Annotated in this window: 30 protein-coding genes (1 of these 30 cut by a window edge); 21 read left to right on the forward strand and 9 right to left on the reverse strand. The window is 67.7% G+C overall.

Annotated elements, in window-relative coordinates:
• The 4 genes from ACZ5ZX_RS27845 to ACZ5ZX_RS27860 form a co-directional block, all read left to right on the forward strand.
• Nucleotides 1–583, forward strand: partial view of an ABC transporter ATP-binding protein gene (locus ACZ5ZX_RS27845; protein WP_465504948.1) — the 3' portion only. 512 nt of this gene lie to the left of the window's left edge; the window shows 583 of its 1,095 coding nt (coding positions 513–1,095); its start codon lies off the left edge, out of view; its stop codon occupies nt 581–583.
• A 29-nt stretch (nt 584–612) separates the two neighbouring features.
• On the forward strand, nt 613–1,818 hold the full coding sequence (locus ACZ5ZX_RS27850) for an ABC transporter substrate-binding protein (RefSeq protein ID WP_465504912.1): 1,206 nt from the start codon (nt 613–615) through the stop codon (nt 1,816–1,818).
• 78 nt (nt 1,819–1,896) lie between these two features.
• Nucleotides 1,897–2,781, forward strand: a complete 885-nt coding sequence (locus ACZ5ZX_RS27855) for an ABC transporter permease (RefSeq protein WP_465504949.1) — start codon at nt 1,897–1,899, stop codon at nt 2,779–2,781.
• Between the two features lie 9 nt (nt 2,782–2,790).
• Entirely contained in the window at nt 2,791–3,597 is an 807-nt protein-coding gene (locus ACZ5ZX_RS27860; protein ID WP_465504913.1) for an ABC transporter permease, read from the forward strand.
• A gap of 42 nt (nt 3,598–3,639) precedes the next feature.
• Here ACZ5ZX_RS27860 and ACZ5ZX_RS27865 read toward each other — a convergent pair whose 3' ends face one another.
• Nucleotides 3,640–4,134 carry an LGFP repeat-containing protein gene (locus ACZ5ZX_RS27865; RefSeq protein WP_465504914.1) on the reverse strand — a complete coding sequence of 165 codons (495 nt, stop codon included), beginning with the start codon at nt 4,132–4,134 and terminating at the stop codon, nt 3,640–3,642.
• A 9-nt stretch (nt 4,135–4,143) separates the two neighbouring features.
• Here ACZ5ZX_RS27865 and ACZ5ZX_RS27870 point away from each other — a divergent pair, with 9 nt between their 5' ends.
• Together ACZ5ZX_RS27870 and ACZ5ZX_RS27875 are read left to right on the forward strand one after the other, a co-directional pair.
• Nucleotides 4,144–4,479, forward strand: coding sequence for a hypothetical protein (locus tag ACZ5ZX_RS27870; protein WP_465504915.1), 336 nt, complete (start codon nt 4,144–4,146; stop codon nt 4,477–4,479).
• 10 nt (nt 4,480–4,489) lie between these two features.
• The gene (locus ACZ5ZX_RS27875; protein WP_465504916.1) at nt 4,490–4,948 is read left to right on the forward strand and encodes a hypothetical protein; all 459 of its coding nucleotides are present in this window, start codon (nt 4,490–4,492) and stop codon (nt 4,946–4,948) included.
• Nucleotides 4,949–4,973: 25 nt separating this feature from the next.
• On the opposite strand, the gene pip is transcribed toward ACZ5ZX_RS27875, so the two are convergent.
• The 3 genes from pip to panB all read right to left on the reverse strand — a co-directional run bounded on the left by pip (nt 4,974) and on the right by panB (nt 8,112).
• Nucleotides 4,974–5,936 (reverse strand): prolyl aminopeptidase, encoded by a 963-nt coding sequence (pip, locus tag ACZ5ZX_RS27880; protein ID WP_465504917.1) that lies wholly within the window; start codon nt 5,934–5,936, stop codon nt 4,974–4,976.
• 89 nt (nt 5,937–6,025) lie between these two features.
• Nucleotides 6,026–7,000, reverse strand: coding sequence for a right-handed parallel beta-helix repeat-containing protein (locus tag ACZ5ZX_RS27885; RefSeq protein ID WP_465504918.1), 975 nt, complete (start codon nt 6,998–7,000; stop codon nt 6,026–6,028).
• Nucleotides 7,001–7,236: 236 nt separating this feature from the next.
• Nucleotides 7,237–8,112, reverse strand: a complete 876-nt coding sequence (panB, locus tag ACZ5ZX_RS27890) for a 3-methyl-2-oxobutanoate hydroxymethyltransferase (RefSeq protein WP_465504919.1) — start codon at nt 8,110–8,112, stop codon at nt 7,237–7,239.
• A gap of 236 nt (nt 8,113–8,348) precedes the next feature.
• Between panB and lysX the strand changes: the two genes are divergently transcribed.
• Nucleotides 8,349–11,666: a bifunctional lysylphosphatidylglycerol synthetase/lysine--tRNA ligase LysX gene (gene lysX / locus ACZ5ZX_RS27895; RefSeq protein ID WP_465504920.1), complete on the forward strand. Its 3,318-nt coding sequence runs from the start codon at nt 8,349–8,351 to the stop codon at nt 11,664–11,666.
• Nucleotides 11,667–11,707: 41 nt separating this feature from the next.
• Here the strand turns inward: lysX and ACZ5ZX_RS27900 are convergent, their stop codons facing one another.
• Nucleotides 11,708–12,943: a cytochrome P450 gene (locus tag ACZ5ZX_RS27900; RefSeq protein WP_465504921.1), complete on the reverse strand. Its 1,236-nt coding sequence runs from the start codon at nt 12,941–12,943 to the stop codon at nt 11,708–11,710.
• A 454-nt stretch (nt 12,944–13,397) separates the two neighbouring features.
• Between ACZ5ZX_RS27900 and ACZ5ZX_RS27905 the strand changes: the two genes are divergently transcribed.
• From ACZ5ZX_RS27905 to ACZ5ZX_RS27940, 8 genes are all read left to right on the forward strand, one after another.
• On the forward strand, nt 13,398–15,044 hold the full coding sequence (locus tag ACZ5ZX_RS27905; protein ID WP_465504922.1) for a condensation domain-containing protein: 1,647 nt from the start codon (nt 13,398–13,400) through the stop codon (nt 15,042–15,044).
• 40 nt (nt 15,045–15,084) lie between these two features.
• Entirely contained in the window at nt 15,085–18,435 is a 3,351-nt protein-coding gene (locus ACZ5ZX_RS27910) for a non-ribosomal peptide synthetase (protein ID WP_465504923.1), read from the forward strand.
• The gene (locus ACZ5ZX_RS27915; RefSeq protein WP_465504924.1) at nt 18,432–22,028 is read left to right on the forward strand and encodes a type I polyketide synthase; all 3,597 of its coding nucleotides are present in this window, start codon (nt 18,432–18,434) and stop codon (nt 22,026–22,028) included. Before ACZ5ZX_RS27910 ends, ACZ5ZX_RS27915 begins: the two co-directional genes overlap by 4 nt.
• Nucleotides 22,029–22,062: 34 nt before the next feature.
• Nucleotides 22,063–23,328, forward strand: coding sequence for an MFS transporter (locus tag ACZ5ZX_RS27920; RefSeq protein ID WP_465504925.1), 1,266 nt, complete (start codon nt 22,063–22,065; stop codon nt 23,326–23,328).
• The gene (locus tag ACZ5ZX_RS27925) at nt 23,325–24,581 is read left to right on the forward strand and encodes a cytochrome P450 family protein (protein ID WP_465504926.1); all 1,257 of its coding nucleotides are present in this window, start codon (nt 23,325–23,327) and stop codon (nt 24,579–24,581) included. The genes ACZ5ZX_RS27920 and ACZ5ZX_RS27925 overlap by 4 nt, the downstream gene beginning before the upstream one ends.
• On the forward strand, nt 24,578–25,276 hold the full coding sequence (locus tag ACZ5ZX_RS27930) for a thioesterase II family protein (protein WP_465504927.1): 699 nt from the start codon (nt 24,578–24,580) through the stop codon (nt 25,274–25,276). The genes ACZ5ZX_RS27925 and ACZ5ZX_RS27930 overlap by 4 nt, the downstream gene beginning before the upstream one ends.
• A gap of 46 nt (nt 25,277–25,322) precedes the next feature.
• Nucleotides 25,323–26,324 (forward strand): aldo/keto reductase, encoded by a 1,002-nt coding sequence (locus tag ACZ5ZX_RS27935; RefSeq protein ID WP_465504928.1) that lies wholly within the window; start codon nt 25,323–25,325, stop codon nt 26,322–26,324.
• Between the two features lie 859 nt (nt 26,325–27,183).
• Nucleotides 27,184–27,780, forward strand: coding sequence for a DinB family protein (locus ACZ5ZX_RS27940; protein ID WP_465504929.1), 597 nt, complete (start codon nt 27,184–27,186; stop codon nt 27,778–27,780).
• Here ACZ5ZX_RS27940 and ACZ5ZX_RS27945 read toward each other — a convergent pair.
• Complete coding sequence (locus ACZ5ZX_RS27945; protein ID WP_465463157.1) at nt 27,777–28,313, reverse strand: methylated-DNA--[protein]-cysteine S-methyltransferase; 537 nt, start codon at nt 28,311–28,313, stop codon at nt 27,777–27,779. The two genes, ACZ5ZX_RS27940 and ACZ5ZX_RS27945, sit on opposite strands and share 4 nt — an antisense overlap.
• Nucleotides 28,314–28,420: 107 nt before the next feature.
• Between ACZ5ZX_RS27945 and ACZ5ZX_RS27950 the strand changes: the two genes are divergently transcribed.
• Nucleotides 28,421–29,047, forward strand: a complete 627-nt coding sequence (locus tag ACZ5ZX_RS27950) for a VOC family protein (protein WP_465504930.1) — start codon at nt 28,421–28,423, stop codon at nt 29,045–29,047.
• Here ACZ5ZX_RS27950 and ACZ5ZX_RS27955 read toward each other — a convergent pair.
• The gene (locus ACZ5ZX_RS27955) at nt 29,018–30,775 is read right to left on the reverse strand and encodes an NAD+ synthase (protein ID WP_465504931.1); all 1,758 of its coding nucleotides are present in this window, start codon (nt 30,773–30,775) and stop codon (nt 29,018–29,020) included. The genes ACZ5ZX_RS27950 and ACZ5ZX_RS27955 overlap by 30 nt on opposite strands.
• Nucleotides 30,776–30,998: 223 nt before the next feature.
• Nucleotides 30,999–33,326 carry an accessory Sec system translocase SecA2 gene (gene secA2 / locus ACZ5ZX_RS27960; RefSeq protein WP_465504932.1) on the reverse strand — a complete coding sequence of 776 codons (2,328 nt, stop codon included), beginning with the start codon at nt 33,324–33,326 and terminating at the stop codon, nt 30,999–31,001.
• Between the two features lie 150 nt (nt 33,327–33,476).
• Between secA2 and ACZ5ZX_RS27965 the strand changes: the two genes are divergently transcribed.
• Nucleotides 33,477–35,048: an alpha/beta hydrolase gene (locus tag ACZ5ZX_RS27965; RefSeq protein WP_465504950.1), complete on the forward strand. Its 1,572-nt coding sequence runs from the start codon at nt 33,477–33,479 to the stop codon at nt 35,046–35,048.
• Nucleotides 35,049–35,100: 52 nt separating this feature from the next.
• Nucleotides 35,101–36,657: an alpha/beta hydrolase gene (locus ACZ5ZX_RS27970; RefSeq protein ID WP_465504933.1), complete on the forward strand. Its 1,557-nt coding sequence runs from the start codon at nt 35,101–35,103 to the stop codon at nt 36,655–36,657.
• A gap of 77 nt (nt 36,658–36,734) precedes the next feature.
• Here the strand turns inward: ACZ5ZX_RS27970 and ACZ5ZX_RS27975 are convergent, their stop codons facing one another.
• On the reverse strand, nt 36,735–37,415 hold the full coding sequence (locus tag ACZ5ZX_RS27975; RefSeq protein ID WP_465504934.1) for an LppX_LprAFG lipoprotein: 681 nt from the start codon (nt 37,413–37,415) through the stop codon (nt 36,735–36,737).
• Nucleotides 37,416–37,504: 89 nt separating this feature from the next.
• Between ACZ5ZX_RS27975 and ACZ5ZX_RS27980 the strand changes: the two genes are divergently transcribed.
• The 3 genes from ACZ5ZX_RS27980 (at nt 37,505) to ACZ5ZX_RS27990 (ending at nt 41,759) form a co-directional block, all read left to right on the forward strand.
• The gene (locus tag ACZ5ZX_RS27980; protein WP_465504935.1) at nt 37,505–38,770 is read left to right on the forward strand and encodes an MFS transporter; all 1,266 of its coding nucleotides are present in this window, start codon (nt 37,505–37,507) and stop codon (nt 38,768–38,770) included.
• 68 nt (nt 38,771–38,838) lie between these two features.
• On the forward strand, nt 38,839–40,182 hold the full coding sequence (glnA, locus tag ACZ5ZX_RS27985) for a type I glutamate--ammonia ligase (protein WP_005168007.1): 1,344 nt from the start codon (nt 38,839–38,841) through the stop codon (nt 40,180–40,182).
• Between the two features lie 14 nt (nt 40,183–40,196).
• Nucleotides 40,197–41,759, forward strand: coding sequence for an amidase (locus ACZ5ZX_RS27990; RefSeq protein WP_465504936.1), 1,563 nt, complete (start codon nt 40,197–40,199; stop codon nt 41,757–41,759).
• Nucleotides 41,760–42,202 lie beyond the last annotated feature (443 nt).

A 42,202-nucleotide genomic window follows, 5' to 3' on the forward strand; every position in this document is an offset into this window, starting at 1 on the left:
GGCACTGGTCAACCGGCCGAAGGTGCTCCTGCTCGACGAACCACTCGGCGCGCTCGACCTGAAACTGCGCCACACCATGCAGACCGAGCTCAAGCAGATCCAGCGTGAAGTCGGCATCACCTTCATCTTCGTCACCCACGACCAGGACGAGGCGCTGACGATGAGTGACCGCATCGCGGTGTTCAACGCCGGCCGCATCGAACAGGTCGGCTCGCCGGTCGAGGTGTACGAGCGGCCCGCGTCGGCGTTCGTCGCCGGGTTCGTCGGCACCTCGAACCTGCTCAGCGGGGGCGGCGCGGAGAACATCATCGGCAAACCCGGCGTCTTCAGCATCCGCCCCGAAAAGATCCGCGTCGACGCCGATCTCTCGAAATCGGCGGAGGTCGGCGAGACCAGCGCCACCGGCACCGTCACCAACACCGTCTACGCGGGCGCGACCGTGCGCTACGAGGTCACGCTCGACGCCGGCGGCCAGCTCTCCGTGGTCCGGCAGAACACCGCCGAGCCCACGGATTTCGAAGGTGGCCGCGTCCGCCTGAGCTGGCGGCACGAACACAGCTTCCGCGTCCCCGAAGCCGGCTAGCCCCTCCCCAGCACCGAAAGGTTCGTTCAATGAAGAACAGGAAACTCGCGCTCGCCGGGCTGCTCGGCGCCGGGCTGCTCGTGGCCGCCTGTGGCACCTCCGGATCCAGTTCGACCGCCGCCGCTCCCGGTGGGCAGGGCTTCACCCCGCCGAAACTGGACGCGCTCGCGCAACTCGGCCAGCCGGAAGGGCAGGTCAACGTGCTGGCCTGGCCCGGCTACGCGGAGAACGGCTCGAACGATCCGGCCGTCGACTGGGTGACCGGCTTCGAAAAGGAGACCGGCTGCAAGGTCAACGTCAAGGCGTTCGGCACCTCCGACGAGGCCGTCAGCTTGATGAAGACCGGACAGTACGACGTCATCTCCGCCTCCGGTGACGCTTCGTTGCGGCTCATCGCTTCCGGAGACGTCGAACCGGTGAACACCGCGCTCGTGCCGAACTACGCCGACGTCTTCGATTTCTTGAAGAACCGCCCGTGGAACAGCGTGAACAACGTTTCCTACGGTGTGCCGCACGGCTGGGGCGCGAACCTGCTCACCTGGCGGACCGACAAGGTGACCCCGGCGCCGACGTCCTGGTCGGTGATGTTCGACGCGAACAGCCCGTACAAGGGCAAGATCTCCGCCTACGACTCACCGATCTACATCGCCGACGCCGCGCTGTACCTGCAGGCGCACAAACCCGAACTCGGCATCAAAAACCCGTACGCCTTGGACGACAAGCAGTTCCAGGCCGCGGTCGACCTGCTCAAGCAGCAGCGGCCGATGGTGGGGGAGTACTGGTCGGACTATCTGAAGGAGAGCCAGGCCCTAAAGAGCGGTGACGCCGTCGTCGGTACCGCCTGGCAGGTGACGGTGAACCTGACCAAGAGCGAGGGCGCGCCGGTCGAGTCCGTGCTGCCGTCCGAGGGTGCGACGGGCTGGTCGGACACCTGGATGGTGTCGGCGAAGTCGCCGCACAAGACGTGCTCCTACAAGTGGCTGAACCACATCGTCAGCCCGAAGGCGAACGCCCAGGTCGCCGAGTACTTCGGTGAGTCACCCGCGAACCCCAAGGCCTGCACCGAAACCAAGGACAAGGCGCACTGCGAAACCTTCCACGCCGGTGACGCCGCCTATGCCGCCAAGATCGCCTACTGGACAACGCCGATCGCGCAGTGCCTGGACGGCCGCACCGACGTCAAATGCAAGGACTACGGCGAGTGGACCCGCGCCTGGACCGAGATCAAGGGCTGACCCTCCCGAACTCCGGGAGCGGCCGGTGGTGCCCCCCAACTCCGGCCGCTCCCGGTCCCATCCCCTTGGTGGAAGATGATGACGACCACACTCGATTCGCCGAGGCGGAAAGCGTCCGCCTTCCTGTACCGCAAACCCAGGCTGCGACTGGGAATCCTGCTCTCCGCGCCGGCGCTGTGGCTCGGCCTCGCCTACCTCGGCGCGCTTGCCGCGCTGTTCGTGACCGCGTTCTGGCACACCGACGTCTTCACCGGCCAGGTCGTCACCGAATGGTCGCTGGACAACTTCACCACACTGTTCAGTGACGCGGTGTACCGCACGATCACCCTCCGGACGGTCGGGATCGCGGCGCTGGTCACGGTGATCACCGCGATCATCGCCTTCCCGATGGCGTTTTACATGGCCAAATTCGCGTCACCGCGAGCGCGACGTCTTCTGGTGATCGCCGTGATGACCCCGCTGTGGGCGAGCTACCTGGTGAAGGCGTACGCGTGGCGGACCATGTTGTCCGGCAACGGAGTCCTGCACTGGCTGCTCGACCCGTTCGGCCTCGACACTCCCGGCTACGGCGTCCTCGCGACCGTGATCACGCTGTCGTATCTGTGGCTGCCGTACATGATCCTGCCGATCTACGCGGGGCTGGAACGGCTGCCCGATTCCCTTGTGGACGCTTCCGGCGACCTCGGCGCGCGGCCGTTCAGGACGCTCCGGTCGGTGGTGCTGCCGGTGACCTTCCCGGCCGTCGTCGCCGGATCGATCTTCACGTTCTCGTTGTCGCTGGGCGACTACATCGCGGTGAAGATCGTCGGCGGTACGTCGCAGATGCTCGGCAACGTCGTCTACGACAACATCGGCGCGGCCAACAACCTGCCGTTCGCGGCCACCGTCGCGACCGTGCCCGTGGTGATCATGCTCGCCTACCTCGCCGCCGTGCGCCGCACGGGCGCGCTGGACAACCTGTAGGAGCGCGCGATGCGGCTTTCCCGGACGACCAAATACCTGCTGCTGGCGGCGCTCGTGCTCGGGCTCGCGGTGATCTACTTCCCGCTGCTGGTGGTCCTGCTCAACTCCTTCAACGCGGACACCACCTTCGGCTGGCCGCCGTCGAGCTTCACGCTTGAATGGTGGGGCCGGGCCGCGGAGAACCAGGGCGCGCTGAACGCGCTGTGGACGAGTGTCCAAGCAGGACTCGCGGCCACCGCGATCGCGCTTGTACTCGGCACGATGGCGGCGTTCGCGCTGCAGCGATACCGGTTCTTCGGCCGTAACCAGGTGTCCCTGCTGATCATCCTGCCGATCGCACTGCCCGGCATCGTCACCGGTATCGCGCTGAACAACGCCTTCCGCACGATCCTCGGCATCGACCTCGGCCTCTTCACCGCGATCGTCGCGCACGCGACCTTCTGCATCGTGGTGGTGTTCAACAACGTCGTCGCGCGCCTGCGGCGCATGGGCGGCAACCTCGAAGAAGCGTCGATGGACCTCGGCGCCGACGGCCTCACGACGTTCCGCCTGGTGACCTTCCCGATGCTGCGGTCGGCCCTGCTCGCCGGTGGTCTGCTGGCGTTCGCGCTGTCGTTCGACGAAATCATCGTCACGACGTTCACCCTCGGCACCGGGCTGGAGACGCTGCCGATCTGGATCCTGAACAATCTCTTCCGGCCGAACCAGGCGCCGATCGTCAACGTCGTCGCCGCGGTGCTGATCCTGGCCTCGACGGTGCCGGTCTATCTGGCGCAACGTCTTTCCGGTGATACGACCTCGGGCGGTCGGCTGTAAGGCAACGCCGGTGCGACCGTTTGGCCGCACCGGCGTTTTCACTCAGTATCGACGGTCTTCGATCGCTCCAGTCGAACCGTTGTAGGTGATGTAGCCGTACTGGAAGTCACTGCGCTTGCCGGTCGGGATGTTGTACTCACCGCTGGTGGGGAAGCCGAGATACGACGTTTCCCAGCCGAGATCCCGCCAGCGCAGCCGGATCATCCCCTTGACCTCCCAAGCTTCGTTGGTTCCCCAACGCCAGTAGATCGAGTGCTCGAACCCGCCTTGGCGGAAGTGGTTGTACTTCCCGGCGTTACCCGGCGTCCAGGTCTCATCGGTGGTCGGATAACCCATGCCGATCTCCCAGCCGAGTGCCTTGTAGCGGTCACGGATCGACCCGTGAAGTTCGAAGGCGTCCGTCGACGGAGACCAGTAGATGGAACCATTGCCACTGAAGTGGTTGAACCGGCCCGCGCCGTCCGCCGTGGTCCTTTCATCGGTTGTCGGGTAACCGAAGAATTTCTCCCAGCCCAGCGACCGCGGCGAAGTGGGCACGCAAGGCCGGTGACTTCATCGGAGGTGGTCGTCGGGTCGGTCGTTACGCCGATGACGCTATCGACCTCGGTCCTCACCCACAACTGCGGTGAGGAGGCTCCCAAGAGCTTCTCCAACCTGTTCCCTGAAGACAAACCTGGCTGGGCGAAGACCTGGTCACCAGAAGCGTTGCAAGCGCGATCGGGGAACTTTGCCTACGTTGTGAAATCAGACGGCTCACTTATCCTCGAAAAACAGACTGATGGCCACGTCAGCTTGGCCCAGGGTGAAGATGTGCTTGCTGCCGGCGTCGCCAAACTCAGGACCGGTAGGATCAAGGAGATCAATAACGCGTCTGGCCACTAAAAGCCCTACGGTGAGCACGCTCAAGGCGCGGCGGAAACAGCTTTCAGCAATGCAGGATGGGATGACGTGGCAGGCAGGTATGTCGAACGCTTCTGAGGGCCGCCGTGCACCCTGTGCGCTGGCGTTAGACAAGGTTGACTTCATTGTCCGTGTGGAACCGCATGCGGCTGGCGTCGATCAGATCGAGCCGCTGCTGGAAGACCTGCTCGAGTACATCCTTCGACACGAAGAATGTCGCGACGAGCTGGAATCTCGTTTGAAAGACCTCCTGGATGAACTTCCTGGTGGGGCGGTCGAGATCATTCAATTCACTATGCATGAACTGCGCTGGAATTCAGTGCTGCATTTCGCCAAGGCGCGACTTGCGACGGAATCGAATATAACGAAGCAAGTGCTTCTGAGAAATGTCATCGATGCATTCGGTGACGATTGGGAAGATCGTGACCTTTTCGAGCGTTACCAGGGATGAAGGGTCGGAATGTGCTATTGCTCCCCTAGTGAGTGCGCCGAAAGAGATCCGTCGCGGCCCGGAGCGCCGCCAGCATCCCCGGATCCGTCACCGCGTGCCCGGCGGCCTCCACCAGTTCCAGCTTCGAGTCCGGCCAAGCCCGGTGCAGCTCGTACGCCGTCACCGGCGGACACACCGCGTCGTACCGCCCCTGCACGATCACGCCGGGAATCCCGGCGAGCTTCCCGGCCTCCCGGATCAGCTGTCCTTCTTCAAGCCAGGCCCCATGACAGAAGTAGTGCAGCGCGAGCCGGGCGAAGGTGACCGCGAACTCCGGTGACGCGTACTGGTTGTGAAAAGCCGGATCCGGGCGCAGGCAGACGATCGCGCCTTCCCAGATGCTCCAGGCGATGGCGGCACGCTCTCGAATCACCTGATCGGGGTGATAGACGAGTTCGCGGTAGGCCGTCAGCGGGTCGTCGCGGCGGTCTTCGGGGATCGGCGCGAGGAAGGCCTCCCACTCGCGCGGGAAAAGGTTCGCGGCGCCGCCGTTGTAGATCCAGTCGAGTTCGCTCCGCCGGACGGTGAAGACTCCGCGCAGGATGATCTCGCTGACGCGGCTCGGATGGGTTTCGGCATAGGCGAGGGCGAGAGTCGCGCCCCACGAGCCGCCGAAGAGCTGCCACTGCTCCAGATTCAGCCGTTCGCGCAGCTTTTCCATGTCCGAGACGAGGTGCCAGAGGGTGTTGACCGACAGATCGACATCCGGCGCGCTGATATGCGGAGTGCTGCGGCCGGTGCCGCGCTGGTCGAACAGGATGATCCGGTAGGCCTCGGGATCGAAATGCCGTCTGGTCATCGGAGAGATGCCGCTACCAGGGCCTCCGTGCAGGACGACGACCGGTTTTCCGTCCGGGTTCCCCGCCTCCTGGCAGTAGATCCGGTGCCCGTCGCCGACGTCGAGCATGCCCTCGGCGCGCACGTGGATCGGCGGGTACAGATCGTCCATACGGACACTCTGCCCGAATCGGCGAGTGTCCGAAGGGTGGGGGCCCGCCCCCGCCGCCGGGCTGAGCGGGCCCCCGGTCTTCGGTCGCGTCAGCAGCCCGCCGTGGCGGCCACGTTCGCGAATCCCTTCCCGGCACCGGTCACCTTGTTGCTCGCGCAGACCTTGTTCCCCGTAGCGGCTTTCACGAGATAGAAGCCGTACGCGTAGCTGGACTGCACGTCCGCGGTGTTGCCGGAGAAGGTGTTGCCGCGGCCCCAGCCGTCGAGCTGGACATGGACTTCGAAGGCGCCGTAGGTCGCGTCGTGCACGAAGACCTTGCTGCCCCGGTTGTCCGCGACCACGTAGTTGTTGCCCTTCAGGTCCACCCAGCTGTCGGCGAAGTGCTCGCCGCTCTGCCCGGTCCCGTCGAAGACGTTGCCGCGCAGTTCGCCGCCGGTGGTGCCTTCCTTGATGTCGATCGACTCCGCGCGCACGTTCGGGCCGATCTTGTTGTTCAGCGCCTTGTTGCGGTCGCTGCGGTCAGGGGTGCCGCCGGGCCAGTTGCCGTTCGCGGAACCGAAGTAGATGCCTTCGCCGTAGCCCGCGTACTCGCGGCCGGTGTCGGTCACCTCGGAGTTCTTCACGACGTTGTCTGTGCTCGTGTACTGGAAGTGGATGCCCTCGTGGCCGACGCCGGTGACCTTGACGCCGTCGACGACGGTGTTCTTGACGCCCGTCGCCATCAGGCCCTTCTGGCCGCCGGTGATGGTGAAGCCGGTCAGGTTCCAGTAGCTCCCGGTCAGTTCGAGGGTGCGGCCGGCGGAGGCCTTGATGACCGCGCTTCGCGGCCCCTTTAGCGTGATGCGGCTGCTGGAGGTGCCGCTCTTCGCCGCCTTGAAGTTGCCGGTGAAGGTGGTGTCGGCCGCGAGTTCGATGACCGTGCCGGGAGTGACCGAAGCGAGCGCCGCCGACAGCTGCTCCGAAGTCCCTACGCGGACCGTCGCGGCCTGTGCCGGGTACACCGCCAGGGTCGACAGCAGGGCAGCGCCGGTCGCGATGGCCAGCACCCGCTCACGAACACGCATCCGTGGTCCTCCTCGTCGAGGGATCGAAGCTTGGTCGTGGCGGCGACGGGCTAGACGTTAAGCCTCCTTACGAATGCTAGTCAAGGACATGATTGAAGTTCATATACGTGAACAACTAAAGGAGGGAGGCCGTGCGGGGACCAGTCGAAAAGAGAGCAAGGGACCTTTGCTATCGCCCTCCTCCGCGGGAGCGATAGCAAAGGTCCCTTGCTCTCTTTGTGCAGGTCAGAGGCGGGTCAGTCGTGGAATGAGTGCTCCGGAGCCGGGAACTCGCCCCGTCGGACGTCCTCCGCGAACGCCGACGCGGCCCCGGCCAGCACGCCCGCCAGATCGGCGTACTTCTTCACGAACCGAGGCGTCTTGCCGCGCCGAAGCCCGGCCATGTCCTGCCAGACGAGCACCTGCGCGTCGCAATCCGGCCCGGCGCCGATGCCGACGGTCGGGATCTTCAGCTCGTGCGTGATCCGCTTCGCCGCCTCAGCGGGCACCATCTCCATGACGACCGCGAAGGCGCCGGCTTCCTCCAGGGCGAGCGCGTCGGCGAGCAGCGCGTCGGCCGCTTCGCCGCGTCCCTGGACTCGGTAGCCGCCCAGATTGTGTTCACTCTGGGGGGTGAATCCGATATGTCCCATCACGGGGACCCCGGCCGACGTCAGTGCCTCGACGTGGGGCGCGAACTTTCGCCCGCCTTCGAGTTTCACCGCGTGCGCGCGGCCTTCCTTCATGAACCGTACCGACGTCTCCAGCGCCTGCTGCGGCGAAAGCTGGTACGAGCCGAACGGCAGATCGGCCACGACCAGCGCCCGCTTCACCGAGCGGGTCACCGCCCGGACCAGGGGGAGCAGCTCGTCCACGGTCACCGGGAGTGACGTGTCATACCCGAAGACGTTGTTCGCCGCGGAATCCCCGACGAGCAGCACGGGAATGCCCACCTCGTCGAACAGTGCGGCGGTGTACATGTCGTAGGCGGTGAGCATCGGCCAGGTTTCGCCGCGCTCCTTCATGTCGCGAAGGTGATGTACGCGGACCTTTTTCCCGGGCGCGGCCTGAGGCGTCGCGCCGGTCCCGTACGGTGCGGCGAGTTCGCCGGAATCCTTCTCGGTGGCAGACATCTTTGTCGACCGTCCTTCCCTCGAGGCCTCGCGGAGGTCCCCGGGTCGTGGAGCTGAACAGTCCAAAGCGTGACACGCGGAGATGGGGCCCCCAAGGCCCTGCGACCAGCTTCACACCGCAGGGTCACGCCTGCGGGCGACAAGATTCACGACCAGAGGATGATGATCGTTGACAACCACACGGGGTTGTGTGACGTCAAGTAAGGCAGCACCTGTGAGTACCGCGAAAGGCCAGTATGGGAAACCCAGCGAGCCGTGTCTCGCCGTGGAAGGCGAGGGCGGGCGGCATCATCGCCACCCTCGTGCAGCTCGCGGCCGTGTTCTCGGTGATCCTCCTCCTCGCCGGCGGTGTGAAGGGCCGGGTACTCAAGACCGGTGACGTCGCGTTCTCCGCGCTGAGCATCCCGACGAACGCGAGCCTCGTGATCGTCCTGCTGCTCGTGGTCCTCGGCGCCGCGCTCCGCCGTCGCAAACGCGCCGCCCTCTACACGCTGCTGTTGTTCCAGGTCGGCGGCCTCGCGATCACGCTGGCGTGGCAGGCCGCGCTGCTGTGGTGGCCAGGGCTGCTGGAGCTGGGCCCGCGCCAGGTCCGGCACATCCCGCACCAGGTGTGGGCGCTGACCATCGCCGACCTGATCTCGATCGGGATGATCGCGTTCCTGTGGAGCCTGCGCCCCGCGTTCCCGGCGAGGCTCGCGCCGGGCGCCTGGCGCGACGGCCTCACCGTGCTGTTCGGTGGGCTGGCCGCGGTCATCCTCGTCGGCTGGGGCCTGAGCGAGGCCTTCCCCGGCCGTCTCGCCGACACCTGGGAGCGGTTCGCCTGGGTCGTCAACCACACCACCGGCGAGAACATCCAGCTACGCCGGGTCGGCATCGGCGAAGGGCCCGCGTGGCTCGATCTGCTGCTCGACCTCAGCGCGACCGCGGTCGCGACAGCCGCGCTGTACACACTTTTCCGCGGCGTCCGCAGCCGGCGGTTGAGGACAGACGAAGAAGAACTACGCGTACGCCGCCTTCTCGCCGAACACGGCGAAGACGACTCTTTGGGCTATTTCGCCACCCGCCGCGAGAAGAGCGTCGTCTTCTCGCCGAACGGCCGCGCCGCCGTGGCTTACCGTGTGCTCGCGGGTACCAGCGTCGCGAGCGCCGACCCCATCGGTGATCCCGACGCCTGGCCGGACGCGGTCCGCGCGTGGCTCAACGAAGCCCGCACCTACGGCTGGACTCCCGGAGTGCTCGGAGCGAGCGAACGCGGGGCGAAGGTGTACGCCGACGCGGGCCTGCGCGCGCTGGAGATCGGGGACGAAGCGGTACTCGACGTCCGCGACTTCAGCCTCGCCGGGCCCGAACGCCGATCGGTCCGCCAGGCGGTCAAGCGGATCGAACGGGCCGGGTACACCACGAAAGTCCGGCGCCACAGTGAGATCCCGGCCGACGAAATGGCGCGATTGCTGCTGCAGGCGCAGCAGTGGCGTGGCGCGGAGACCGAGCGTGGATTCTCGATGGCGCTCGGCAGGCTCGGTGATCCGAGCGACGGCCGCAGCGTGATGGTGGAGGCGTACGACGCTCAAGGCGATCTGCGCGGCATGCTGTCGTTCGTCCCGTGGGGCCGCCGAGGGTTGTCGCTGGACCTGATGCGGCGCGACCGCGACGCCGAAAACGGCCTCAACGAGTACATGATCGCCGAGGTCGTCGCGGCGAGCTCACACCTTGGCGCACAACGGATTTCGCTGAACTTCGCGATGTTCCGCGCGGTCTTCTCCGAAGGTGAGCGGATCGGTGCGGGCCCGGTGCTGCGCGCATGGCGCGGCGTCCTCAGCGTGGCGTCGCGGTTCTTCCAGCTGGAATCGCTCTACCGGTCCAACGCCAAGTACGGACCCGACTGGGAACCGCGTTTCCTGTGCTATTCCTCGGCTCGACGGCTTCCGAGGGTCGGTATCGTCGCCGGCGCGCTCGAAGGATTCGTCCCGACCGGCCGGTCGGGACGGGCACTGAAACTGGAGACCGTCACCGACGAATTCGTCGCCGAGGTCCACCGGATCGACGCGAACGCGGCCACCCCCGCCCCGAAACAGGTGCGGCGCCCCGAACAGGTCCGGGTCCGGATGGCGAAGCTGGATCGCTTGCGTGAAGCGGGAATCGACCCCTATCCGGTCGGTTTCGCCCGGGAGGACCTGCTCGGAGACGTGGTCGCCAAGTTCGGCGACCTGAACCCCGACACCCACACCGGCCACCGGGTCCGTGTCGCGGGCCGGGTGCTCGCGATGCGCGACCTCGGCGGGCTCTGTTTCGCGCGGGTCAAGGACTTCAGCGGCGAGATCCAGTTGATGCTCGACGCCTCCGTGCTCGACGTCGGCGGCTGGCTGCGGGGCGTCGACCTCGGCGACCATGTCGGCGTGAGCGGGCAGGTCGTGACGTCGCGGCGCGGTGAGCTTTCCGTGCTCGTCGACGAATGGACGGTGACCGCGAAGAGTCTGCATCCGTTGCCGGACAAGCGAAAGGGCCTCACCGACCCCGAGACGCGGGTGCGGCAGCGCTACCTCGACCTCGCGGTCAACCCGGATTCGACGGCGATGCTGCGGATGAGGTCGGCCGTGGTGCGCGCGGTGCGGGAACGGCTGCACCAGGGCGACTACCTCGAAGTCGAGACCCCGATGCTGCAGACCGTGCACGGCGGCGCCAACGCCCGCCCGTTCATCACCCATATCAACGCCTACGACATGCGGATGTACCTGCGGATCGCGCCGGAGCTCTACCTGAAACGGCTGTGCGTGGCCGGGGTCGAGCGGGTTTTCGAGCTGAACCGGAACTTCCGCAACGAAGGCGTCGACGCGACGCACAACCCCGAATTCACCATGCTCGAGGCGTACCAGGCGTATGCCGACTACAACACGATGCGGACGTTGACCCGGGAACTCGTCCAACACGCCGCGGAGGTCGCGTACGGCGCGCAGGTGGTCCGCCGTCCGGGCCCGGACGGGAAAATCGTCGAGTACGACATTTCCGGCGACTGGCCGGTGATCCCGGTCCACGAAGCCGTTTCGGCGGCGCTCGGGGAGAAAATCGACGCGGGCACCCCGGTGGCCGAACTCCAGCGGTTGTGCCGGGCCGCGGGGGTGCCGGTGAACGAGGAGGCCGGGCACGGCGACCTCGTCCTGAAGGCGCATGAGCACCTCGTCGAGGGCGCGACCGTGCTGCCGACGTTCTACACCGACTACCCGACCGACGTTTCGCCGCTCACCAGGGAGCACCGCGTGGATCCGCGGCTGGCCGAGCGCTGGGACCTGATCGCGTTCGGCTCCGAAGTCGGTACGGCCTACACCGAGCTGACCGACCCGCTCGAACAGCGGCGCCGGTTGGAGGCCCAGTCGCTGCGCGCGGCGAGCGGGGACGTCGAGGCGATGGAACTGGACGAGGACTTCCTGCTCGCGCTCGAACACGGTATGCCGCCGACCGGTGGGCTCGGCATCGGCATCGACCGGCTGCTGATGATGCTGACCGGGGCGTCGATCCGGCAGACCGTGCTGTTCCCGTTCGTCCGGCCGCAGGGGTAGCAAGGGACCTTTGCTACCGCCGGGGTAGCGGGGGACCTTTGCTACCGCCGCGAGGCGGTGATCGGCACCCGCTTGTACCCGGACACGAAGTTCGACGTGATCCGCTCCGGCTTGCCCGCCGGGGCGAAATCGTGGAACCGGCTCAGCAGTTCCTCGAACAGGATCCGGATGCTCATCCGCGCCACGCTGTGCCCGACGCAGTAGTGCGGCCCGATGCCGAACGCGAGGTGCTTGTTCGGCTTGCGCCGGATGTCGAAGGTGTCCGCGTTCGGGAACTGCTCCTCGTCGCGGTTGGCCGAACCGAGCCAGACCACCACCGGGTCGCCGGCGGCGATCTTCGTGTCGCGCAGGACGACGTCCTGGGTGGCGTATCGCAGCATGTGGTTGACCGGCGAAGACCAGCGCAAGGCCTCTTCGACGGCGGTCTGCCCGGTCTCGGGGTGCCGCGTCCAGTCCTCGAGCACGCCGGTCTCGATGAATTCCGCGAACACGAAGTTCGGCGCGTGCGGCGTGGTGACGTTCGCGCCGAGCAGGAGGCTGTAGCAGTTGGCCACGATCTCACTGGGTGACATGTGCCTGCCCTCGAACTCGGTCGAGATCAGCACGCTGAGCAGGTCGTCGCTGAGGTGGTCGCGCCGGTACGAGACCAGATCCTGGAAGTAGACGAACAGTTCCCGGTGCGCGCTGGCCAGCGTCGCGTCCTTGCCGTCCGCTATCTGGAACTCCGGATCGTCGGCGGCGACACAGGCGCTGGTGAGCTTCGTCAGCCACGGCCAGTCCTCTTCGGGCAGGCCGATCATCCGCCCGGTGACCGCCATCGGCATGGTCATCATGGCTTCCGCGAAATCGAAGACACCGCCGTCACCCAGCGGGGCGATGAGACCCAGTACCAGTTCCCGGACCATGTCGCGCTGCTTGTCCACCGCGCGGACCGCGAGCGCCTTCTTCAGCCGCGCCTGCATGATCGTATGCCGTGGCGGATCGGTGACCACGAGCTGTTTGCCGCCCGCCGGATCGTCCATGCCCAGCAGTTCGAGCATGGTGCCGCGTTCGGAGGTGAAGAGTTCCGTGGTGCGCATGACGAAGTCGGTGTCGGCGAACTTCACCACCGACCAGAAGCCGCGTTCGGCGTCCACCTGGTGCCAGGTCAGCCCGTCCTGTTCACGGAGTTCACGCCAGATGGAATGCGCGTCACCGTCGGCGTACAGGAAAGGGTCGACCAGGTCGGCGCCGGTGAAATGCACCGGACAACCCCTGGTGGTGTCCTCGACCGTCATGCGCGTTCCCTTCATTTCGCGGCGGACCGCCATGATTTATTGCACCCGAATGGCATAGTGGCCCGATACGCCGAACACCCCAGTCGCCACTGCGCCCAATGGACCAACGAATACGGGAGCGGTGGCCTTGTCGTCTCCGCTTTCGTTGCGGCACAACGAATCCAGGCCCATTCGGGCAGGCATCGTTGCTTCTTCCCCAGATGTCGGCCGAGTCAAGCACGCGTGTTCGAGCAGTGTCAAGGGTGTCCGATTCACTGCTTTAGTAGTTCAGCTGTGAGATGTCCACGAATGGACGAGTTGACAGTCGCGGCGGTGCCCTCGTAGCGTCGTGATGGCAAATGGGGGTTCGATTTCTGGGGGGAATTCAGCCACCGCGTTAATTCGATTACGTATTTTCGCTGTGCATTTATTCTTTCGTTAACGCTGTTCACCGACCGGGGGAAGCGGCAGAGGTATGCCATCAGAATCGGCCAGTGTCTGGCATGTCGCCACGCCCACTCAGCAGGGCATTTGGATCGTCGACCGGATCGATCGGCTGCGTCCGACGTACCTGATCCCGTCGGTCATCGAGTTCACCGGGCCGATCGACCACGTCGCGCTGGCGGACGCCGTCAGCCGGGCAATGGCTCGGCATCCCGCGCTGCGATCGCGATTCCGGCTCGAGACCACGCACCGCCGCGTCGAGTACCGGACCGACGCCGAACCGGCGGAGGCCGGCTTCCTCGACGCCGTCGAAGAGGACTGGACCACTGACGAGCTGAAGCGGCTCGTCGAGGTGCTCTGCTACACACCCTTCGACCTCGGCGACGAACCACCGGCGCGAGCGGAGATCATCCGTGTCGGCCCGGACACCACGTTGTTCGTCCTGACCGTGCACCACATCGTCTTCGACGCCACGTCACGGAAACTGCTGCTCGACGAGATCGGCCTGCGCTACCGCGGTGCGCTGAACGGCGAAGAAGTCGTGCTGCCGGAACCGATCCATCCCGCACAGGTCCAGGTGCCGGTCCCGGAGGACGAACTGGCGCCCCGGATCGCGGACGCCGTCGAACGCCTGCGGGGCGCGCCGACCACGGTCGACCTGCCCTACGACCGGCGTCCGGACGCCGACCTCTCCATGATCGGCGCCGACGCCCGTACCGCCTTCGACGAGCAGGTCACCGCGCGGGTGCTGGCGGCATCGGCCGAAGCGGGCTGCACCGCGTTCATGACCGGCGTCGCGATCCTCGCCGCGACACTCGCCCGCCGCGGCGGGCAACGCGACTTCCTGTTCTCGGTGGTCTGGCCAGGGCGCGACGATCCCGTCTCCGCCGGTGTCGTCGGGATGTTCATGTCCACCCTCGTGCTGCGGATCCGCCTCGACGAGACGACGACGTGGCGTGAACTCCTGCGCGAAGCGAGGAATGCCGGCATGGAGACGTTCATCGACGCCGATGTCCCGCTCGACGCGCTCGCCGCCGAACTGGACGACGAACGCGACGTCGGCAGGCTGCCGTTGACCCCGGTGCTGGTGAACCTCGCCGAAGTACCCGCCCCGTTCGACCTCGCGCCCGGCGTCGTCGGCCGGTTCCGGCCGCTGGAACCCCAGTACAGCAAGTGGGATCTCGCGCTTTTCGTGCATGTCGCGGACGGAACCCGCTTGGAGCTCACCCTCGACTACCCCGCCGATCTTTTCACCGACGAAACGATCGACGGCCTGCTTTCCGATCTGCGACGCGGTGTCGCGGATCTCGCCCGATCCCCGGAGGAAGCCGTGCTCAAGCCCGCCACCGAAACCCTCGACCTCGACGACCCGGCCGTGCGCCTGGACCTCGTGCGCGGCGTCTGGAGCGAGGTGCTCGACAACAAGGAGTTCGGCGACGACATCAGCTTCTTCGACGCCGGAGGCGACTCGCTGCGCCTCGTGGTGCTGGTGGAGAAGCTGCGCGAGGTGTCCGGCCGGATGGTGAAGACGGTCGACCTGTTCCGCGCCGGCACCGTCCGCGGTCACGCCGATCTGCTGGTCAACGCGGAGAAGAAGCAGGCAGGGGGAGCGCGCGGGAGCCGTGAGCGGCTGCTCGGAGCCGTCCGCGAACGGCGCGCGGTCGAACCCCAGGCCTGACCCTCCGTACGCCAGCCCCTCGTCCCGACCGGAGAAAGCCATGTCGTTCAACGAGTACGCCCGTGCCGTCCTCGGCCAGGACATCGAGGCCGACGCGTTCGCCACCACCAGTTTCGTCGGCCTCGGCGGGGATTCGCTGCGCGCACTGCGGCTCGTCGCGATCGCGCAGGAAAAGCTCGGCCTGCGGATCCCGGTGGCCGCGTTGCTGAGCGACGCTCCGGTCGCCGATGTCTTCGACGGTGCCGTCCCGGTCGGGAAGCCGGTCACCGGGGCTGAACCGCCTGCCGAATCGGTTTCCCGTGCCCAGCGCGGGATGTGGCTGATCGAGCGGGTCACCGGCGGGTCTCCGTACAACCTGGTCTTCACCTGTTTCGTGGAGACCGGGACGCTGGTACCGGAAGTGTTCGAGCGCGCGGTCGCGCAGACCGTGGCGAGACATCCCGGGCTCCGCACGGTCTACCGCGGTGACACCGGCGATGTCGTGCCCGAGGTGCTCGAGTCGTATGTCCCGGCCGTCGAGGTGCACACCTGGGAAGGCGAAGCGGGCGAGTTCGACGAGCGTGTCCGATCCCTCGCGGCCCGGCACGGACGGCGCCCGTTCGACCTCGCGAAAACCCCGGCGTACCGGTTCCTCCGGGTCCAAGGCGCGACCGGCGGCCAGGCCGTCGTGCTGGTGGCACACCACATGGTGCTCGACGGCTGGTCGGTCGGCCTGCTGCTGAACGAAGTGTTCGCCCGCTACGCGACACTGGCCGACGGCGGGCCCGAGACCGTGGGGGAACCCGGTGTCTCTCCCCGGGTTCTCCTGCGCCATCAAGAGGAAGCACGCGCCACCGGGGAATGGGACCGGCAGGCCGAGTTCTGGACGAAGCACCTCGACGGCGTGCCGTCGGTACTGGAACTCCCGTCCGACCGGCAGCGTCCCCAGATCCAGGACGCCGCGGGCGCACGGGCGCCGATCGACTTCGGCGTGCCTGCCAGCGCGGCGGTCGTCGAACGCGCCAAGGCGCTGGGCATCACGCCGTTCGCCTTCCTGCTCGGGGCCTTCGGCCTGACGTTGAGCCGCTGGACCGGCACGCGAAACCTGCTGGTCGGGGTGCCGCTCACCGGCAGGGGGAGTTCCGAACTCGAAGAACTCGTCGCCGTCGCCGGGAATCTGGTCCCGGTCCGGATCGACATCGCCGAGGACGCCGCCGTGGCGACGTACCTGCGCTCGGTGCACCAGTCACTGGGGCAGAGCATCGACGCGGGTGACCTGCCGTTCGAGGAACTGGTGACCCGGCTCGGGATCGAACGCACGCTGGGCTGCCACCCCTTGGTCCAGGTTTCGTTCGGGATGCACGATCAGCTTATCCCGCAACAGATCGAGACCTCGTCCGCGCGGCTGCGGATCGAAGAGGGCCACGGTGGTGGCGCGCAGTTCGACCTCTCCCTGCTGCTCGGCAGGGCCGAGCCGTCACTCGGCGGCCACCTGGAATACGCGTCCGCGGTCTTCGGCGCGGCCGAAGCCGAAGGGTTCATCGCGGACTTCCTCGCCGCCGCGGACCAGCTGGCGGCGGCCGGTGACGTCGCGGTCGAGGAGATCCGTTGCCTGTCAACGGAACGGCGGGCCCTGCTCGACGGGATCAACCGGACCAGGGAGGATTTCCCGGCCACGTCGATCGACGCGCTCTTCCGCGAGGCGGTCCTCCGGAACCCGGACGCGATCGCCGTCCGCGAAAACGAAGTCCAGCTGAGCTACCGAGAACTCGCCGCCGCGGCCTCCCAGCAGGCGCGGCTGCTGCGCGAAGCCGGTGTCCGGCCCGGTGACCGCGTGATCGTCGGACTGGACCGGTCGGTCGCGGAAGCCGTCGCGGTGCTCGGCATCGTCTGGGCGGGTGCCGCGTACGTCGGCGTCGATCTCACCGTCCCCGCCGGACATTCCGAGAAGATCGTGCGGTCCGCCGCCCCGGTCGCCGCGCTCGTGCCCGCGTCCTCGGCGGAGCGCTTCCGCGAACTCGGGATTTCCGTGGTGGCGGCGTGGGATCGGTCCTGGGACGTGCGAGAGGTCGTCGAACCGCCGGTGGATCCGGACACGAGGCGTCTCGCCTATGTCGCCTTCACCTCCGGCTCGACCGGTGAGCCGAAGGGTGTCTGCGTTCCGCACCGCGCCATCGTCCGGCTGGTGCACGAGGCGGACTACGTGCACCTCGGCCCGGAGGAGAGGGTGCTGCGGTTGTCCCCGCTCGCCTTCGACGCGTCCACTTTGGAGCTTTGGGGCGCGTTCCTGACCGGTGCCACACTCGAGGTGTACCCGGCGGGCCTGCCGACCCCCACCGAACTCGGTGAATTCCTGCTGGACAACGAAGTCACCGTCGCCTGGCTCACCGCCGGCCTGTTCCGGCTGGTCGAGGAGTTCGCGGGTGACGCGTTCGCCGGACTGCGGCAACTGCTCACCGGCGGCGACGTCGTCCCGCACGAGCACGTCGCCAGGGTGCTGCGGCGGCATCCCGGCCTGGTCATCACCAACGGCTACGGGCCGACCGAGAACACCACGTTCACCACCACGTATTCGGTGACCGACCCCGGCGACGTCGACGGTCCGCTGCCGATCGGCACCCCGCTGCCCGGAACCAGGGTGTACGTGCTGGACTCCCGGCACCGGCTCGTACCGCCGGGCGCGGTCGGCGAGCTGTACACCGGCGGTCTCGGCCTCGCCGACGGCTATCTCGGCGACGAGGCGGAGACGGCCCGCGTGTTCGGCGAGTTCTCCCCGGACGTCCCGGAACGCCTGTACCGCACCGGGGATCTGGTGCGCATCGACACGCAGGGCCGGGTCCGCTACCTCGGCAGACGCGACGATCAGGTCAAACTGCGCGGCTACCGCGTCGAACTGTCGGCGATCAGCGACGCCCTCACGGCGGACCCGCGGGTGCAGGACGCCGTCGTCGCGGTCACCGACGGCGACAGCGCGGAGAAGCGGTTGATGGCCGCCGTCGTCCCGGCGCCCGGCGCCGCCTTCGGGACCGCGGACCTGCGCGACGCCCTTTCCGGGCGGTTGCCGACGTACATGGTCCCGACGCTGTGGGCGCTGGTCGAGCGGATCCCGGTGACCGGCAACGGAAAGGTCGATCGCCGCGCGCTGGCCGCGGTGGCCGCCCCGGCGACCGCCGCCCCGAAACCGCAGGACGACCTCGGCCCGGCGCTCGCGATGTTCACCGAGGCGATCGGCGAACCGGCGGTGGAGATCACCGCGCAGACGGACTTCTTCACCGTCGGCGGGAATTCGATGGCGGCCATCCGGCTGGTGACGCTGGCCAAGGAGCGCACCGGGGCGATCCTCAAAGTACGTGACTTCCTGCGTGAACCGACGCCGGAAGGCCTGGGCAAACTGCTCGCGAGCGCGCCATGACCGCGGCGAAACAGGAGCCGATCGCCGTCATCGGGATGGCGTGCCGGTACCCGGGCGCGCCGGACCTCGGCCGGTTCTGGTCGTTGCTGCGCGGGGGAGCCGAAGGCATCAGCAGGCTGGGCGCCGAGGAGATCCTCGCGGCCGGTGGCGACCCCGAGCTGACGCGACGTCCCGAATTCGTCCCGGCGATGGGGTTGCTGACCGGCGCTCGCGGCTTCGACTGGACCTACTTCGGGTACAGCCGCGCCGAGGCGGCGAGCATCGATCCGCAACAGCGGGTGTTCCTGGAATGCGTGGTGGCCGCCCTCGACGACGCCGCCATCGATCCGACCCGCTTCCCCGGCTGGATCGGCGTGTACGGCGGGGCCGACCAGGTGACCGCGGAGCCGGACGGCGAACTCGGCGAACTGGCCCGCTACATCGGGCTCGGCCCCGACTTCCTGGCGACGCGGGTGGCCTACAAACTCGGCCTCCGCGGTCCGGCGGTCACCGTGCAGACGGCGTGTTCGACGTCGCTGACGGCGGTGCACATGGCGGCGGCGAGCCTGCGCGGCGACGAATGCGACGTCGCGCTGGCGGGCGGGGTCGCGGTCATCGCCAACGGCGAACGCGGCTATCTCCACGAACCCGGGGGAATCCTGTCCCCGGACGGCCATTGCCGCACCTTCGACGAACAGGCGGGCGGCACCGTGCCCAGCGAGGGCGTCGGTGTGGTGGTGCTCAAGCGACTGGCCGACGCGCGGCGTGACGGCGACCGCGTCCTCGCGGTGATCCGCGGCTCGGCGATCAACAACGACGGCGCGGAGAAGATGGGCTACACCGCTCCGTCGGTCGAGGGGCAGAGCGAACTCATCGCCTACGCGCAGCGGATGGCCGGGGTCGACCCGCGCGACATCGGCTACGTGGAAGCGCACGGCACCGGCACGCGGATCGGCGATCCGATCGAGGTACAGGCACTCACCGACGTCTTCCAGGCGGACACCGACGCCACCGGCTGGTGCCGTCTCGGCGCGGTCAAGAGCAATATCGGGCACACCGGTTCGGCGGCGGGGGTGGCGGGTCTGATCAAGGCCGTGCTGATGCTGCGGCACCGGGAACTGGTGCCGTCGGTGCACTTCACCCGGCCGAACCCGTTGCTGGAACTGGGTTCCACGCCGTTCGTGGTGAGCACCCGCACCGAACCCTGGACCGGCCGGGACGGCAGGCTCGCCGGTGTCAGTTCGTTCGGTGTCGGCGGCACCAACGCGCACGTCATCCTCGAAGAGGCACCCACCAGGACAACGCCGCCCGCGCGTGGCGGACGGCGCGTGCTCACGCTGTCCGCGGCCGCGCCGGAAGCCCTCGGCAGGCTGCGCGCGAACCTGGCCGAGCATCTGCGCACGGCACCGGATCTGCACCTGTCCGAAGTCACCGCGACCCTCGCGTCCCGCCGGGTCTACCGGCATCGGCAGACCGTCGTCGCCGAGGACACCGCCGAGGCCGCGAACCTGCTCGCGGCGCCGGGGGCGTCCGTACCGGGCACTCTCGACAAGGTCGCGTTCGTCTTCCCGGGGCACGGCCTGCTGACCCACCCCGCGGGGGCGGCCGCGCACCGGTTGCTGCCCGGATTCCGGGACGCCTTCGACGAAGTCCGGGACCTCGTCCGCGAGCGGCACGGACTCGACCTCTCACCGATCGTCTCCGAGGACGCCGAACCGGCGTGGTTCTCGCGGCTCGTACCCCACCAGGTCGGGCTGTTCGCGCTCGGTTACGCGCTGGGCAGGCAATTATTTGAGCTCGGGATCCGGCCGGTCGCGATGCTCGGCAACAGCATCGGCGAATACGCGCCCGCCGTGCTCGCCGGGGTCTGGACCCTGCCGGACGCGGTGGATCTGGTCCACCTGCGGGCTTCGGCCATGCTGGCCACCAGGCCCGGCCGGATGGCGGCCGTCGGTGGCGGCGCGGCCGAACTCGCGAACCGCTTGGCGGGCAAGGGTTTCGACGAACTCTCGCTGGCCGTGCGCGGGCCGGGCCGGGTCGTCCTCTCGGGTCCGGAAGCGGTGATGACCCGGCTGCTGGACGGAGACCTCCTGGCCGGTCTCGACGTCCGGGTGCTCGACATCCCCCGCGCCTTCCACAGCACGCTGATGGATCCCGCCGCCGAGGAACTCGCCGCGGCGGTGGCCGCCACGCCGAACTCGGCACCGCGAATCCGGCTGGTGTCCAACACTTCCGGCGAGTGGGCGGAGCCGGAAGCGGTGCGTGGCCCCGATTACTGGGCAGGGCAGCTCCGCAGCCCAGTGCTGCTGGAGGACTGCGCGGGCACCCTCCTGGAATCCGACTGCGACACCTTCCTCGAACTGGGTCCCGGCACGTCCATGCTCGCCACGCTCCGTCGTCACCGAGGATGGAAGGGCGGGCACGCGACCGTGCCGCTGCTGGGCCGGGCCGAGGACGGCGATCGCGGTGTCCTCCGTGCGCTCGGTTCGCTCTGGGACCGCGGCGCGGACTCCGTCGCCGGTTTGCTCGCGGAGCCCGGCGAACAGCCGGCCATCTGCTCGCTGCCGACCTACCCGTTCAGCGACGAGGAGCCGGAATTCACCGTCGCGCGCCGAGCGCCCGCCCTGGTTAAGTCCACAGTGGATGGTCCCGTCGAGTCCACAGTGGAGCAACTGTGGTGCGCGGCGCTCGGTGTCCCGTCGGTGGACGCCGCAGACGATTTCTACGCCTTCGGCGGCGAGTCGCTGATGGCGGTGAACCTGATGTCGAAGATCCGCGAGCGGACCGGCGCTTCCGTGCCGGTGGCGGAATTCGACCAGGAGGCCACCTTCGGCCGGTTGTCGCGCCTGGTCGCGGAACGGGCCGCCGAGCCAGGGCCGCGGCACGCGGTCGATGTCGTGACCTTCCACGAAGACGGCCCCGGCAGGCCCTTGCTGCTCATCGCGGATTCCGCGGGCAGCGCCCTCACTTACCGAGCGCTCGCCGCGGAACTGACGGGATCGCGACCGGTCTACGGGCTCGAAATCGTTTCTCCCCAAGAAAAAAGCATCGACACGATCGCCGCCCACTACGTCGACGCCGTGCTGCGGACACGACCGGCCGGGCCGTACCTCCTTGGCGGCTGGTCGTTCGGGGCCGTGCTGGCACACGAGGTCGCTCGGCAGCTGACCCGGCGCGGCGCGGTCGTGGACACGGTGGTGGGCTTCGACGGATTCGTGCAGGGGCGTCGCGACCTGCCCATGGCCGTCGACCCCGGCTTCCTGGTGAGCCACGGCCGGACCCTCGTCGACGCGGCACTCGGGTTCGGCGCGATCGGCCGCGAGGTGCGGCGCAATCCGGCGCTGCGCACGCAATTGCTGGGCAAGGCACGCGCGCTGGTGCCGTACCGGCCTCCCTTCGTTCCCGCCAGGGCCTTGGTGTTCCGGGCGGGTTCGGACCGGCGAGGAGCCGCCCGGCTCCGCGCCCGTCTCGCCCCGCTGTACGGCGGCGGTGTCCAGGTGTTCACCACTCCCGGCGATCACTGGTCACTGCTCACGCAACCCCATGTGGGCGCACTCGCCCGCGAATTGAACGGTGCTCTCGCGGGCGCCGAGAGGATGGATCATGTCGGCTGAGTCCACAGCGACGAGTCAACCCACCGTCACGGCGGTGCCGGAACCCCCGGTCCAGGAGAAGCCGCTCTTCCGCAACCGTGATTTCCAGGCCATGTGGATCAGCCAGTTCTTCGCCGCCTTCGGCAAGGAAGCGGCGGAGATCGCGTACCCGCTGCTGATCCTCGCGACCACCGGATCGGCGACCTACGCCGGTGCGGTCGGCGCGGTGCAGCTGGTGGTGGCCGGGGTGATGTCGCTGCCCGGCGGCAGCCTGACCGACCGCTTCAACCGCAAGCTGATCATGATCTTCTGCGATCTGGCGCGGCTGGTGCTGCTGGCGTTGTTCGCGGTGCTGGTGATGAGTGACGGCGTCAACGTCTGGTTCACCTTCGCCATCGTGATCCTGTCCGCGACCTGCCTCGGCGTGTCCAACCCGGCCGGGATGGCGGCGATCAAACAGCTCGTGCCCGCCTCGCAGCTGACCCAGGCGACCGCGCAGAACCAGATCCGCTTCTTCGGCGCCACCGTCGCCGGCCCGCCCGCCGGTGGTGCGCTGTTCGCCCTCGCGAGGGCGCTGCCGTTCTTCGCCGCCGCGCTCTCGTTCCTGGCGTCCGCGGTCATCCTGCTGCTGGTCAAGAAACCGACCCAGGCACCGAGGACCGTCGAAACCAAGGCCGCGCCCAAGGGCAAAATGCTCGACGGCTTCAAGTTCATCGTGAAGCAGCCGATCATCCTGACCCTGGTGCTGTGGGCGATGGGCTCGAACATGGCCTTCAACCATTCCGGGATGTTCCTCGCGCTGATCGCCACCGCGCAGGACCGGGGCGCGTCGGAAGCCTTGATCGGCACGACGCTCGCCATCGCGGGCGGTGGCGGCCTGACCGGCGCGCTGCTCGCGGGCATCGTGCTGAAGTACGTGCGACCGCCGGTGATCATGGCCTACGCCATCTGGATCGGCCCGGTCGCGGCGGTCCTGCTGACCTTCATGCCCGGCACGCTGCCGCTCGGCGTCATCGTCGCCTGCATCTTCCTGCGCGCCGGTGTGGTCGGTGCGCTGATCTACGGCTACATCGCCGCGCTGGTGCCGGACAACCTGCAGGGCCGGGTCATCGGCGCGGTGATGTTCGTCGGCATGATCGCCCAGCCGATCGGCATCTTCGCCGTCGGCGCGATCTTCGACCTCGCCGGCCCGACGTGGGTCTTCGTCTTCATGGCCGTCGCCGGGACGCTGTTCGCGCTGCCGACCCTCAGCAAGCGCATCCGCACGCTGCCCGCCCCTGAAGAGCTCGCCAAGCAAACGACTTCGGAGGATGGAAAATGAGCCTGGAAACCCCTGAGCAGACCTCTGTCTCCCCGGAGCCGCTTCCCGCCGAGTTCTGCACCCATCCCGGCTCGGATCCGTACGCGGCCTACGCCGAAGTGCGGTCCGGCTGCCCGGTGCGGTCGATCGAGTACCCGCCGAACTCCGAGGCCTACGTCGTCGCCGACTACGAAACGGTGAGCAAGGGCTTCGCCGACCGAAGGCTGTCGAAGAGCGTCGACCACGCGCCCGGCTGGTTCCGCGAGGCGCTCGAACAGAGCAGCCCCATCCTGATCAAGAACATGCTCACCGCGGACCCGCCGAAGCACACGCGCCTGCGCAAGCTGGTCGGAAACGCCTTCGTCCCGCGCCGGATGAACGAACTGCGGCCGCGGATCCAGGAGATCACCGACGACCTGATCGACGCGCTGCCCGACGAAGGCGTCGCCGATCTTTACAACGACTTCGCGTTGCAGCTGCCGATGCGGGTGATCTGCGAGTTCCTCGGTGTCCGGATCGAGGACTGGCCGCTGCTGCACGACTGGGGCATGGTGCTCAGCAACGCGCCGTACCTGGACGAAGAAGGCAACCGGCGGCTCAAGCAGGTCAGCGACGACGTCGAAAAGTACCTGCTGGACCTGATGGCCGAGCGCCGCGCGGATCTGCGCGAGGACCTGGTCAGCGTCATCCTCAAGACGGCCGACGCCGACGAGGCCTACAGCGACGAGGAGATCGTCTCCACGTTGATCCTGCTGATCATCGCGGGCCACAAGACGACCGCGAACCTCGTCGGGAACGGCATGCAGGCGTTGCTCCGGCATCCGGACCAGTTCGAGCTGCTCAAGAACGAACCGGACCTCGTGGCGACGGCGATCGAGGAGTTCCTGCGGTTCGAGGGCCCGGTTTACCGTGCGCCGCAACGGTTCGCGGCCGAGGACCTGGAACTGTGCGGGCAGCGGATCGGCAAGGAGAGCGTCGTCCACCTGCTGATCAACTCGGCCAACCACGACCCCGAAGTGTTCGAGGACCCGGAAAAACTGGACATCACCCGCAAACCGAACCGGCACCTTTCGTTCGGGGTCAACGTGCACTTCTGCCCCGGTGCGCCGCTTTCCCGGGTCGAAGGGGCCGTCGCGTTCACCACGCTGCTGCGGCGGCTGCCCGGACTGAGCCTGGCCGTGGCGCCGGAGGACCTGCCGTGGCGCTTCGACAACTCGGCCAGCCGCGGCCTCGAACGGCTGCCGATCCGATACGACCGGAAGCTTCCGCGATGACTTCGCTGGTGTGCCTGCCCTTCGGCGGGAGTGGCGCCGCCTTCTTCCACCCGTGGTCGGCCTTCGCCGCCGACGGTCTCGAAGTCGTGCCGATGCGGTTGCCCGGCAGGGAACGGCTGATCGACGTCGAGCCGTATCGCTCGGTGCACGAAGCCGTCGACGCTTTCCTCGGTGACCTGGCCGACCTGGGTGACCCGGCGGACGTGGTGCTGTTCGGGCACAGCGTCGGCGCCGTGCTGGCCTACGAACTCGCGCACCGGCTGCCGTCCGTGCGCCACGTGTTCGTCAGCGGTTCTCCCGGACCCGCCACGGAACGGCCGCACGAGATCCGCGCGTCCGTCCGCGAGGACGACGACGCTTTCCTCGCGCAGGTGCAGGTTCTTTCCGGGCATGTCGATCAGGCGCTGTATCACCCGGATCTGCGGGAACTGCTCCTTCCGGCGTTGCGCGCGGACGTGACGATGCACGAGAACTACGTCCCCAGCACCACCGAGCCGCTCGCGGTGCCGATCACGGCACTGCGCGGCACCGGCGACGACCTGGTCTCCGCCGAGGGCATCCGCGAGTGGGCGGCGTTCACCACCGCCGGATTCGAGGTGGTCGAACTCCCCGGCGCGCATATGTACGTGGTCGATTCCGGGGAAGCCGTGATGAATCTGATCCAGAGCGCGATCCGTTCCGATAGCGTTGTGTGAGTACCTGATCGCTCGCCAACCGTGACCGCAGGAAGTGATGGGACCCATGAAATTTCGCACGATCGGCCTGAACCCGGATTCGCGGCGCGAAGTGAGCGCGCTGGCGCTGGGTGCGATGCCGTTCGGCACCGGCGTCGACGAGGAGACGTCGTTCGCGATCCTCGACCGGTTCGTCGAGGCAGGCGGTTCGTTCGTCGACACCGCGAACAACTACGCCTTCTGGCACAACGGAACGCAGGGCGGTGAGAGCGAAGCACTGCTCGGCCGGTGGCGGGCCGATCGCGGTATCGGCGATGAGGTCACCATCGCCACCAAGATGGGCGCGCGGGCGAAGGCACCGGGCATGAGCTTCGCCGACACCGGCAAGTTCGAGAACATCGAAGGCCTTTCACCGAAGGCGATCAAGGAAGCCGTCGACCGCAGCCGGGAGAACCTCGGCGTCGAGAAGCTCGACCTGCTGTACGCGCACGTCGAGGACCGGTCGGTTCCGCTCGAAGAGACCGTCGAGGGTTTCGCGCAGGTCGTCGCCGACGGTTCGGTGGGTCTGCTGGGCGTGTGCAACCACTTCGCGTGGAAGGTCGAACGCAGCCGTGCCCACGCCGCCGCGAAGGGGCTGCCGGGGTACGACGTGCTGCAGTACCAGCACACCTACCTCCGCGCGCGCACCGACCGCCCCGCCCGGCGCTCGCCCGAAGGTGCCAACGGGTTCGTCACCGGTGAGCTGCTCACCTACCTGACCGAGAACCCCGGGCTCTGGCTCGTCGCCTACTCGCCGCTGCTCGCCGGCGCGTACGTCCGCGAGGACAAGCCGCTGGAGTTCGACTACGACCACCCCGGCACCCCGAACCGCCTCGCCGCGCTGCGCGAGGTCGCGAAGGAGATCGACGCGACCCTGAACCAGGTCGTGCTCGCGTGGCTGATCGGCGGCGACGTCCCGGTCATCCCGCTCGTCGGCGCTTCTTCGGTGGCTCAGCTGAACGAAAGCCTCGAAGCCGTCGACATCACGCTGACCGCCGAGCAGCGGGCGAAGCTGGACGACGCCTCCTGACCCTGTGCGAGGTGACGGTTCACCGATGCCTGGATCGACGATGAAGGAATCGGGACACTCGACGTCCTGATTCCTTCATCGTCGCCACACCCCGGTCAGGATCGGCTGGCTCTTGACTGTCCACATAAGACACTTCTCGCGACTGCTGCGCCCGTTTTAGGCGGTTTCAAATGTGGCGTGTCCTGAAGGCCCCCGTTGAGACGTTGAAGGTCTCAACGGGGGCCTTCAGGACATCATGCTTCGACGATGGGGCAGCGGTGTTCCCTCCATGTCTGCCTTACCCCTCAATACCGACGCCTGGCTCGCGGCGAAGTACATGATGGCTCCCTTCCTTGCGCCTAGGTACAGGAAGAGGTCCTTTCATGTACTGGGGAAGCGCGTGAAGGCCCCCTTCCCTCGGCTGAGCCGAGGGAAGGGGGCCTTCACGCGCAGCCGTTGTGACTGGTGGTGCCGCTGAGACTTGTGATGCCTTTCGTGCCGGGTGAGGGGAGCCTTGAGGGACTCTGAGTCCCTCAAGGAGTCCTTCACGGCCCGGCCGCTACGGATCCACCCGCCGCAGGTACCTCAAACCCCCTTGGCCATAACCCGAATCGCCACTCACGACCCCCGCAGAACCGTACATAGAGACATCAATCGGACGCTCAATTACCAGCAAATGTCCCTTGTGGATGGCGCCCAGACTCAGGATCGCCCTGCCTCGGCTTTGCCGGAACCCTGCCGGAGAAGCAAGGGACCTTTGCTATCACTTCTCTCGACGTCGAGAGAAGTGATAGCAAAGGTCCCTTGCTTCCTTCGTGGCCAAACCGCCTCGGAGAGCCGGGCCCGGATGTAAAGATCCTTCCCAACGGAAGGAGCCACCATGGCTGGAAACGTCCCCCCGGTCGCCGACGAGCGCGAAGGCCTCCTCGCCTACCTCGAGCAGCAGCGGCACGTCCTGCGTATCGCCGCACATGGCCTGACCGAAGAACAAGCCAGAGCCGTCCCGACCAGAAGCTCACTGAGCGTCGGCGGCCTGATCAAGCACACCGCAGGCACGGAAAGCGGCTGGATCGACATCGTCCTCCAGAAGCCTTCGAAGCCCCTGGACGAGGCGATGAAGGACTACGAAGCCGATTATGTGATGGCTGAAGGCGAAACCGTCGAAGGGCTACTGGCGCGCTACGACGAGGTCGCCCGCCGCACCTCGGACGTCATCGCCGGAATCGCCGACCTCGGTCAGCCCGTCCCGGTGCCGAAGGGTGTGCCGTGGTACCCGCAGGACGTCGACGCCTGGTCGGTCCGCTGGGTACTGCTCCACCTCATCGAGGAGACCGCGCGGCACGCCGGGCACGCCGACATCATCCGCGAGCACATCGACGGCGCGACCGCGATTCCGCTGATGGCCGCCGCGGAAGGCTGGCCGGAGACGCCCTGGCTCAAGCCGTGGTCGCCCGCCGAGAACGCCGAGAACGCTTAGAACAACGTCGGTTCGTCCGCCAAAGCGCCTTCGATGACCAGCATCCGGCGCTTGGTGGCGACCCCTCCGCGCGCGGAGAACCCGCCATCCTTGCCGCCCGCGGCGAGCACGCGATGGCACGGCACGATGATCGGGAACGGGTTGCGCCCCATCGCCTGCCCCACGGCCTGCGCCCCACCGGGCAGGCCGAGGATGTTCGCGATGTCGCCGTAGGTCAGCGTCTTACCCGCGGGGATCGAGCGGATGAACTCGTAGACGCGGCGATGGAAGTCCGGTACTCCTTCGTAATCGAGTTCGACGCCGGTGAGGTCCGTGCGCTTGCCGTCCATCAACGACACGACACCGTCGATGGCGCGCTGGACCTCGGCCGGCGGTGCGGATCGCACCGCTTCCGGCAGGCGCGCGGTCAGTCGCGCCCTTGTCTTCTCTTCACTGCCCTCGGGTAACTGGACCGCGATGACCCCGCGTTCGTTCCACGCGATGCCGCAATCGCCGATCGCGGTGCCGAACACGGCGTAGCCCGGTGCCGTCATGAGCCCAAGGGTACGAGACCGGTCCGACAGTTTCGGCTTTACTGCGTTTCAGTGGCAACGAGACACCGCGCTGCCGCTGAAGTCGCGGCTGCGGTAGGAGTATGAGCATGAACGACCTCGTGCTTGATCACCTCGTCTACGCCGGGCCGAATCTCGAAGAGGCCGTCGCGCGCGTCGCCGATCTGACCGGTGTCACGCCCGTACGCGGTGGCAGGCATGTCGGACTCGGCACGGCCAACTATCTGGCCGATCTCGGTGCCGGTGCCTACCTGGAGGTGGTCGGGCCCGATCCGGATCAACCCGAGCACATCGGGCCGCGGCCGTTCGGCATCGACGAGTTGACCGAGCCCGCCCTGGTCACCTGGGCGGCGCGAGTGCGGGGCATCGACGACGCGATCGCCGAGGCCCGCGAGCGCGGTTACGACCCGGGCGAGGCGTTCGAGATGTCGCGAGTCACCGACGACGGCGAACTGCTGACCTGGCGTCTCACCGGCGCCGGCGGCCTCGACGGCCTCGCGCCCTTCCTCATCGACTGGGGGAGCACCCCGCATCCGACGACACGGGGACTCCCGTCGATCCCCCTGCTTCTGGTCACCGGTGTCCACCCCGAGCCCGCCGCGGTGGAGACCGCGGTCCGGGCACTCGGGATGGACATGCTCGTCAGGCGTGACGACCGGCCCGGCCTGGTGGCCGTGCTGCAGAACTCAGCGGGGAAGCAGGTCGCGCTGAGCTGACTTGATCACGACCTGGCCCTCACGCCAGCCGTTGGTCATCGGCAGCCGCCGGTCCCGGCCGAACGCCTTGAACGTGATCTTGGTGCCCGGCGGGTACTGGCGGCGCTTGTATTCGGCCTTGTCGACCATGCGCACCACCCGGTCGATGGTCTCCGGTTCGAATCCGGCGTCGACCAGGTCGACGTAGCCGCGGTCGCCCTCGATGTAGTCGTCGAGGATGTCGTCGAGCATCAGGTAGTCGGGCAGCGAGTCGCTGTCCAGTTGCCCGGGCCGCAACTCGGCCGACGGCGGCTTGGTGATCGAATTCTCGGGGATGGGCGGGGTCTCGCCGTTCTTCTCGGCTTCCGCGTTGCGCCATTTGGCCAGATGCCAGACGTGCGTCTTGAACAGGTCCTTGATCGGCGCGAAGGCCCCGACGGCGTCACCGTAGATGGTCGAGTAGCCGACGGCGAGTTCGGTCTTGTTGCCCGTGGCGAGCACCAGATGACCGTCCTGATTGGACAGTGCCATGAGCAGCATGCCGCGGACACGGGCCTGGATGTTCTCTTCGGCGAGACCGGTCAGCTGAAGCTGCTCGACGTAGACCTTGACCATGTCGGCGATCGGCTCGACGCGGTAGTGCGCGCCGATGCGGCGGGCGAGGTCCGCGGCGTCGTCCTTCGAGTGCGACGAGGAGTACTCCGAAGGCATCGAAACGCCATACACGTTGTCGCCGCCGAGAGCGTCGGCGGCCAGCGCCGCCACCACCGCCGAGTCGATGCCACCGGAGAACCCGAACGTCACCGACGAGAAGCCGTTCTTGTGCACGTAATCGCGCAGGCCGACGACGAGCGCGTGCCACACCTCGGCTTCGTCCGACAGCGGTTCACTGATCGCCGACTCGGTGCGCGGGCTGTAGGCGGGAACCGGTTCCTCACTGAGCACGCGGCGCTTGACCCGCAGCCCCTCGAACTCACCCTCGGCGGTGTGCCCGCCCGCGGCCAGCTCGGTGTCGACGACGAGCAAGTGCTCGACGAACTGCGGCGCGCGCGCCAGCAACCGGCCGTCCGCGCCGACCACGATCGAGTCGCCGTCGAAGACGAGGTCGTCCTGGCCGCCGATCTGGTTCGTGTACACCAGCGGTGCCCCGGCCTCGGCGGCGCGGCGCGCGATCAGCGGCAGCCGGATGTCGTCCTTCGCGCGCTCGTAAGGCGAGGCGTTGGGCGCGACCACGAGGTCCACCCCGGCCTTGCCCAGCGCGGAGATCGGGCCACCGTCCTGCCAGACGTCTTCGCAGATCACCATGCCGACGTCGACGCCGTGGAAGCGGACGATCTCGAGGTCATGGCCAGGCTTGAACCACCGGTGCTCGTCGAAGACGCCGTAGTTGGGCAGGTGATGCTTGAACTGACGGGCGACCACTTCGCCGCGGTACAGCGCGGCCGCCGCGTCGCGCGGGCCGGTCTCGTCGAGATCGAGATAACCGATGTAGGTGAGTACCTCGCCGCAGCCTGCTTCGTCGAGGCGACGGGCGAGCTCTTCGACCATCTGCTTCGAGGCGGAGGCGAAGGCCGGGCGCAGGGCGAGGTCTTCCACGGGATAGCCGGTGAGGGACATCTCCGGGAAGACCACGAGGTGGGCGCCTGCTTCGGCGGCCTTGCGAGTCCACTCGACGGTGAGCCCGGCGTTGCCTTCGAGGTCTCCGACGGTGGTGTTGACCTGGGCCAGTGCGATGCGCAGTTGCGGCATGCCGACATTCTCACCCACCGGCGTCCGCGGGGACGAGTGGATGTGCCGAATCGCCCACCCGGGGCCGGCTCGCCGGGCCGTGGTCAGGAGGGGAGCAAGGGACCTTTGCTATCGCCAGGCCGCTGACCTGGGAATTCTTGCGAAAAGAGAGCGGGGGACCTTTGCTGTCACTCTCCAGAAGAGAGTGATAGCAAAGGTCCCCCGCTCCGTTCCGGGGCCGAAGCTACTTCCGCTTGATCATGCTCCGCACCTTCTTGATGGTCTGCTCGAAGTCGGAGTCGAACGGGTTGTCGTGCACCAGGTAGGTCCACGTCGTGTTCGCCCGCCGCACACCCGCGTCACCGAGGTCGATCCCGTTCTCGGTGATCTCGGCTTCCTCGAGCGTCTTCGCCGCCCGCGTCGCCGCCTCCGGGATGATCTTGTGGAACTCGGGGATCGCCGCGCGGTGGAACTCGTCGATCGGCGTCTCCCGCGCCAGCGCCCGCAGGTGGATGCTCTCCCGCACGTCGGTCAGGAACGCCAGGTGGTCCGACCACAGCTGGTCGATGTGGAACAGCAGCACCTCCCGGCACAGCTGTTCGACGCGAGCTTCGTCGTCGACGGCCTCCGACAGCTCCTTGAACTTCTCCGGGTGCGCCTTCTCCAGCACCTCCGCCGCGTGCGCCGTCCGCAGCACCTTGTCCCGATGCTCGAGCAGCTCGCCGCGCTGCCGCTCGATCAGCCGCGTATAGCGCCAGGTGTTCCGGTGGATCTCCAGGTCGACACCCTCGGCGACGCGCTGCGCGTGGTTGATCTGCCGCAGCGCCGCCGGGTCGGTGATCTCGCCGCTGCCCACGTCCGAAGTGATGCCCTCGGGGACGTCCGGCGCGTTCGACAGCACGAGTTCGTCGTTCAGGCTGGCGAAGAACACCGCGCTGCCAGGGTCACCCTGCCGCCCGGACCGGCCGCGCAGCTGGCCGTCCAGCCTGCTCGACGGGTAACGGGCGGTGCCGATCACGTGCAGGCCGCCCAGTTCGACGACCTCGTCGCGGCCTTCGCCGTCCTTGCCGCCGAGCCGGATGTCGGTACCGCGACCGGCCATCTGGGTCGAAACGGTGACCGCGCCCTTCTTGCCGGCGTCGGCGATGATCGCGGCTTCCTCGGCGTCGTTGCGCGCGTTGAGCACGACGCATTCGAGGTCGGCCTTCGCCAGCTTCTCGGCCAGCTCCTCGGATTCGGCGACGTCCTGGGTGCCGACGAGGATCGGCCGCCCGCTCTCGTGCACGCGCCGGATCTCCTCCTCGATCGCGCGCAGCTTCTGCGACGGCGATCCGAAGATCCGGTCCTCCTGGTCTTCGCGGATGTTCGGTGTGTTCGGCGGGATGACCGCGACCTCGAGCTTGTAGAACTCGCGCAGCTGCTCGGCGACCGCGACCGCGGTACCGGTCATGCCCGCGACCTCGGGATAGCGTGCGAGCAGCGCCTGCACGGTGATCGAGTCGAGGATCTCGCCCCGGTCGGTCGCCTTGACCTGTTCCTTCGCTTCGACGGCGGCCTGGAGGCCGTCCGGCCAGCGCTGCAGTTCCGCGACACGGCCACGGGCGGCGTTGATCAGCTGCACCTTGCCGTCGCGGACGAGGTAGTCGACATCGCGGGTGAGCAGCGCGTGCGCGTGCAGCGCCACGTTGACCGCGGGCAGCCGGTCCGAGCCGGTCTCGTCGTAGAGGTTGATGTCGTCGCCGAGGGCCTTCTCGACCACCGACGCGCCCGCCTTGGTCAGCCAAGCGTTACGGCCGTCGGCGTCGGTCTCGTAGTGCAGACCGAGCCTCAGCCGCCGGACGATGTTCGCGACCTCTTCGTCGGCGTCGGTGTGGTCGATCGATCCCGCCATCACCAGCGGCACACGGGCCTCGTCGACCAGCACGGAGTCCGCCTCGTCGACGATCGCCACCTCGGGATCGCGCTGGACCAGATCCTCTTCGCGGGTCACCAGACGGTCGCGAAGCACGTCGAAGCCGATCTCGCTGACGGCGCCGTACGTGACTTCCTTCGCGTACGCCTCGCGGCGCTCGTCGCGGGAGTGGGCCGGTTCGATCCACCCGACGGAGACACCGAGCAGGTCGTAGATCGGGCCCATCCACTCCGCGTCACGCCGGGCGAGGTAGTCGTTCACCGTGACGACGTGGACGTGCTTGCCGCGCAGGGCGTACCCAGCCCCGGCCAGCGCACCCGCCAGTGTCTTGCCCTCACCGGTCTCCATCTGCACGATATGCCCGCTGAGCAGGCCCATCGTACCGATCAGCTGCACGTCGAAGGCGCGCTCGCCGAGCGCGCGCCGCGCGGCTTCACGGCCGAGCGCGCACACCTCGATCAGCTGTTCGTCGCCGAAGGACGAGGCTTCCCGGACCTTGCCGGCCCGCTCTGTCAGCTCCTCGTCGGAGAGCTTCTCCAACTCGGGCTCGAGCTTCTCGATGGCCGGCAGCAGCGCTTCGTAGCGGGTCAGCTCGACGCTGCCCGGCCGCTGGATGATCCGGCGCAGCTTTTTGCCCACCCGGCTGATCAGTGCTGCCACCCCTGTGCTCCCGTCTGTTTCTTCTGCCGTCCGCACCCGTATCACCAACGCAGTGGTGGTGCGGCCGAGTTCCACGGCCGATGGCACGATCCAACCGTGTCCACTCATGTCAGCGCCAGGTCCCGTGCCCGCCGATTCGCCGCGATCTCGCTGTCCGGCCTGCTCGCCGTCACCTTCGCCGCGTGCTCGTCGGGAGAGGGTAGAACTCAGCCGCCACCTCCGGCTACCGAGTCGCACGCTCCGTCCGGACCGGTGCCCGCAGGACTCGAGAAGTTCTACGGACAGAGTCTGACCTGGGCCGACTGTGCACCCTACGCGACATCCGATGACGCAAAAGCGGCGTTTCGAGTGAAGGACGCGCAATGCGCACGGCTGACGGTCCCGCTCGACTACGCGAAGCCTGAAGGCGACTCGATCACGCTCGGCCTGCTGCGCCGGAAGGCGCTGAAAACCGACGAAAGGATTGGAGCGCTCCTGGTCAACCCCGGTGGCCCAGGCGCGTCCGGCATGACGGCCGCGGCCGGTCTCGCCTCCCGGACGGCGACGAACGAACTGGGCAAACGCTTCGACATCGTCGGTTTCGACCCGCGTGGCATCGGTGCGAGCCAGCCACAGATCCGCTGCCTGACCGACGCCGAACGCGACGCGGACCGGGCGGACGACAGCGAGACCGATGGCTCACCCGACGGGGTGAAAAAGCAGGAAACCGAGTCCCAGGACTTCGCGGCCAGGTGCGCCCAGCGGACCGAACACGGCCCCGCGATGCTCGCGAACGTCGGCACCCGCGACGTCGTCAAGGACATGGACATCCTGCGTTCGGTGCTCGGCGACCCGAAACTGAACTACCTCGGCTACTCCTACGGAACGCGGATCGGATCCGCCTACGCGGAGGCCTTCCCGACGAATGTCCGCGCGCTGGTGCTCGACGGAGCCGTCGACCCCGAGCAGGACGCGGTGGAGTCACTGGTCGCGCAGGGGCAGGGCTTCGGCAAGGCGTTCGAAGCGTTCTCCAGCTGGTGCGTGGCGCGGGAGGACTGCGCGCTCGGACGCGACGCCGCGGGCACCACGAAGGCGTTCCAGGACCTGGTGCGGCCGCTGATCGACTTCCCGGTCCCCGTCAGCGACGGCCGGAAACTGTCGTACGAGGACGCGACCACCGGTGTGATACAGGCCCTCTACCAGGAAGATCTCTGGGAAACGCTCAACACCGCGCTCAACGAACTGAAGCGCCAGCGCGGCGACGGGCTGGAAAAACTGGCCGACCTCTACAACGATCGCGGCGCCGACGGACGCTACGGGACGACGCAGGACGCTTTCGTCGCGATCCGGTGCGTCGACGACCCGCGGGTCACCGATCCCGCGAAACTCCTCGACGCGCAGAAGCGGTACGCGCAGGCGGCGCCGTTCCTCGACGACGGCAAGCCGGACGGTTCCGCGCGTGACGCCTGCGCCTTCTGGCCAGTGCCGAACACCTCGGAGCCGCATCTGCCCAACGTCGAGGGCCTGCCGAAATCGTTGGTCATCTCGACGACCAACGACCCGGCAACCCCCTACCAGGCGGGCGTGAACCTGGCGAAAGCGATCAAGGGAGCTTTGCTGACGTTCGAGGGCAACCAGCACACGGTGTTCCTCCAGGGCGTCTCGTGCGTCGACCGGATCGGTATCAAATACCTGGTCGAAGGTGCCGTGCCGGACGAGGGCACGCGCTGCACGGCCGAGTAACGAGTTCGGCGCGAAAGCCGGTGAAGGGCCGGGACGCTGCGAAGATCGCGAGATGAGCCTTCGCCGCGTCCCGGCCGTGCTCGTCGTCATGCTGGTCGCGTCGTGCACGACGCAGCAGCCACAGCCCGCGCCGTCGGCACCTCCGCCGGCCTCGACGACTTCGGCGTCGCCGACTCCGGATCCGAAGGCACTCGAAAAGTTCACAGGGCAGAAGCTGGCCTGGGGTCCATGTACGGCGTTCCCAGACAAGGCGTTCGACTGCGCGAAGCTCACCGTGCCACTCGACTATCTGAAGCCGGGCGGCGAGACGATCGCGATCGGCGTACTCCGGCACAAGACCAAGAAGGCCGAACAGCGGATCGGCTCGCTCTTGATCAACCCGGGTGGGCCCGGCGGTTCGGGCGTCTCAGCGGCGGCGCGCATCGCGAAGTCCCGTCCCGCGGCACCCCTGGCCGCGCGGTTCGACATCGTCGGCTTCGACCCGCGCGGCGTCGGGACCAGCGATCCGAAGCTCGTCTGCCTCACCGGCACCGAACGCGACGCGGACCGGGCCGAAGATTCGGAAAGCGACATGACCCCCAGTGGGATCGCGAAGCAACTCGCCGACGCCAGGGCCTACGCGGCGAAGTGCATTGAGCGCACGAAGCACGGCGAAGAGATGCTCGCCAACATCGGGACCAGGGACGTCGTCCGGGATCTCGACGTCCTGCGCTCGGCCCTCGGCGACGAGAAACTCACCTATCTGGGCTTTTCGTACGGCACTCAGATCGGGACCGCGTATGCCGAGGCGTACCCGGAGAACGTGCGGGCGTTGCTCCTCGACGGCGCGGTCGATCCCGAACTCGACACCGCCGAATCACTGGTCACGCAGATGGCAGGTTTCCAGAACACGTTCACCGCGATCGGCAAGTGGTGCGCCGCCCGCGAGGACTGCGCGCTCGGCCGTGACGCCGGTGGCGTGGCGAAGGCGTTCCGAAATCTGGTCAAACCGCTGATCACCAAACCGGTCCCGGCCGGGAATCGCCTGCTCTCGTTCGAGGACGCCATCACGGGCACCAGCGCCGCGCTGTACTCGCAGGACGCGTGGAAATTCCTCAACGACGGGTTCGCCGAACTGAAGCGGGGGAGTGGCAAAACCCTGGTCGCGCTCGCCGACAGTTACTACGGCCGCGAGCCGGACGGCCGGTACACCGGGATCCTCGACGTCTATTTCGCGGTCCGTTGCGTCGACAGCACGCGGATCACCGACCGTCGCGTCATCGACGGCGCCCACGAGCGGATGCTCCAGGGAGCGCCGTTCCTCGACGGCGGCACTCCGGACATGAGCGAACTCGACATCTGTTCCGTCTGGCCGTCGCCAGCCACCTCCGAGGTCCACAAGCCGGACATCGAAGGCCTGCCGCGGCCGTTGGTCATCTCGACCACCGACGACCCGGCGACCCCATACGCGTCCGGCGTGAACCTCGCCCGGGACCTCAAGGGAGCTTTGCTCACGTTCGAGGGCGCGCAGCACACCGTGTTCCTCGACGGCAACGCGTGCGTCGACGGGGCAGGCCTCGCGTACCTGATCGGCGGCGAACTACCCGCTCCCGACACCCGCTGCAGCTAGCGGGGAGCAAGGGACCTTTGCTATCGCCACACCCGCTGACCTGGCCTTTCGCCCGCCGGGAGAGCAAGGGACCTTTGCTATCGCCCGTCCCCGACGACCACCGCGTTATGCCTGGTCAACGCCAATTCCAGCATCACCGCGAACTCCTCCGGCTTCGTCGGCGGCACCTGCACCCAAACCCGCACCAGCCGCCGCGGCTCGTCCTTCGAAATCCACAGCTTCACGAACACGTCCGCCTTGATCTCCGGCACGATTCCGCCGATCACCGCGGCAGGCACCTTCGCCCCGATCCGGAGCGAGTCGGTGTCCTGCACCCGCTCCCACCGCTCGCCCCGCAAATCGGTCGCCCCGGTCAGCAGCCGCCGCAGCCCGCCTTCGGCCCCGAGCATCGCCCGCGGCGTGTAGGGCGCCGAAGCCGCGATCGTCCGCTCCACCTCGGGACCACTGAGCGTGATCTCCGACCCGTGCAGCCGGTACTTGACCTTCACCCGCTCGAAGTCGTCCTGCAGATCCGCGTTACCGACCGCGCTTCCGTCCTGGCCACCCTCCAGGCTGATCTCGCCGTCGAGTCCGCGCACCGGAAGCCCGGAGACGACGCCGTTCACCCCGAGTTTGAAGCGCACGCTGCGCAAAGAGGCGAGGGAGTCGGCCGCCGCGCTCACGAATTCCGGGGCAGGAGGCAACGGGGGTGACCCCGCGCAGCCGCCGATGAGCCCGATCGTGAGCAGCAGCGCCGGGACAAGGTGACGGCAGCGCATGGCCAGAGCCTATGGCCTTGGCCCGAATCTTTCGCATAGTGTCCTTCCAGCCGCTTCCGCCGGAAGCCACCGGCGATGACGCTGTACCCGTGCAACCTGAGACCCGACTCCACCGAGCGTGGTTCGTCGCCGCAGCCGCTTTCATCGCCCTCCTCGCCGCCGCCGGTTTCCGTGCCGCCCCCGGCGTGCTCATCGACCCGCTCCACAACGAATTCGGCTGGTCCCGCGCGACGATCGCGTCAGCCGTCTCCGTGAACCTCGTGCTCTACGGCCTCTTCTCGCCTTTCGCGGCTGCTCTCATGGAGCGCTTCGGCATGCGACGCGTCGCTTCGACGGCGCTCTTCGTCGTCGCGATCGGCGCGGGCGGCACGGTGTTCATGAGCGCGAGCTGGCAACTGATCCTCTGCTGGGGCGTCCTGGTCGGCGTCGGCACCGGCTCGATGGCGATGAGCTTCGCCGCGACGGTCGCCGCCCGCTGGTTCGTTCGCAGCCGCGGCGTCGTCACCGGCGTCCTCACCGCGGCGGGCGCCACCGGCCAGCTGATCTTTCTCCCGATCGTGGCGAACCTCGCCGTCGACGCGGGCTGGCGGACGGCCTCGCTCGTCATCGCCATCGCCGCCCTGGCCGTCGTCCCCGTCGTCCTGCTGGTGGTCCGCGATCACCCGTCCGACGTCGGTACGACCGCCTACGGCGCGGAACCCGGCGAAGTCGCCCCGCCAGTCCGTACGGGTGGTTCTGCCCGCCGCGCGCTTTCCGTCCTCGGCACGGCAGCACGCACCAAGACGTTCTGGTTGCTCGCGGCCGGTTTCGCGATTTGCGGCGCCACGACGAACGGCCTGGTCAGCACCCACTTCGTCCCCGCGGCGCACGACCACGGCATGCCTCAGACCACCGCAGCCGGCCTGCTCGCCCTCGTCGGGATCTTCGACGTCGCCGGCACGATCGCCTCCGGGTGGCTCACAGACCGGGTCGATCCGCGGATCCTCCTCGGCGTCTACTACGCCCTTCGCGGTGTCTCGCTCGCGCTGCTTCCGCAACTGCTGAGCGGATCGGTCGAACCGAGCATGTGGGCGTTCATCGTCTTCTACGGCCTCGACTGGGTGGCGACGGTCCCACCCACGGTCGCGCTCTGCGTCCGCCAGTTCGGGGCCGCCGGCCCGATCGTCTTCGGCTGGGTCTTCGCCAGTCACCAGCTTGGGGCCGGACTCGCGGCCTTCGGTGCGGGCGCGATCCGCGACGCCTCCGGCAGCTACGCGCTCGCTTGGTACATCGCCGCGGGTCTCGCCGTGCTCGCTTCGGTCGCTTCGCTGGCGATCACGAAGGCCGCGAAACCCGAACCGGTCCTCGTGGCGTGATCCATCACTTCCGGTCGAACGGCGCGTCGCGAAACATGTCGTTAACACGTTCTCGTTAGGGTGCGGCCATGGATCGCCAGCAGGAGTTCGTGCTCCGTACCTTGGAAGAGCGCGACATCCGTTTCGTCAGGCTCTGGTTCACCGACGTGCTGGGGTTTCTCAAGTCCGTCGCCGTAGCGCCCGCCGAGCTCGAGGGCGCCTTCAGTGAGGGGATCGGCTTCGATGGATCGGCCATCGAAGGATTCGCGCGCGTCTACGAATCCGACATGGTCGCGAAGCCCGACCCGGCCACGTTCCAGGTGCTGCCCTGGGAGACCCCGGACGGCGGCCCGTACTCGGCGCGCATGTTCTGCGACATCGCGATGCCGGACGGCTCCCCGTCCTGGGCGGACCCCCGGCACGTCCTGCGCAGGCAGCTCTCGAAGGCGGCCGAAGCGGGTTTCACCTGCTACGTCCACCCTGAAATCGAGTTCTTCCTGCTCGCGAGCCTGCCGGACGACGGCAGCGAGCCCGAGCCCGCGGACAACGGCGGGTACTTCGACCAGGCCAGCCACGCGACCGCGACGCACTTCCGCCGTCACGCCATCGAGACGCTCGAGGCGATGGGGATCTCGGTCGAGTTCAGCCATCACGAGGGCGCGCCCGGCCAGCAGGAGATCGACCTCAGGTACGCCGACGCGCTGACCATGGCCGACAACGTGATGACCTTCCGTTACGTCGTCAAGGAGGTCGCGCTCACCCAGGGTGTCCGGGCGACCTTCATGCCGAAGCCGTTCACCAATCAGCCGGGCTCGGGAATGCACACCCACGTCAGCCTGTTCGAGGGTGATCGCAACGCTTTCTACGACGCCGAAGACCCCTACGAGTTGTCCGCGACAGGTAAAGCCTTCGTGGCGGGGCTGCTGCACCACGCGAAGGAGATCTCGGCGGTCACGAACCAGTGGGTGAACTCCTACAAACGGCTGATCAGCGGCAGTGAGGCCCCGACGACCGTTTCGTGGGGCCGGGCCAACCGGTCCGCGCTGGTCAGGGTGCCGATGTACTCGCCGGGCAAGGCGTCGTCACGACGCGTCGAGATCCGCACACTCGACTCCGCTTGTAACCCCTATCTGGCTTACTCGGTCATCCTGGCCGCCGGCCTCAAGGGCATCGAGAAGGGCTACGAGCTGCCGCCTCCCGCCGAGGACAACATCTGGCAGCTGTCCGACGCCGAACGTCGCGCGGCCGGGTATGCCCAGCTCCCGCAGAACCTCGGGGAGGCGCTGGCCGAAATGGAGAAATCGGAACTTCTGCCCGAAGCGCTCGGAGAGCACGTTTACGACTTCTTCCTGCGTAACAAACGTGTTGAATGGGATAACTACCGCAGCGCGGTGACCCCGTACGAGCTGCGGACCCTGCTTCCGGTTCTCTAGACGAGGGAGACCTGATGGTGCGGCGACCGGTGTTCGGAATCCTGACGACATTGGTCGCCGTGACCATCGCGGCGAGTGCCGCACCCGCGGCATCCGCCACCGGCGGAGCACTCGATCTCGACGCCGCCGACATCCCCGCGCTCCAGGCGCGGATGTCCGCCGGACGGCTGACCGCGGTCGGCCTGACCTCGGCATACCTCGATCGCATCCGCAAGGTCGACCGGAAGGTGAACGCGGTCATCGCGGTCAATCCGGCCGCGATCGCGCAAGCCGCGGAGAGCGACGCCCGGCGTCGCGCGGGCAAAACCCGGGGCCCGTTGGACGGCATCCCTGTCCTGGTGAAGGACAACGTCGACACCCGCTCGATGCAGACGACCGCGGGCTCGCGCGCGCTGCGGAGCAAGCCCGCGAAGGACGCGACACTGGTCAGCCGTCTGCGTGACGCGGGCGCGGTGGTACTCGGCAAGGCGAACTTGTCCGAATGGGCGAACTTCCGCGCCGCCAAACCCACTTCCGGGTGGTCCGGTGTCGGTGGGCAGACGAACAACCCGTACGTGCTCGATCGCAATCCTTGTGGGTCATCCGCCGGATCCGCCGCGGGTGTCGCCGCGTCGCTCGCCCAGGCCGCGATCGGCAGCGAGACGGACGGCTCGATCGTCTGTCCCGCCGGGATGACCTCGACTGTGGGGCACAAACCGAGCCTCGGCCTGGTCAGCCGCACCGGCGTGGTGCCGATCTCCGCCGAACAGGACACCGCCGGCCCGATGGCCAGGCACGTCGTCGACGTCGCGCTGACCCTGTCCGCGCTGCAGGGCCGCGACCCGAGCGACCCGGCCACCGGCGCGTACCCGCCGAACCAACCGACCGACTACGCCGCGCACCTGCGGCCCGGCGTGCTGAAGGGCTCCCGGATCGGCCTCTGGCGCCTGCCGGTACTCGGCCCGGACGTCGAGGCTGTGATGACGCGAACTCGAAAAGAACTGGTCAAAGCCGGTGCCGAGGTCGTCGAGGTGACCCCGCCGTACCAGGCACGACTCGGTGAGCTGGAGTTCCCGGCGCTGCTCACCGAGTTCCACCGGGACATCGACCGCTACCTGGCCACGCGCCCGGAGGGACCACGCGATCTCGCCGCGCTCATCGCCTACAACCGCGCGGACCCACTCGAGCAGACCTGTTTCGCCGGTCAAGAGCTCTTCGAACAGGCGCTCGCCGCACCCGGCCCGTCCGACCCCGCCTACCTGGCCATGCGACGCGAGTTGACCGACCTGGCGAAGCGCTCGATCGACGAGACCCTCGCGAAGTACCGCCTCGACGCGATCGCCGCGCCCACGAACCCGCCCGCCTGGAAGACCGACTGCAAGACCGGTGACAACGACGTGATCCCGTCGTCGACCCCCGCCGCGGTCGCGGGGTACCCGGCGGTGACCGTGCCCGCCGGCTTCGTCGGCGAACTCCCGGTCGGAGTCTCGTTCATGGCGGGGCGGTGGACCGACGCCCGAGTGCTCGCCTACGCGGCCGACTTCGAACGCGTCGCCCCCGCCCGCAAACCGCCTCGCTACCTGAAGACCGTCGGATGAGGGGGCTTCGCACCGGCTGACCTGCGGCGATGTCCTTAAGTGACCCCCCTGTTTTCAGGGGGTTCCGGGGCATGTAATCTTCTCTTCGTCGCCAGGAACACCGGGCCGCCGGGGCCGAAAGCCCCGAGGCAAGGAACCAGGGCCGAGCGGGTTGACACCGCGAACCGGACCAGGTAATGTTCAGCGTCGGCCCACGAGCGGCCGCCGACCCCCTACGACTAAGACCGTAGGATTCGGCATGCTCGACCAAAAGCTTGTGAATATCGCTTTGAAACAAAGCGTGTTGCTTGAGAACTCAACAGTGTGCTAGTGAACTAAGCCAGTAGAGCTTATGTATTTGAACCTCGTTTGAGGTTCCTTTGAGAGCAAGTAAATTTGCCTCGATCAAATTTGACATTGTTGGAGAGTTTGATCCTGGCTCAGGACGAACGCTGGCGGCGTGC

The sequence above is a fragment of the Amycolatopsis sp. NPDC033938 genome, assembly GCF_055575975.1.

What these genes read in the sequence shown, in the direction of transcription:
- ACZ5ZX_RS27860 (WP_465504913.1), top strand. Translation starts at nt 2,791, where the DNA reads ATGCGGCTTTCCCGGACGACCAAATACCTGCTGCTGGCGGCGCTCGTG.
- ACZ5ZX_RS27915 (WP_465504924.1), top strand. Translation starts at nt 18,432, where the DNA reads ATGACCGCGGCGAAACAGGAGCCGATCGCCGTCATCGGGATGGCGTGC.
- ACZ5ZX_RS27945 (WP_465463157.1), bottom strand. Translation starts at nt 28,313, where the DNA reads ATGACGGCACCGGGCTACGCCGTGTTCGGCACCGCGATCGGCGATTGC.
- ACZ5ZX_RS27975 (WP_465504934.1), bottom strand. Translation starts at nt 37,415, where the DNA reads ATGCGCTGCCGTCACCTTGTCCCGGCGCTGCTGCTCACGATCGGGCTC.
- panB (WP_465504919.1), bottom strand. Translation starts at nt 8,112, where the DNA reads ATGTCTGCCACCGAGAAGGATTCCGGCGAACTCGCCGCACCGTACGGG.
- ACZ5ZX_RS27850 (WP_465504912.1), top strand. Translation starts at nt 613, where the DNA reads ATGAAGAACAGGAAACTCGCGCTCGCCGGGCTGCTCGGCGCCGGGCTG.
- ACZ5ZX_RS27910 (WP_465504923.1), top strand. Translation starts at nt 15,085, where the DNA reads ATGTCGTTCAACGAGTACGCCCGTGCCGTCCTCGGCCAGGACATCGAG.
- ACZ5ZX_RS27930 (WP_465504927.1), top strand. Translation starts at nt 24,578, where the DNA reads ATGACTTCGCTGGTGTGCCTGCCCTTCGGCGGGAGTGGCGCCGCCTTC.
- ACZ5ZX_RS27950 (WP_465504930.1), top strand. Translation starts at nt 28,421, where the DNA reads ATGAACGACCTCGTGCTTGATCACCTCGTCTACGCCGGGCCGAATCTC.
- ACZ5ZX_RS27925 (WP_465504926.1), top strand. Translation starts at nt 23,325, where the DNA reads ATGAGCCTGGAAACCCCTGAGCAGACCTCTGTCTCCCCGGAGCCGCTT.
- glnA (WP_005168007.1), top strand. Translation starts at nt 38,839, where the DNA reads ATGGATCGCCAGCAGGAGTTCGTGCTCCGTACCTTGGAAGAGCGCGAC.
- ACZ5ZX_RS27955 (WP_465504931.1), bottom strand. Translation starts at nt 30,775, where the DNA reads ATGCCGCAACTGCGCATCGCACTGGCCCAGGTCAACACCACCGTCGGA.
- ACZ5ZX_RS27935 (WP_465504928.1), top strand. Translation starts at nt 25,323, where the DNA reads ATGAAATTTCGCACGATCGGCCTGAACCCGGATTCGCGGCGCGAAGTG.
- lysX (WP_465504920.1), top strand. Translation starts at nt 8,349, where the DNA reads ATGGGAAACCCAGCGAGCCGTGTCTCGCCGTGGAAGGCGAGGGCGGGC.
- ACZ5ZX_RS27905 (WP_465504922.1), top strand. Translation starts at nt 13,398, where the DNA reads ATGCCATCAGAATCGGCCAGTGTCTGGCATGTCGCCACGCCCACTCAG.
- ACZ5ZX_RS27855 (WP_465504949.1), top strand. Translation starts at nt 1,897, where the DNA reads ATGACGACCACACTCGATTCGCCGAGGCGGAAAGCGTCCGCCTTCCTG.
- ACZ5ZX_RS27990 (WP_465504936.1), top strand. Translation starts at nt 40,197, where the DNA reads ATGGTGCGGCGACCGGTGTTCGGAATCCTGACGACATTGGTCGCCGTG.
- pip (WP_465504917.1), bottom strand. Translation starts at nt 5,936, where the DNA reads ATGGACGATCTGTACCCGCCGATCCACGTGCGCGCCGAGGGCATGCTC.
- ACZ5ZX_RS27885 (WP_465504918.1), bottom strand. Translation starts at nt 7,000, where the DNA reads ATGCGTGTTCGTGAGCGGGTGCTGGCCATCGCGACCGGCGCTGCCCTG.
- ACZ5ZX_RS27900 (WP_465504921.1), bottom strand. Translation starts at nt 12,943, where the DNA reads ATGACGGTCGAGGACACCACCAGGGGTTGTCCGGTGCATTTCACCGGC.
- ACZ5ZX_RS27970 (WP_465504933.1), top strand. Translation starts at nt 35,101, where the DNA reads ATGAGCCTTCGCCGCGTCCCGGCCGTGCTCGTCGTCATGCTGGTCGCG.
- ACZ5ZX_RS27940 (WP_465504929.1), top strand. Translation starts at nt 27,184, where the DNA reads ATGGCTGGAAACGTCCCCCCGGTCGCCGACGAGCGCGAAGGCCTCCTC.